Below are 46289 nucleotides of genomic sequence, written 5' to 3'. Positions count from 1 at the left end.
CCGTTGATGGACACAATGGCTAGGCCGCCATCAGGGGCGCTGTCGTTGGCCAGCAGGTTAATGCTGACGGAGCCATCTTCGTTGACGGTGTACTCGTCATTGACCGCGTCGACTGGGTCATTAACTGGCGTGACTTCAATGGTTAACGTCGCAGTCGAGCCAGTGTTGGTGGTGTAGGTGATGACTGGTACTTGGCCATTCCAGTTTGCATTCGGCGTGAAGGTGTAAGAACCATCGGCATTGATGACTAAGCTGCCGCCTTCTAAGGCGACCGTGGTGCCTGCGGTAACGGTATCGCCATTCACAGTGAAGCTGATAACGGACAAGGTGCTGTCGATATCGGAATCATTATCAAGCACATTGCCAGTTGCTACAGTGTCTTCTGCAACTGTGGCGCTGTCATTTGCAAGGATGGAAGGATCATCGACAGGGCTGATATTAATGGTTAGCGTTGCAGTTGAGCCCGTGTTGGTTGTGTAGGTAATGACAGGTACTTGGCCATTCCAGTTTTCATTCGGTGTGAAGGTGTAAGAGCCGTCGCTATTTAAAACTAAAACACCACCTTCGAGAGTCACTTCTGTGCCTGCTGCGTAGGTGGTACCGCTGATTTCGAAGCTCACAACACTTAGAGTAGAATCCACATCAGTGTCGTTATCGAGCACATTGCCAGTCGCTACAGTATCTTCATTGGAAGTGTTGCTGTCATTAGCAAGTGCTGAAGGTGAGTCTGCTGCAATGGTGAATTGTGGAATATTAACCGTCGTTCCAGTCAGTGCTTGGCCGCTTGTTGAGTAGCCTGAAGCTGCAATGGTTTCTGTGCCGCTACGGGCTAGAGTGACATAGCCCGAGTTACCATCACTGCCTGGTATGTTGCCTGCTGCGGTTTCTGGTAGGTTCTGAGTTGGGTCTTCACCGGATGCAATAAGATCTTGTAATGCTTGAATTTCATCTAGGGCTGCTTCGTTAGCCGTGCCAGAGGCTGCTGCAGTAGTTTCGCTGGACGCGACTTCATTTGATAGCTTAGTGCCATCATCGAAGGTAATTTCATAGGTTGCGTTTTCGCCAATATGGAGCACAGCACCTTTAGGGAGTTGTTCGCCATCCTTAGCGGGTTGATTTGAACCATCAACTTCGACATTGATTTGCCCTTTTACTAACTTAAGCAAACCTTTCTTTGATGTAATTACCGATCCCATAGTAAGCTCCCAACAGCCAAAGTGTGTTAATCCATAGACGCACAAGTCCAACAAATATGTCGCACTGTGATACAAGTGGTGGAATTTTAGCTAACGAAACGACTTAAGTCAATTTTTTGACGCGCTTGTGTCGCCTGTTCTTATGCGGTTTTACGGATCTTAATACGCAAAAGTGACAATTTTTAGACCTGTAACTAGATGTAGTAGCTATATCTATAAAAAGGGCCGTATTTAGTACTTTTTAACTTTAAGATTAAGCATCGTTATAAGAAATTAATCTGGATTGGGAGAGTGGTTTTTACGGAAAAGAAGCGACACGATCTAGTTTTTAACATTTTTGGCAAGTTAAGTGGGTTTTAATATGCCAGTATTGGCAAGTGCCGTGATCTTTCGTTACTCAAATCACGGCGACTAGGTTGCAGGCATTGTAGAACTACAGATTAACCGCCTGACGATAACTTTGATTTGCGTTACCTTGTTCACCTAACTGTTCTTGAATCCGCGCAAGCGCCAACCAAGAGGCTTTTGTGGGTTCGAGTCGGCAAACATTTTGCCAGCAGGTTCTGGCTTCTTTCATATCCCGTGTTTGCTGATAAAGTTTAGCTAAGCACATCTGGTAGTCGGCATTATTCTCATGGGTGATTTCATGCTTGAGTAACTGCTTACGGATTTCTGTATCTTGGGCTGTCGTTATTTCTGGAATGACTTCTAAAAGTGCAGATTCAGGAGCAGTACGTAATTTTTTCGAGAGTAGCTTCAGCGCTTGGTCTTTACGATGAAAGCGGCATAAACCCATGGCATAAATCGCCAGAAACTCAGACTGATTGCGTTCACTGCGGGATAACCACTGCCAGCATTGCTCTAAGGCTTCTTCACCTTTGATGGCTGCGGCTTTAAGTAACGCGCAGTTAGTGGCGATATTGAGCTCATTCAGCTGAGCATCATCGAGGATCTGACGCTTCTTCAAAATAGGTATTAATAGCTTGAGCGCATCCCAATCCTCTTGGGTTCGGTATAACTCAAGGGCGAGTTTGAGTACTGGGGCTTTACTCTTGCTCGTCGGTGCTAATTTATCCAGTTCGGCGCGGGCTAGGGCTAATTCCCCTTGCTTTAAAAGGTATCGAGTGCGAGTGGTTGCGACGGCATTCGCGGCAAGAGGTTGCGCTGCAGCGCGGTCAAGATATTGATCTCGCTCGGCTATTTTTTTTTGATACTGAGCGGCACGGGCCGCAGCAAGTAAATTAAGTGCAGGGAGCTCGCCGTTGTCAGCGCCCTTTATCATGGCGCGTTCCGCTGCTGGCCAATCTTCTTCAGCCAGAGCCAGTGCACCCATTAAGGTATGTTTTTTAGCCGAGCGACGGCGCCAGTGATGGGGAATAAAACGACTGCGCAGCATCAGATTGATGGCGCTAATCACTAGCCATTCGAGTACTTGGAATACGGCATAAAATACAATTAACGCAATGATCCCAAAGACTAAGCTGGTCTCAATCTGGTAGTCACCCGCAGCGATATAGACATAACCTGTATTACCAACCAACCAAGGGCTGATACAGAGCCCTATTAGCACAATTCCTAAGTAAATTAATACTTTGATCATAGTGGCGCATCCTCTGATGAGGTCAGCTCGCCATAGCTGGTTAGCTGTAATAACAGAGGTTTAGCAGCAAAGGATTTCAGGGTAATAGGATCAAGTTCTAAGGTTGCTAATCTATCGATTTCGGCGATGGCCTCAGCTGTCTTGTGATCTTGCGTATCAAAATAGGTTTGGAGCCATTTGCGCGCCATCATCAATGATTGGTGATAAGCCGCTCTGTCATAGCGATATAACGCAAGTTGCGATTGCAGCAGTTTATGGCGAATGTTCTCCACCAGATACCATTGCTGTTCCGGTGCGAGTAAAGCGGGCGCATCGGCGGTTTTGTGGCGTATGGTAATAAAGTCCTGGGTTAACGCTTTCCACGTTTTGCCCAGATTGCTCTGCCAATCATTCAAATCGCCAGTAATCGTTGTATCTTCTGGGGCATCGGTTTCTGCGTCGGCGCGATTGAGCGGCAGCTTATCGAGTTGTTCAATTAAGGCATCGAGCGCCAATACACTGCCATCAATATCTGTGGTTTTAATGCTGGCCGTGGCGGCGATGTCCTTTGCCAGCGCCTTACGAATCGGCAGTAACGCCGGATTATTCATCGCGGCGATGGTTTCATCCGCCGACTTTAATAGATCGGTGGCGGTGCGGGGATCTTTCTCTAACCAAAGTTTACGGCCTGCCATATTCACTAGATATTCGGCTTCAGAGGCCATCCAATGCGTTGGGCTGCGCTGGGCCAGTTTATTGACCCTGTCCTGCAGTTGATTTTGGTCTTCTGCCAATTTTGTTAATTCTTGGTAAGTCTTAGCATCATTCAGTTGTTGCTGTTCAAGCTGGCCAATACGTTGATTTGGCTGCAACAGCGCTTGCTGTAATTGGTCCTGCAGGGCGATATTTTTCGCATCCTGCGCCAGCAGTTGCTGCTGCATCTGTTGGTACAGCATAAAACCGCCGCCAAGGGTGCAAGCGGTTAAACCCAGCGCTAATAAAACCCCAAAGCGAATCGCCCACGAGCTTCTATTGGATGCTGGCGTTTGGCTCGGCGCGGTTGAAGGGGTGGCTTTGGCTGTTTGGGATTCGGTGGATGACGCTGATGTTGCGGGCGTATCATCGGTTGTTTCCGGTGACACAATAATAGCGGTAGCCTCTGATTCTGGGCTCTTTGCGTCGTGCTTGTTGTTATCCATTTAACAGTCCTTGAAAACATGCTACTGCCGAAATTCGAGTAAAATCGGGCTAAATAGCGCTTAGAGTTTAAGGGCGTTTAGCACGGCTTTGCTGTTGGCGGCATTGGCATTGGTGACTTGGGTTATACCAAAGGCGTGAGCTTGAGCTTCTACTCGGTTACTGGGGACTATGATATGACATGAGCGCAGCCATGCAAATAACTCTTTTGGCACTAAATTAATCAGGTTATCCAGTACTTCACCGCTGGTCACCACAATAGTGTCTATCCCAAAGGCTTGCCATTGTAGTGTTAACTGTCGTCCATCAAGTGGCGGGCAAGCTCGTTGATACACTTCCCAATAGCGTACTGTTGCGCCGCGCTCAGTCAATTGTTCGGCTAAGGCTTCGCGCCCACCGACACCACGTATAATAGTAATCTGCTTATGTTTAATCTCTTGCAGCTGCGCGAGCGTGAGTAGCCCTTCGGTTTGCTGGCAATCATCTGGGGCTTCGAGGGCCGAAATACCGAGCTGATCTAATGCTTCCCAAGTCGCATGTCCTACGGCGAAGTATTGAGCTGGAGGCCAAGCTTTGGTGTGTGGATCCGCAGTAGTTAAGGCGTTATCCGCAAAAGTCACAGCATTGGCGCTGATGCAGATAATCATATCGGCGTGTGCCAAAGGATGCGGGGTATTCGTTGCGATAGTGGGCGTTGCTTCGACACACAGCAGAGGTGTGACCCAGTGGGCAATACTTCGTTCATTCAAGGCATCGACCATGGACTGATTGCGCCCCTCGGGGCGCGTCAGTAAGACTTTCATTGACTTAGGCTTTAGCGTAAACGGCGTCGAGAATGCTTTTGGCACCTTTGCTGAGTAACTCTTCAGCAAGGGCAACCCCTAATTGCGTGGCTTCGGTTTTTGGACCTGTGATCACGCCTTCGATGATTTCACTGCCATCGGGGTTACCGACTAGGCCGCGTAGCGTCATCTCGTCACCATCGATTTCAGCAAATGCGCCAATCGGCACTTGGCATCCACCTTCAAGGCGAGTGTTCATCGCGCGCTCGGCCAGAACACGGTAGCGAGTTTCTAAATGCTCTAATGGCGCCAGTAATGCTTTAACACGTTCGTCGTTGGTGCGACATTCAATCCCCACAGCGCCTTGCCCGTTGGCGGGTAAGGATTCTTCGGCAGAAATAAAGCTGGCAATACGCTCAGACAATTTCAGACGGATTAAGCCAGCAGCGGCAAGAATAATGGCGTCGTATTCGCCGTTATCAAGCTTAGCTAAACGAGTTCCAACGTTACCGCGTAAATCTTTGATGATGAGGTCGGGACGTGATGCACGTATCTGACATTGACGACGTAGGCTCGAGGTGCCCACAGTTGCGCCTAATGGTAATTCGCTGATCGATTTATATAAATTCGATACAAAGGCATCGCGGGGATCTTCGCGCTCGCAAATGACTTCAAGGCCCAAGCCTTCAGGGAAGTCGACGGGCACGTCTTTCATTGAGTGCACTGCGATATCGGCAAGATCGTCTAACATAGCGACTTCAAGCTCTTTGACGAACAAACCTTTACCGCCCACTTTGGCTAGCGGCGTATCTAAGATAACGTCGCCTTTGGTACTCATTGGCAGCAATTCCACCACAATACCTGGGTGGATGCGTTCTAATTCGGCTTTAACAAATTCAGCTTGCCACATGGCCAGCGGACTCTTGCGGGTTGCGATACGTATGCGGTTCTCAGACATGCCTAGTTTCCATCAAAGATCTTAGTTGCGCCAATGCTAACATTGGCAAATCGTTTATGTAAGGAAGCCGTATCGATTCTTTGAAGTCAGCGATGTTCTAGATACCGTGAAAGTGTGACGGGCTTCACGTTTAGTTGCTCGAGTTTGTAAAAGTGTTAACATGAGCACATTTCCCATAAGTGCTTAAGTGTTGTGTTTTTGAATGGATCGGCAAATACAGTTTCCTGATATAGCTGAACGACTTAATAAGGTCCGCATTGCGCGCGCCTTGGCTTTGCTATCGCCGCTGCAAAAATACTTATTCCATTTGATCCCCTTTTTAATTCACCAGAACAGCGTTCAGTATCCTGGCTATCATGCCGCCAATACACCTTGTGGTATTAACGAGTATCAACAAGGTGAGATAGAGTCCCAAGCCTGTGATGTTTTCTCGCTGCCTTTTATTATCCAAGAAGCGGACATCAATGCCTTTGATGGCGTATATGCCATGGGCAGTACTGGCAGTTTTGGCCAAAATACCAAGAGTGATGTCGATGTTTGGTTAGTGCATAGAGCCGATTTAAGCCCTGAAGAGTTAGCGCTGATCAGGATTAAAACCGATAGATTGACGGCTTGGTTTGCCGAGTTTCAGTTTGAGGTGAACTTTTATTTAGTTCATCCGCAACAGTTTTGTGGTGATCAAACGCAGCGTGGTTGCCAGTCTGCCATGGCCCATGAGCACAGTGGTAGTACTCAGCACTGGTTATTACTGGAAGAATTTTATCGCAGTCAAATTCGTCTGGCGGGTAAAACGATTGCATGGTGGCCAGACGCTAAACTTAATCCCGCACTCTTGTTTTTAGGCGATGTACATGAATTACCTGCGAGTGAGTACTTTGGCGCTTCGCTATGGCAGCTCTATAAAGGCTTAGAAAAGCCCCATAAGGCGCTGATTAAAGTATTGCTGCTTGAGGCTTATGCCAGCGATTATCCACATTCAACTGTGCTTTGTGATCGCCTCTGGCAGAAAACTTTAGCTGGCGATTTTTCGACATCGAATGATGCTTATTACTCTATCTACGAGATTATCGAAACCTATTTGCTTAAGCAGAATGATACCCGTCGACTTGAGATTGCACGGCGCAGCTTTTATCTCAAATGTGGCGTGCACTTGAGCCGAACCCAAGAGGGCAAAGATTGGCGTTATCCTAAACTGCAAAAATTGGTGCAGGATTGGCAATGGCCCGATAGTTTGATCAGCACCCTAGACGATTGCGAACATTGGCACAGTGGTCAGCTCAATTGGTTTAACGAGCAGTTGAATGAGCTTTTGTTGGCGAGCTACCAAACTTTGCTGCGCTTTGCATCGACCCATGAACTTAATGAAGGCTTGCGGATTGAAGAGCTGGGCATGCTGACTCGTAAATTACACACTTATTTTAGCCAAGATGAAGACCAAATCGCTAAGCTGAATTTACTGTGGAGTGTCTCGGTCGCCGAGTCCGAAGTGACTATGGTATCAAGCTCTCGCGAGCGGAAATATTATCTTTATCGCCAAGGGCCGCAGCCACTAAATCTGTTGGGTGAGTCGGCGATATGTAAGGGTAAAACGCCATCCGCCTTAATGATCTGGGCATGTTTAAACGGAATTTCTACCCCTGATACGCAATGGCATGAATATGGTCAGAGTAAGGCAAAGTCGAAACGGCTTACCGAAGCTTCTAAGCGGTTACTGAATTTTATCGACCACGACTGGCGGGTATCTAAACGTGACTTATGCCAGCCATGGCATTTTCGTAAGCTGATTTTCGTGCTTAATCTGGATTGCGATCCCACGATTGAATGGCAAGGACAGGAAATGATGGTCGATGTGATGAATGCGAACGTGTTCTCACTCGGGCGTAAAAAAGCCAATATGCTTGGTGCGTTAGATGCGATTTGCTTGAATAGTTGGGGTGAATGGCAGTGTCATCGCTTCGAAGGCGATACCGCGGTATTGCAAGCCTTAGCTTTTGTGACGCCGGGACTCAGGCGGGCCAGCTTACCCGTGGACATGGATGTGATCAGCTGTTCACAGAAGTTACGCCCACAGCTTAAATTAGCAGTGAAAAATCTATTAAAACAAACCATGCGTTTGTGCCAAAAAGTGCAGCAATCCAGCACCTTAGTACAGCCGCTGCAGATAAGGCATACCCGCTATGGGATCTTTTTTAATCCCTTAGGCATGGCCTATCAGGATTTGAGTGATGCTAAGTCTTTTTATCAGCAGTTATCCCGCAGTCATCTTGTGTTGCTGCCACGGCCTGAATTGGGTGACGATCCCTTTTCGAGCATGCCTAAAGTGGTGCAGAACTATGCGGCGAAAGGGGCGATTCAATATTTCCTACGTCAACGAGTCGATAACTTGGATGTATTTATTCTCGATGAGGAAAATCAGCTGAGTCACTATGTACAGGCGGGGTCAAACATGGCCGAGTTAGTGAATAAAGTCAGTCATCACTATGTGTTCGATGAGCATTATGCTTCACGGGCGCGATTCAATATTCCGCAGTTTTTCCATCTAGTACGAGTGGCGGGGGAGTTAACTGTGGCGCCGTTCGGCATCGATATGAGTGACCAAGACACTGAGTTTTAAGCTGTTTTTTTAACATAAATAATGGGAGCTAAGGCTCCCATTATTGTTTTGCACTATTATGGCTTGCGCTACGACTGGCTTAGATTAAAAGCTAAGCTTAATTCCGCCTTGGCGCTCGATAGACTCTTGCACGAATGGCATAAACTCGCCGCCATTACGTCCGTCCATCCATTTACCTTCAACAAAACCAAAATGATATCCACCAAAACGTGTGGCTACCCAAATCTCATGCAAAGGTTCTTGCTTGTTGATCACTATCTTAGAGCCATCAACAAATTCTAATTGCAATACGTTGCCACTGGCATCGATATCAACATCGGCATCTTGCTCATCAATCGCAGTTTCAATCGCATTTTCTATGGCTTGGAACATGTCATCGGCGAGCTGGTGAAATTCTGTATCTGTAATGGCCATGTATTTCTGTCCTTTGCTTTCGTCAAGATGGGTGCGATTATAAGGCCATTAGTCACCAGATGCACAGATGTTGAGAAAAATGAGACTGTTTTTATTGTTATTGCTTGGTAGCCTATTCATTACGGCATGCGGCCAGAAGGGCCCCCTCTATCGATCGCCCGCCACAGAGGTGAATCAACCTAAAAAAGTTGATGAAGCTAAAACTGTGCCCGAAGTGGAAGAGATTAAAACCGAAATTAGAGCCATCGAAGCACAAAAAACACAACAATAACAATAGCTATAACTAAAACGACCATCACTATCGCAGCGATAAAGCGCAGTAAGGAATCAGACATTGGATCACTTTCTCTACCAACAAAATGCCCTGCACGCCGAAGGCTGCCAGGTTGCCGATTTAGCTCAAACCTATGGCACACCGCTGTATATCTATTCCCGCGCCACGCTAGAGCGCCATTGGCATGCCTTTAATAATGCCGTGGCAGCTCATCCACATTTGATTTGTTACGCGGTTAAAGCCAATGCGAACTTGGCTGTACTGAATGTGCTGGCACGTTTAGGCAGTGGTTTTGATATTGTGTCGGGCGGTGAGTTAGCAAGAGTGATGGAAGCGGGCGGCGATCCCGCCAAAGTGGTGTTCTCTGGCGTGGGTAAAACTGCGGCTGAAATGGAACAGGCACTTAATCTGGGCATTTATTGCTTTAACGTTGAATCGAGCGCTGAGCTTGAGCTGTTAAATCTGGTCGCAGGTCGTTTAGGTAAGGTCGCGCCTGTGTCCCTGCGGATTAATCCCGATGTTGATGCGGGAACCCATCCCTACATTTCGACTGGTCTTAAAGAAAACAAATTCGGTATTGCTATGGATGAGGCTGAAATTGTTTTCGCCCGTGCCCATGCGTTGCCACATTTAAAAGTGAAAGGTGTCGATTGCCATATCGGCTCACAACTGACTGAAATCAAACCATTCCTCGATGCGATGGATCGTATGCTCGCCTTGATCGACCGTTTGGCCGAGCTGGGTATCGTTATTGAGCATTTCGATGTGGGTGGTGGTTTAGGGGTGACCTATGATGCCGAAACGCCGCCACATCCTGATGTGTATGCCGCCGCCATATTGGCGCGTTTGGGCGACCGTCAACTGAAGCTGATCTTCGAGCCGGGCCGTGCGATTGCCGCCAATGCGGGGATTTTTGTCACTCAAGTGCTTTATCTTAAAGAAAACAGCGACAAGCGTTTTGCGATTGTCGATGGCGCGATGAATGACTTAATTCGACCAGCACTTTACAGCGCATGGCAAAATATTATCCCAGTCGTGCCAAGGGACTCAGAGGCCTATGAGTTTGATATTGTTGGCCCAGTGTGCGAAACCGGTGACTTTTTAGGTAAAAATCGCCAGCTCGCGTTAGCCGCGGGTGATTTACTGGCGGTGCGTTCGAGTGGTGCCTATGGTTTTGCTATGGCCTCTAACTACAACACGCGTCCTCGTGCGGCTGAAGTGATGGTGGATGGTGAGCAGGCTTTCTTAGTGCGTGAGCGAGAAAAGTTGTCTCAGCTCTGGCAAGGTGAGCAACTCCTGCCGTAAACTAGAAAAATTATATTGATTCAGGCGCTTGGTTTCATACTTTATGAGCGGCGCCTCGGCTTAAAGGATAAGTATCTTGATCCAATTCACTAAGATGCACGGACTGGGCAACGATTTTATGGTGGTCGATGGGGTCACGCAGAACGTGTTCTTTTCGCCTGAGCAAATCCGCCGTTTAGCCGACCGTAACTTTGGCATAGGTTTCGACCAACTACTCTTAGTTGAGCCGCCCTATGATCCCGATTTAGATTTTCATTATCGCATCTTCAATGCCGATGGCACTGAAGTCGAACAATGCGGCAATGGCGCCCGCTGTTTCGCCCGTTTTGTGCGTAATAAAGGCCTGACAAATAAGAGTAAAATCCGTGTCAGTACTTCGTCTGGCAAGATGACTTTGCGCTTAGAGCGAGACGGTACTGTTACCGTGAATATGGGCGTGCCTATTCTTGAACCAAGTCTGATCCCCTTCAAAGCCAAGAAAGCCGAAAAAACCTATCTACTGCAAACACCAATGCAAACCTTTTTGTGTGGCGCGGCTTCTATGGGTAATCCCCATTGCGTGCTCGACGTTGAAGATGTGGCGAGTGCTTCTGTTGCTGAAATTGGTGCCATGCTCACTAAGCATGAGCGTTTTCCGCGCGGTGTGAATGTGGGATTTATGCAGGTCGTAGACTCCGGCCACATTAAGCTGCGGGTGTATGAGCGCGGCGCGGCCGAAACCTTGGCCTGTGGTACCGGCGCATGTGCAGCTGTAGTTGTAGGCCAAGTGCAAGGGAAGCTCGGCCAGCAAGTGCGGGTGGATTTACCCGGCGGCACCTTAACCATCAACTGGGAAGGCGAGGGTAAGCCTTTGTGGATGACGGGCCCTGCGCAGCACGTTTACGATGGACAAATTCAGTTATGACAGAGCCCTTGATGCCGCAGACGGATGTGCCTTTCGATGAGTTGATTATTCGCGAATATCTGCTGGATAATCCCGACTTTTTTAATCGCTATCCTGAGCTGCTGCTGGCGATGCGCTTGCCTCACATGGAACGCGGCGCCATCTCTTTGGTGGAACGTCGCCAAGAAATGCTGCGCCAGCGAGTGAGCCAGTTGGAAGAAGAAATCACTAGCCTGTTAACCATGGCGGCGCGTAACGAGAAGATTTACCAATTCAATACTGAGTTATCCTTCCAGCTATTAAATTGTGCCGATTTAGTGTCACTTAAAGAAGTCTTGGCCGACAGTTTGAAATTACAGTTTAATTTCAGTCATGTGCGTTTGATCAGCGTGCTCGATACCGATATGAAGGCAATATGGGATCAAAGGCTGCATAAAGGTCACTATTTTGGCCGACTCACGCAGCAAGAGGCTAAACGCCTATTTGGTAGCGAAGTGGGGTCAGTAGCACTGACGAAATTGTCGGAAGACAACCCAGTCATTTTTGCTATTGCCAGCCAAGATGCCACCCATTTTCATCCTGATATGGATAACATGCTGCTGGAACAACTGCGGCGTTTGCTGGCGCACATGCTCGCTAAGCTGTAACGGCTGTTGAGCGATTGTGCTCACCTAAGGCTTGGCAAAACCATGAGGAAACCAATATGAGTACGCAAACAGCCGAAGTGTCGGCGCTTAATACTCAATGGTTACAAACCTTTGAACGCTATCTGAGTACCGAGCGGCAGTTGTCGGCCCATACAGTACGTAATTATCTTTACGAGCTTAATCGCGGTAGCGATCTCTTGCCTGACGGCGTGCATCTACTCAATGTAAGTCGCGAGCATTGGCAGCAAGTGTTAGCCAAATTGCACCGCAAAGGCTTAAGCCCGCGATCGCTTTCTCTGTGTTTATCGGCGGTAAAACAATGGGGTGAATTTTTGCTGCGCGAAGGTGTGATTGAGCTTAATCCTGCCAAAGGCTTAAGTGCTCCCAAACAAGCCAAACCGCTGCCGAAGAATATCGATGTCGATGCCATCAGTCACTTGCTGGACATTGAAGGTACAGATCCCCTAAGTCTGCGGGATAAGGCCATGATGGAGTTGTTTTATTCCAGTGGCTTACGTTTAGCTGAACTCGCTGCGCTCAATTTATCCAGTGTGCAATACGATTTGAAAGAAGTGCGAGTCTTAGGTAAAGGCAATAAGGAACGTATCGTCCCTGTCGGTCGTTTAGCGATTGCTGCTTTGCTGAATTGGCTCAATTGCCGAAAGCAGATCCCCTGTGAAGATAACGCCTTATTTGTAACCGAAAAGGGCAAGCGACTCTCCCATCGTAGTATTCAGGCGCGGATGGCGAAATGGGGGCAAGAGCAGGCATTATCGGTGCGCGTGCATCCACATAAACTACGCCATTCCTTTGCCACTCACATGTTAGAAGCGAGCGCCGATCTGCGGGCGGTGCAAGAATTATTGGGCCATGCGAACCTAGCGACTACGCAAATTTATACCAGTTTGGATTTCCAACACTTAGCTAAGGTGTACGATAACGCCCATCCTAGAGCGAAAAAAACACAGGATAAATAATGCGTTGCTATCTAAGACCTCAAAATATTCAAGCGATCAGTTTCGATCTCGACGATACCCTGTACGACAACCTACCGCATATTTTAAATGCCGAAGCTGAGCTGGCGACGTTTCTGTTGCAGACTTATCCATTGTCGCAGGCGTGGCAAACCCATGATTGGCGCAGGCTAAAGCTGCAACTGCTGCAGCAAAATCGCGAGCTCGCCCACGACACCAGCGCAGCCCGTTTGGCAACGCTTCGCCAAGGGCTAATACAGCTAGGGTATTCGGCCGTTGAAGCCGAACGCGGCGCCGAGCAAGGATTGGCGTGTTTTTATTTTCATCGCAGTCATTTTCAAGTATCTGACGAAGTGCTCTTGTTACTCAAACGCCTATCGCAGCATTTTAGATTAATTGGCATCACCAATGGCAATGTGGATGCCGAGCGAATTGGTTTAGGCGATGCCTTCGAGTTTGTGTTGCATCCAGGCAATGGCGTGCATATGAAACCCGCTAAAGACATGTTTGAATTGGCCTGCTCGCGACTAAATATTGCACCGCAACATTTACTGCATGTTGGCGATAGTATGAATGCCGATGTGCGCGGGGCGCGGTTGGCAGGATGCCAGTCTGTGTGGTTGAATCCGAGTTTTGGCCGAGTCGATTCCTTACCTATTGCGGCCTTGTTACCCCATTTAGAAATTAATACTCTCGATGCGTTAATCAAAGTGCTGGCTATCGACGCCAACGAATCCCGCGAGCATTGTTGAATCTGCATCTTTGCTAATCTAAGGGTGATTGAGATCAAGGTTTGCCTCCTAAATTTGCACTAGAGTTAAGCCTAATATTACTGAAGTCACTGACTAAGGCTGTGTTATGGCGCGTATCGGGTTGTTATTACTGCTCACTTTATGTTGGACAGCGCCGGTATGGGCCCATGAGATCCATTCGGGTGGCGGTTTCATGTCGGGTTTTAATCATCCGGTATTGGGCTTTGATCACTTGCTGGCTATGTTGAGTGTGGGTATGTTGAGCACCCAGCTCGGTGGCCGCGCGATTTGGACAGTGCCCCTCGCTTTTGTTGTCTTTATGTTGGTTGGCGGGATTTTAGGTTTATACGCCATTGCCGTTCCCTTCGTTGAAATCGGCATCGCCCTCTCGGTATTGTTACTCGGTCTTGCCATCGCTTTTGATCGTCAAATTCCACTGTTATTCGCCATGGCCTTTGTGGGCGTATTTGCGATTTTCCACGGGCATGCCCACGGCGCCGAAATGCCAGCATTGGCAAGCCCGGTTTTGTATGCCCTAGGATTTTTATTTGGCACTGCGGTCATCCATTTAGGCGGCGTAATGATAGGCCTTGGAATGCAGCGGATGACAGGACAACGTAACTTAATGCGTGTCACGGGCGCAGCGATTGCGGCCATGGGCGGTTATTTATTAGCAGGATTTTGACGTAATAGCATGCCGAATTAACGCGCCTTGAGTTGCTTCATGCAAAGATGGGCGCGGCGTAACAGTAGATTGACCTGCCGACGGCTCGCATGCATGTCGGCATCTCCCACCCTAAAATAACTCCCAGTGTAAGGATCGCCGCCGACATAAATAGGTTTGAGTTGCTCAGGCGCCAGCGGTACGCGGATACGAATCAGCTTTTTATTCATAATTTCAATAATCTGCACATCTGAAATCGCCAAAATATTATGGCTAGTACGGCTAGGATTATCGAGTATCTCCCAAAACTCTTGTAAAACAGGAAGCGGATTGGGAATGCCTTGAATGCTGAAATGGCCACGTTCTTCGCGCACCCCTAGGATGATCTCGCCGCCTAAAGTGTTGGCAAAGGAGCTATAAGTCGCCCAAATATCTTCGGGTAATTGACCTTGGCCGTCGCGGCCACCTGCGAGTTTAAACTCTACTTGGGCCGATTCGTGTAAATCGGCAATATCATCGAGTGCAAATGATTGAAATGTCATGGCAGCTTATCCGTCAGCGACACATGACTTGTTGTAGCACGTCAACAATTGAAAGGCCAGACTTAGGTCCGGCCTCAAGATTCTGCGGATGACCGTAATTCAGGGGCATCACAGCAGCAACATTTAATCGATTATTGAGCGAGACCTAATGCCTTAGGAAATAGAATATTGTTTTCTAAGTGAATATGCTGATGTAAGTCGGCCTCAAATTCCGCTAGCGTGGCATAACACACACGCCACGTAGTGCAAGCATGTTCCGGTGGCGTGAAGTCGTTCGTGAGCTCGCGTAATTTTTGCAAAATTAAACCGACTTCTTCGTGTTCGTGCTGCATCGCATTGATGGGATTGCCAATATGACCAAAGCAAGTCTCAACCTGCTCTGCTTGACTCAAGCCGCGGATCGCCGGAAACAGTATTTTCTCTTCCTTCATTAAGTGCGGCATCAAATCTTCAACTAAAGCACGTACCCAACCCGCAAAGGGAATAATTTCGGCATAGTGCTCACCGTGGGCGCGCACCATTTTCTCGGAATATTCGACTAATAATGGGGCTTTTTCGCGCACGTATTGATGGTGTGTCGACTCGATATAATCGACAAGTTGATCTAAGTGTAATTGATTCAACTCATCTTCTTTGCTGCCGGTCAGTGTTACGGCATTCAGCGCAGCAACCACTTTTGCGGGATCTATTTCTGCACGCTCGCAGGCGATCGACAGCGGTTTACCGCCGCCACAACAGAAATCGATACCAAATTGGCTGAACACATGGGCGCGGCGAAAATCTTCGGCAACTAACTCACCGACTTTTCGTGCTAGCCAGTGGCTATCTTGAGCGCTCTCACTGAGCTCTGAACCTTGACTAAGTTGTGCAGCATGGCGAGGTTGAGAACTCACTCCATGAACTGAGGCTTGTGCATCTTGCGTGATAGAAGTAGCAGACATGAATAGCTCCAAAGCAGCAATAAAATTACATTTATATTATTTGCAGCTTTAATTTGTAGCAACTAAACCCGACTAAAATACTCAGGATTTGCCGATGATGTCACAGTTAGTTGAGCGAAATATCTCTTAAGGAGTAGAAGGATATTGATTGGAAATGAGATTGGAGCTGTGAGTGATCAATATTCTATCGGAAGGTATGCAGTTGTGGTTTGCTGAGAGGCCCAGTTTGTTGTGATGAGCGATGCAGTTAAGTCAGAGAGAGGTGTGTTACACCTCTCTCTGCGGGTCTTACTAAGTCACTGTGAGTTATGATTACCCGAGTTGCCCTGCGATCATAAGTTCTTTAGTTTCAGGGACTTCATTGTAGGACAAAACATGCAGTCCACGGGCGAATGCTAATGCATAACGCGCGAGGAAAGGCCTGAGTTGCGGTGAAACAAGCAGGATAGGGTTATAGCCTTTCTCTTTTGTCTCCGCGAGCAATTGAGGCATTCTTTGTTGTAGCTGCGCCAGTAGGTTGGGTTCGATAGGGAAGCTATCCAACGCAACTCTGCCCTGTTGCTGCGATTGATTTAACGCTGTCATTAAAGTCTGTTCTAATTCTGCAGTCAGCGTGAGTACATTCAACTGCGGGCTGCTGCCTGCGATTTGATGCAAAATACTGTTGCGCAAAGCGCAGCGCACATCGGCGGCCAGTAGGACAGGATCTTTGGTTTGCTCGCTGCATTCCAGCAAGGTCGTTGCTATGGTGCGTATGTCTTTTAGTGGCACTTGCTCTTTGAGTAACAAGCGGAAAACCTTGAGTAACTGTATGGGGGTTAAACTGGTACTGAGTGATTCGGCAAGTTTGGGGGCTTGCTTACTTAGCCTGTCAGTTAATTGCATAATATCATCATGTTGCAATAATTCAGGTAGTGATTCGCGCAATAACTTACTGACATGAGTGGCAATGATTGTCGCATTATCGACGACCGAATAACCTAAGTTAAGTGCTTTGGCCTTTAACTCTGGTGCAATCCAAATTGCATCCATTTGGTAAGCGGGTTCCTTGGTTAAAATTCCATCAATTTTACCGTAAACAGGACCACTTTTTATTGCGAGCAGCAGGTCCGGTTCTAGTTCGGCAATGGCCACTTGTGTACCCATAAAGTTAATTTGGTATGCATGGGGTGCCAAGGCTAAATTGTCGCGCACTCTGACTTCCGATAGCAAAAATCCGATTTGTTCTGAAAGGGTGCGTCTGATCCCTGTAAGGCGCTTTTGCAATTCTGCGCCTTTGGTTTTTTCGACTAAATGAACCAATCTATAGCCTAATCGCACTTCAATAATGTCGGTAAAAGGCAGTGATTCCCAGCTTGGAGCAGAAGGCTCTGCCAGGCTGGTTTCTATGAGCTCTTCGGTTTTCTCTTCAGTAAAGGAAGCCTTATTCTGGTTTTGTTTCCATGCTGCGAAACCTAGCAGTATCGCAAAAGATAAAAACACCAGTGCGGGCATGCCTGGGGTAATACCGAGAATCGCCATCACAATGGCTGCAGTAGCTAAGGTTCTCGGGTTTGCCAGTAATTGCCGACTTAATTGGGTCGGCATTTCTTCTGCGTCTGAGACCCTAGTTACGATAATGGCAGCAGCTGTGGCTAACAGTAGTGAAGGAATTTGGGCGACTAGGCCATCACCAATGGTTAATAGTGCATAGGTTTTAAAGGCTTCTGCTGCACTCAGATCATGCATAAAGATACCTATGCTGATCCCGCCAATAATGTTAATGGCTAAGATCAAGAGTCCTGCGATGGCATCTCCTCTCACAAACTTTGAGGCACCGTCCATGGAACCATAAAAGTCTGCTTCTCTGGCGACATCTTGGCGACGTAGGCTGGCTTGTTCATGTGTGAGTGTGCCAGCATTAAGATCGGCATCGATCGCCATCTGTTTACCGGGTAGGGCATCCAATGTGAATCGCGCCGATACCTCAGAGATCCGCTCGCCACCCTTAGTGATTACAACAAAGTTAATAATCATTAGAATTAAGAAGATAACAGCACCGACGACATAGTTTCCGCCAATAACGACTTCACCGAAGGCTTGGATCACTTTACCCGCAGCATCGCCTCCTTCATGACCTTCAATAAGTACTACGCGCGTCGATGCAACGTTTAAGGTCAAGCGCATTAAGGTCGCAAGGAGCAATAAGGTTGGGAATACAGAAAACTCTAGCGGTCGTCTGATAGAAACACTCACCAATAGCACCATGACGGCAAGGACTATGTTAAATGTAAACAAAATGTCCAGTAGCCATGCAGGCAGCGGTAAAATCACCATCGCCAGAATAGCGAGCAGCATGACTGGAATGCCGATATAGCTGTAATTTCCTGAAAAGGTGCGAGAAAGCCAATTCATAGGTTAAGCAATCCTTTAATCGTGACGTAAATTAGGGGGAATAAAAAAATGGGGTAAAGGCTCAGGTTTCTGCTGTAAGCCCTTACGAGATGCTTTTATTTGCATGACATAACTTAATACGTGCGCTATAGCGATAAAAAGGGCACTGGGTATCTGTTGATCGACTTGCGTTGAATGGTAGATAGCCCGCGTGAGCGGTGGGATATCAATAATTTCAATATCATGTTTTTTAGCGAGTTCTCGCATATAGAGGGCGAGTTCTTCGGTGCCTTTAGTGATGACGTAAGGCGCATCTGCTAAGTCGGGATTGTATTTTAATGCCACGGCATAGTGAGTGGGATTAACCAAGAGAAAATCCGCTTTTGGAATGGTGGTATCTGCACGGGAGCGAGCCATTCTTTGCTGTATTTGGCGGATTTTAGCTTTGATCTCTGGTTTACCTTCTTGCTGGGTATGCTCGTCTTTTACCTCTTGACGTGACATGCGTAATTCTTTGCCGTGATGCCAATATTGGTAAGGCACATCAATAAAGGCGATCACGAGCAGTCCTGTACCGAGATAAAACATGCCTTGCGACAATAGATTGATGCCATCGCGAACCGCTTCATCAATAGGGCGTTGATTGTAGCTAAGTAGTTCTTGTAAGTGCCCATTTAAGAAAACCAACATAATTCCGATCAGTAACACAATCTTTAGGCATGACTTGAGTAACTCAACAAGCGATTGAGCGGAAAAAATTCTTCCGACACCGGCAAGAGGATCGATTCGACTGTACTTAAAATTAGCATTTCCAAAATTAAATATCGGCCCGCCAGGCAAGGCTCCTGCAACTGCGGCCAACAGAGCAACCATGATGAATAGTGGACCTAAGATACTTAGCATTTCAACTAAACTGGCGCCGAGATGGCGCATCATTATGTCGGGTTGATCTAAATCTGCCCGAGTCAGCAGCATATTGTATTTAGTTAAACTACTGACCCTAGTGGCAAACCAATCCGCATTAGTGGTCAGCATGGCAGAGCAACCCACGACCAGTGCTGCGGAGGCAAGATCTTTAGATCGCGGAACTTGGCCTTCTTCTCTCGCTTTACGCTTTTTCTGCGGTGTAGCTTCTTCAGTTTTATCTTGTTGGGGCGTTTTGCTCATGAGATCCCCCCGATAAATTGGTACATGGCAGTTAATGCGTCTAGGCACAGGTCACTGTAACGAGTTGGAATGCCGCTTAACGAAAGGAAGACGCAAATCAAGCCCATCAACAAGGTCATGGGAAACCCGAGCGAGAAGATATTTAATGACGGCGCGGCGCGGCTTAATACACCAAACGTTATGTTAACCATTAACATAGCGAGTACTGCGGGTATGGCGAGCATCAGCGATGCAGCAAACAGCCAGCCCATTCGACTAATCAACCCCATTAGTGGTAAGTCAAAAATCCCATTTCCAATTGGCCATAAACGAAAGCTATCCACAATGATGTTGAGCCCGACTAAATGACCGTCAAGAGCCAGAAAAATCAAGGTACCAAAGATTTGTAGCCATTCACTGAGAATGGGGTTGGTGTCGCCATTAGCGGGATCGTTCATCACCGCCATAGCTAGACCCATCTGCATCGACATAATAGTGCCAAGCATGGTCATCACATGGATTAAAATCGTTAAAAACAGTGCGAGCATGAATCCAATGAGTAGTTGCTCAACGGCTAAAAACAATGACCCAAGCGAGAGCGCATCAACAGGGGGAACAGGTGGGAGCATAGGTGCAATAAGCGCTGCAATACTTAAGGCAAGGAAAATTCTCACCGTCGCAGGCACATAAGAATTGCCCAGTAATGGCATTATCATAAATGCGCCCATGATCCGACAGAATGGCCACCAAAGGCTGCCAATTAACATGCTGAGTTCGGTTGAGGTGAGTGAAAGCATATCAACCGATAATATGAGGGATATTCATAAACAGCCTATCAAATAAATCGCTTAGCTGTTGTATGAGCCAATGGCCTGAAAACAGTACCATAAGTAAGGTAATGATAAGCCTTGGCAGAAAACTTAAGGTTTGTTCATTGACCTGTGTAGCAGCCTGAAATACGGCAACGATTAAGCCTAGAATGAGTCCTGGCGTCACCAGCACAGAGACCATAATGATGACGAGAAACATCGAGTCCGCAAACAGGGAGGTCAGTTCATTGATGTCCATCTAACTACCCAAAACTTGCGGTTAAGGTGCTTACTGTCATAGACCATCCATCGACTAATACAAAAACCATCAATTTAAATGGGAGGGAGATAATTAAAGGTGACAACATCATCATCCCCATAGACATAAGGACACTTGCGACAACCAAGTCGATAACTAAGAAAGGTAAGAAAAGTAAGAAGCCAATTTGGAAAGCTGTTTTGAGTTCACTCAGTACAAATGCGGGCATAAGGACAAAAAAGGGGACTTCCTCAGCCGTTTTCATGTGTGTGGGTTCGTTAGCTATTTTCAGCATTTGTTCAAGATCAGTTTCTCTTGTCTGCGCCAGCATAAATCGAGTTAGTGGGACTTTTGCAATAGAGACAGCTTCCATCAATTCGATCTTACCTTGGTCATAGGGCAAGTAAGCTTCTTTATAAATCTTGTCCCCTACTGGTCGCATAATAAAGATAGTGAGTATTAACGCTATCCCCACAAGTACGCGATTAGGAGGGCTTTGCTGTAGTCCAAGTGCTTGCCGAAGAATTGCTAACACAATGATAATGCGGGTAAAGCTTGTTAGCATCATCAGCATGATGGGCAGAAAACTAATAGCCGTCATGAGTGCTAAAATTTCGAGCTTAATGTTAACTGCTTGACTGTCTTGAGCACTATCTAGAGTGAATAAAGTGAGTCCTTCCGATGCGAGGGCTTGAGGAGCAAGTAATAAAATAGACAGTAGCAATACCCGAACTATCATTCGTTACTTGTCCCATCGAGACTAATGCTCTCTATTTCCAGCAAGCGTACGCCATATCTGCCCGCCACTTCTACAACTTCACCTCTTCCGAGTAAGGCTCCATTGACCCTAATATCCAGCGGCTCACCCACCATACGGTCGAGTGCAATAACATCACCTTCACCCATCCGATTTAACTCACCCAAAGACATCTCAGCGCTGGCGAGTTCAAGGGTGACCTGTACGGGAAGTTGTTGGAAAAAGTTATTATTTTTTTTCACCTTACGGTTATCTGGTTTTGAAAATGCGCTTTCAGAGAAAATATCGTCCTCTAATAGAAAATCATCATCCGATAAAATAGATTGTTCAGCCAATGTCCTGCTCCTCATTTTGATAAACATCTTGAGTCAATTTCGCTACCATTTGTCCTTCATGACTATGCACAGAGGCATGGAATAGAGTCGTGTTTCCGATTGATAACAACGTTTTTGGATATAAATTAATGGGTAAAATATCCCCGGTTTTTAGCTGACTGAGTGATTGGACTGGGATGCTATGTTGCCCTAATGTCAGTTGCATTTTTATGGGGAGACTTTTTAGCCAGACGGCTAGTTTTGCCGGCAAGTCCGCTGATATTTCTGACTTTTTAGGTTGCTCGGCTAGATGTCCCAGTAAATGTTCAGTCAAACAAAAGAGCATCGGGGGAGTGAGTGAGCCATTGGTAAAATTGAACGACCATACCGCTGATACTGTTAGCGGCATATGACCTTTTATCAGCTCAACTTCAAGAGTGTTGGTATCTATCGTGCTGTTGGGTAGTTCATCCACTACGGAAAGTAGTAACTTTTTGGCTAATCTAAATTCAGACTGGCTTGGATTTCTTAAAGGTGAACTTAATGGTGTCGAGGTGTTTCCGTAATAATTACTCGCTAATTGATCGAGTGTACAGCGATCAATTCTCCAATAACCTAAGGTATTTTGTTGATGTTTTAATACAAACCATGCATAGCAATGTTCTGGAACGACGGGTATTCTAGGTTCAGTTAGCGTTGAGCCAGAAACGGCAGGATGCCCCTGTCTTAATAGTGGAGATAAGATATTATTGATAGCATCAATAAGCGGACGATGTAGCTGTTCTAGTTGTTGTAATAATCGCGTTCTTGCTAGCTTTTCTTGAACTAGCATAATAGGTCTAATTATTTCATCAGAATTTGATTTTATAAGCCTAGCTTTCGCTGTCGTCTTCATTTTACTTCCTATTAAACGTATTTTTCCCGCTAGAATACTGCTTGGCGACCTCCGCGATTCAGTTGGTGCATAAAAAATATACACAAACAGAGAGCCTGATTTTTTTATTTCTTTATCGTTAAGGATTAATGAATTTCTTAAAACAGTTAAGCGTCCTATCACATAGGCATAAGGTTGAACTCTGTTTTAAACGACGAGGATGATAAGGTAATAAGGCTAAAGTATTCAATAATAATTATAAGAAAAGCTGAAATATATGTGAATAGAATTCTAGGCCAATAGGGTTTGTAAACAAAATGTTTATTTTGAGATTGTGTAAGAAGATATTAATGCTTTCTAGTCTTATATTTTAGCGTCAATAAATAGTCGATGCAGTATTATTTTGACGTTTGTCGATATTTTGGCGTGACTGTATTTATTCTAGTGCTCACATGTTTGTCATCAATGATTACTTTGTGTGCGCATTTACTCTTGCTTTTGATTTTTATTGTTTTTTTGTAAATTTATTTTGTGTTTTATTTGTTGTAAATACTTAACAGTTAAGTTTTTCATCACTATGGATCTTACCAGAGTTGTATTTTTATCATTATGATATGTTATTTTACAAATATATTTGGTATAAGTCAGTCCTAAGTAATATGTATCACTTTTTTGCAGGTAGTCTTTTATATTTCCAAGTGTTCCACTGTGATTTTTTAATTGATGAGAATTTGTTTGAATATGGCATCTTAAATTTGGGCGCCGGTCACATTTTTATCGATAATTGCGAAAGAACACATTTAAACCTGATTTAAGTTGACGGTATTGCCTTATGGATTACGAATGCTAATTTTCGAGTGATCAGTGTTTTTACATTTATTGCGGAAGCTCGGCTTCCGCTTTTTGACTTCCGTCTTTTCTTAATCTTTTTAGGAAGCATAGTAATGAGTCACTCAATCTATCGAGATAATAGCGTTATAAGCTGTAATAGCTTTTATATGCATTCAAGCACAGACACTTATCGGTCTAAATAAAGGTGTTATTAAATGTACTGTAAACGAGAGGGAGTTGGCGAGTGGGTGGCCTAAGTATACGGATTGAAGGATTAAACATATCTGCGGAACTTGCATGCACAATCGCACAGGGAGATTTTTATCTGTGGAATGATGCAATGGAGTCGCCTTGGCTCACGATCGTTAACTTATCAGATTGTCGTCCTTGTGATGTAAAATCTTATCTTGCCCGTTTTCCTTGCCGTAATATTGTCGCGTTATTAGCGCCAGAACAAGGTGAGTTGGCCGCGGCAGCAATGCGTGCTGGTGTACAAGATTATCTATTAATTCCCGTAGAAACCAAGCAACTGCTAGCCTCAATACAACGTTTACGCCGTTTAGAGTTACCTGATTCTAGTTTGGTTGTATCGGCTGCTGTTAGCCGGCAACTATTGATGTTGGCCCATAGGGCAGCAACCACTGAGGCCAGTGTTTTATTATTGGGTGAAAGTGGTACTGGCAAGGAGCCGCTTGCTCGTTATATTCATCGTCATTCTTCTCGTTCTCATAAGCCTTTCGTTGCGATTAACTGCGCCGCCATCCCTGAAAGTATTCTTGAATCTGTCTTATTTGGTCATGTTAAAGGCGCCTTTACTGGTGCTATTTGCGATAAAGCAGGCAAATTTGAGCAGGCAAATGGCGGCACTTTATTACTCGATGAAATTGGTGAAATGCCCTTGCCGTTGCAGGCAAAGTTACTTCGGGTGTTACAGGAGCGTGAAGTCGAAAGACTCGGCGGGCAGCATGTTATACCACTGGATATCAGAATCATTGCCTCCACCAATCGCGACTTAAGACAGGCCGTTGAGTTTGGGCATTTTAGGGAGGATCTGTTCTACCGTTTAGATGTTTTGCCTTTAAAAATCGCGCCTTTAAGAGAACGTAAGGCTGACATCCTCCCTTTAGCTGAGCATTTCTTAGGTTTATATGGTCAGTCCGATAACGCAAGTCGTTGCTATTTCAGTGAGCACGCAAGGCAAGTGCTTGTGACCTATGATTGGCCGGGAAATGTTAGAGAGCTAGAAAATTGTATTCAGCGGGCATTAGTGATGCGCAGAGGTCAGGCAATTCAAGTTGCTGAACTCGGATTAAACATTCAAGAAGAAACGCTCGAGTTAGAGCCTTTGGGCGCGACGGAAGGACTTAAAGCTTCAAAACAGCAGGCAGAATTTCAATATATTATTGATGTACTTAAACGTTTTAATGGACAACGCACTTTAAGTGCGCAGGCGCTAGGGATGACGACTAGAGCCTTAAGATATCGCCTCGTGCAAATGCGAGAAGCTGGGATTGATATTGAAACGTTATTAGATCAAGCAGCGTGAGCAATCAAAAAAAGTAATAGGAATGGAATATGTCTAATGGAGCGATTGGTAGCTCAAGTATGTTGATGGAAACCTTAAATATTCATCGTGAAGTGGCTAAAGGTGCGATCAACATCACTTCAAATCCAGCCGACAATGGTATGGCTTATGGTTCATTCACTGAGCTAATTAAGAGTAAAGTTTCTGCCGTTAACCAAGATCAGAATCAATCCTCTATGGCGATGGCTGCTGTCGATAGTGGTAAGAGTGATGACCTCGTCGGTGCCATGGTTGCTTCGCAAAAGGCCAGTTTGTCCTTTGCGACTATGCTCCAAATTCGTAATCGTCTTGTGCAAGCATTTGACGATGTAATGAAGATGCCTATTTAAGGAATTGTGTGAATGTCTACCACTTTTGTTCAATCAGGTCAGGATATTACTGGGACTGAATCTTCGTCAGGATTCATTGCTGGCATGACCCAAAAATGGCATCGTTTTAACCGTGGTGATCGGCAGGTCATCGCATTAGCTTTACTCGCTGTGGTTGTAGCTAGTGTCATAGTGCTGATGTTATGGACGGCAACGGCCGGTTACCGACCTTTATATGGTAGCCAAGAAAATGTTGATACTTCTCAGGTTTTAAATGTTTTAGATGCAGAAGGCATTGATTATCGCCTCGATGGGAATTCTGGTGCTGTACTCGTTGCAGAAGAGCAAGTGGGTAATGCTCGTATGATCTTGGCTGCCAAAGGCGTTAAAGCTAAGGTGCCTTCTGGCATGGAGGCTCTTGATAATACCGCCCTCGGTACGAGCCAATTTATGGAGCAAGCCAAATATCGCAATAGCTTAGAAGGTGAATTGGCTCGAACCATAATGTCGTTAAAGTTAGTTCGTGCTGCAAGAGTTCATTTGGCGATACCTAAACAAACTCTGTTTATCCGTCAGGAGCCTGAACTGCCTACCGCTTCTGTGATGCTGCAGTTAGATCCCAATACTCGACTCTCTGAGTCACAGGTTGAGGCGATTGTTAATTTAGTCGCAGGGAGTGTCACTGGACTCACGGCAAGTAATATCAAGGTTGTCGATCAAGATGGCCGATATTTAAGTGAGAACATTTCAGGTAATCAAGATCTTAGCCAGTCTAGGAATAAGCAATTACAGTACACGCGTGAACTTGAAAATAGCCTAGTGGCCAATGCCTCTTCTATGCTCGAGCCTGTGCTTGGGCAAGAAAACTTCCAAGTACGGGTAACGGCAAAAGTAAACTTTAACCAAGTTGAAGAAACCAAGGAGTCACTCGATCCGCAAAATGTCGTGACTCAAGAACGTACCAGTGTCGATGATTCAAGTAATAGTATTGCTGCGGGTATTCCAGGAGCACTAAGTAATAAGCCACCCCAGGCAGGCAAAGCAGCAACGGATGACAAAACCCGTAATTTGAAACAGGAAGAAAGTCGTCAATATGACGTGGGTCGCTCTGTACGTCATGTCCGTTATCAACAAATGCAGCTCGAAAATCTCTCTGTCTCAGTGCTTATTAATAGTGCGACAAGCCAAGGAGCATTCAATGATGAGGCTCAACTGGTTAAGTTTGGCAATATGGTCAAGGATGCTATCGGTTTCTCGGCGGCGAGAGGTGATAGTTTTACCATTAATGCCTTTGAGTTTACCCCAACTGTTACAGCGGAATTTACGCCGTCACCTTGGTGGCAATCAGAAAATTACCAAGCTTATTTACGCTACATCATTGGCGGCATTCTCGGTTTCGGACTGATTTTGTTTGTATTAAGACCGCTGGTTAAGCACTTGACTCGTACAGCGCAAATGACTGCTCCTAGGATTGAGCCCGTTGCATTAAGTGCAGCTCCTGTTGGCGCGTTAGATGGACCTGTTGCCGATGCTGCATCAAATCAGCCACATCAATTACCGAGTGCCGAGTGGCTAGGTAGTCAAGGTTTACCCGAACCTGGCTCACCTTTGACCGTTAAAATGGAGCATTTGGCCTTGCTCGCAAATAAAGAACCCGCGCGTGTTGCAGAAGTGATAGCTCATTGGATAGGCGATAAAGACGGTGAATAATTCAATCGAAATCAAGATGGACAATTATGCCCAAGCGGCCATGTTATTGCTGAGTATGGGAGAAGAAGGTGCTGCCATGGTGATGGCGCATTTGGATCGTAACGATGTGCAACACTTAAGCCATAAAATGGCGCGGTTATCCAGTATTACCCAGCAAGAAGCCGAAGCAGTATTAAGTCGATTCTTTCAACGTTACAAAGAACAGTCGGGTATCGCCAGAGCATCACGGTCCTACTTACAAAAGACTCTCGATATCGCGTTGGGAGACAGGGTCTCTAAAAGTCTCATCGATAGCATTTATGGCGATGAGATTAAAGTGCTCGTTAAGCGCCTCGAATGGGTTGACCCTCAATTACTTGCCCGTGAAATTACTCATGAGCATTGTCAGTTACAAGCGGTATTGTTGGGATTATTACCACCGGAAAGTGCCGCTAAAATTCTGAAAATGTTGCCCAGTGATAGCCAAGATGAGGTGCTCGTTCGTATCGCGCAACTTGGCGAATTAGACCGCAACGTTGTTGAAGAACTGCGGGAGCTGGTTGAGCGCTGCATGTTGATGGCAATGGAGAAAAGTCACACGCAAGTGGCGGGTGTCAAACAGGTGGCAGATATACTCAATCGCTTCGAAGGCGATAGAGAGCAGCTGATGGAAATGATTAAACTCCATGATAAGCAGATGGCGATTGATGTAACCGATAATATGTTTGATTTCATTATTCTTGGGCGACAAAAGCAAGAAACATTGCAGACCCTCTTAGGGCAAGTACCTTCCGAAACCTTGTCTTTAGCATTGAAAGGGATTGATTTTGAGCTAAAAGATTCCTTACTCAATGCGCTACCTAAACGTATGTCGTCGGCTATTGAAACGCAAATTGAAGCGTTAGGTGGTGTGCCTGTAAGCCGAGCCAGTGGTGCGCGTAAAGAAATCATGGAACTGGCAAAGCAATTAATGCAAGAAGGCGAAATTGAATTGCAGTTATTTGAAGAACAGGTTGTTGTCTAATGGAAAACAAGCATTCTCGTTGGCGTCTAAATACCAATCTCGCACGTCGTTATCGTTTTCCTGCGTTGCACGACGCGGTTGAATCGAACTCAGATGCGGGCGGTGATTTTCAAAGTTATCAACAAGCATTTGACGAGGGTTATGACGAAGGTGTCATCCAAGGTAAGAGTGCGGGTTATGAGGCTGGTCTTGAAGAGGGCCGTATTGCGGGGCATGCTGCTGGTTTTCATCAAGGCAAGTTAGACGGGCAATCTGCGGGCAGATCATCCATCGATGAGCAGCTCAACAGTTTACTTGTGCCACTTGGTGCCTTGAGAGAGTTACTGGAAGACGGCCATGCAAAGCAGGTCCGTGAGCAGCAGAATTTGATCTTGGATTTAGTGCGCCGAGTGTCACAACAAGTGATCCGCTGCGAATTAACACTGCAGCCGCAACAGATTCTCAAGCTTGTTGAAGAAACTTTGAGCGCGTTGCCCGATGATCAAGCGGATGTCAAAATTCATTTAGAACCAAGTGCGGTTGTGAAATTAAAAGAGCTCTCGGAAGATAAAATCCGTGGCTGGAACCTCATCGCAGATAGCAGTATTTCTGCGGGCAGTTGTCGTATTGTCAGTGATAAATCCGATGCAGATGCTTCAGTCGAAACACGACTCGATGCCTGCATGAAGCAGGTTGAAACCAAGTTGAATGAGGCTGAGATTGGAGTCTGAGGCATTTCATGACGATTGGCCTCAGGTTCCAGTTGCAAGGGTTTATGGACGTCTCATTCGAGTCAATGGTTTGTTGCTTGAGGCCGTTGGCTGTCAGCTTGGCATGGGTGACCGTTGTCAGATTGAAGGGCGAAATGGGCGTTTAATTGAGGCTGAAGTCGTTGGTTTTCACCGTGACGTATTATGCCTTATGCCGATTGAGCCAACACAGGGTTTGATGCCAGGCGCCAGAGTGCTACCTATTACGGATGAGCAAACGATTGCTATCGGTGATGGATTGCTTGGTAGGGTGCTTGACGGGCTTGGACAGCCACTAGACTCACTGGGCGACCTCACTGACATTTCACAAGTTCCACAATCCCATACGAGTTACAACCCTTTGCTGCGCCAGCCTATCCGTCAGCCGCTTGATGTGGGGATCCGTGCCATTAATAGTCTGTTGCCCATTGGCAGAGGTCAGCGACTTGGGCTCTTTGCGGGCTCGGGTGTGGGTAAGAGTGTGCTATTAGGCATGATGACTCGTTTTACTGAGGCCGATGTCGTGGTGGTTGGCCTGATTGGTGAGCGTGGCCGTGAAGTCAGAGAGTTTATTGAAGAAACACTCGGTGAAGAAGGGCGTAAACGGGCCGTGATTATCGCAGCTCCTGCGGATACCACACCGCTGATGCGATTACGTGCTATGCGGTTATCCCACTCCATTGCTTGTGCTTTTAGGGATCAGGGCAAGCAAGTGTTGCTATTAGTCGACTCATTGACTCGTTATGCTCAGGCACAGCGTGAAATCGCCCTGAGTCTAGGTGAGCCACCTGCAACCAAAGGCTATCCGCCATCGGCATTTGCACAGTTACCTAGACTGGTTGAAATGGCAGGTAATGGTGAGCACCCAACGGGAACGCTAACCGCGTTTTATACCGTATTGGCCGAGGGTGATGATCAGCAGGACCCAGTTGCTGACGCAGCTAGAGCCATTTTAGATGGCCATATAGTGTTAAGTCGTAAATTGGCCGAGCAAGGACATTTTCCAGCGATTGATATTAATGCCTCAGTGAGTCGCTTAGCCATGCACATAGCGACCTCTAGCAGCATTGAACAGAGTCAGATCTTTAGACATCTTTTGAGCCGTTACAATGAGGTCAGAGACTTATTACCATTAGGAGGTTACCAAGCTGGCCAAGATCCTGAAATGGATCTTGCCGTGCGAGTGTATCCGGAGATGGCGCGATTTTTACGCCAGACCACGCATAGTAAAGTCAATCTGGCTGAGAGCTTAGCGCAATTAGAACAGTTGATGGGAGTGATGGGATATGAGCCAGCGTCATCTCTCTAAGTTATGTATCCAAGCTGAAAAGAAATTAGCGCAACTGGGACAAAAGCGAGATGATTCCAGTCTAAAAGTTCAGTTAAATCAACAACAAAATCAAGCCTTAGCAAACATGATATTGACTTATCGTGGTGCGAAAGAGGGCTCGAATGTCCTGCTCTGGCAAAATTCGGCAAGTATGGCGCAAGTGTTAGAGCCTATGCGCGTGAAGTTAGCTCAAAAGGAAGTTTTTCTACAGCAGGAACAGCTTCGTATTGAGCGGCTATGGCGTAATCAGTTAGGGCGCCAGCAAGGTTTGAAGTGGCTTGAGAAACAAACAAATATACAAGAAAAAGCGCGAGTTGCGCGCAGTGAGCAGGCTATTGTTGATGATATGGCTGGTTTCTATTACAAGCATAAACGTTAATAAGCGCTGATCCTTAACTGCAGAGAGTCACCCTAGTAAATCATGCAGCGATCTACATATCACGCTGGCAACTCTCATCAATTCAGTTTACTTATCGATTGGCACCGTAATCAATTTCTTGGTGCTGGCCATCCTGATTTAGGATGCGGTTAATCGTTTCTTGCTGTATTACCAGCAATCTGCCATTGGTTTCATTCGCCGTTTGGCTATCTTTAACTAACAGCTGCAAGTTGTCCCATGACATTTTAATTTGCGGTCTTAGGTGATCGGGCAACGCCGTGATTAAGCGTCTCATGCCACTGTTGTCACTATTAAAACCCAGCGTTGCGAGATTTTCGCTGCGCTGCTTGGCTCTCAAGGCTAGCTTGTTACAAAGCGCGGTTTGTCGCTCGTTATGGGCTAGAAGCGCATCATTATCTCTGCGTTGCATTAATTCACGTTGGTGCTTAAGCATTGATTTTAATTGACTATATCCCTCAAGATCTTGACGAATATCGCGAATTAAACTTTGAACAAGTTCGCGCTTGTTTACTTGACTATTATCCATGTTGTATCAATATCTTATCTGCAATTTTATCTAAGCTCAGCTCAAAGCTTCCATTACTCAAAGCCTGGCGAATAGCGGCGACTTTATCCGTATCTACGTCAGAGATGGTATGTAACTCTTTCTGGGTTTGTTCTAATAATTGCCAGTCGTTACTAATATCTTGCCGTGTTGAAGCCGGAAGATTGTCAGCTCCAACCTGCTTTTTGGGCGCATGAGCGCTCTTACTTGTGCTGAACTCAGTGCTCAAAGCACTGCTAATTTTATTAATTTCCATAGATGTTCATCGTCATAAATGGCCTGATAATAGATATAGGCGACCTGAATGGTATTTTTCTAAAATGAAATTTCGATTTATCTTAATCAAGCCTAAATTTTAGAAGCGAGTTTCAACTCTGCCCTTTGCTATGGGGTAAGCAGTAATGATTCTTCCTGAACTACTATTGCGCACTCTGATGGCATCCCCTTGTTTACCTGCATCCATAGCAATGCCAGTCATATGCGCATAAAAGGTGCTGCTGGCGGCTTCGATAATCACTTCATCTCCTATGCTAACAAGTTCAGGGGCATTCAAGTTGCTTGCTCTTATTGGTTTGTTTTTTCTTATTTTTCTGGCAACTGCCTGACCTAAAATATGTTTGTCATCAGTAATAATATCTTGGTCTGATGCCGTTAAGGGCAGCATTTTCCATTGAAGATTTTCTGATGTAACAATTTCATCTCTTACAAGGGTTTTATTGGCCACAGGGATGTAAGCGCTGAGGGCAACCTTAGCCCGGACATACAGTGACCAGCCTTCAGAGATGCAGCTTATTTTTCGTTGGATCCGACCGAATGGGAGTCCTTTTGCGGCCTCAATTTGGAGCGCCGTACTGCAGGTTTTTAATTTCGCCGTGCTAGAGGGAATGTGCAGTGAGATTTTCTTGCTGATTTTTTTGATTTCTTGCGATTGTTGCCACTTAGCGATCTCAGCGGCCACAGAGTTTGTCATTTGCTGAGATATTTGCTCAGTCGCCGTGATCTTCCCCTTGGCGTGCACATTGAGCGGAAGTAACCCTAGGCTTAGTAAGATTGTGAGGGAAAAGAACTTTCCGTATATCAATAGTGATTTCATTTAACCAACTGTTTTATATTGGAAATTATATTGGCATGCTAATTGTAAGCTTCTCGGCCATCTATATTAATTAGGCATACAGTACTAGGAGTTGAGATGGCTATCAACCTTGATAAAGCATTAGGAATACATCCTCAAACACTCGATTTTAGAGTGGAGAGAAGCAAGGTATTAGCGAGCAATTTAATCAACGCCGAAACTCCAGGGTACAAAGCGAGAGACTTGGATTTCAAAGCTGCCATGAAGCAAGTTGAAGCGGGTATGCAGATGAATCAAGAGTACAGCCTCGCTTATCGCATGCCTTACCAAAACTCTGCCGATGATAATACCGTTGAACTCGGTAAGGAACAGGCGAGATATTCACAGAATGCGATGGATTATCAAACGAGTTTGACATTTTTAAACATGAAAATAGCAGGTTTAAAGTCTGCCATTGAAGGTCGTTAGGAGCCTATATGTCATTTGGTGATATTTATCAAATTGCTGGTGCTGGCATGAATGCCCAAACCATACGTTTGAATACGGTTGCGAGTAATCTTGCTAACGCAGGTACAGCCGCCGAAAACCCTGAGTCGGCCTATCGAGCCTTAAAGCCTGTATTTGCGACTATTTATGATTCAACTCAACAAGGCGCAATCGGTGCCTCGATTGAGGTGAGCGATATAGTGCAGGCGGATGCACCATTAGATATGCGCTATGAGCCTAATCATCCCTTTGCCAATGAACAAGGATATGTCGCCTACTCCAACGTGAACACGATTGAAGAAATGGCCGACATGATGGCGGCAAGTCGTTCATTTGAAACCAGTGTTGAAATCATGAATCGTGCGCGCTCTATGCAGCAAGGTTTATTGCAACTAGGGAATAAATAGCAATGGAATTGGCTCGCTCTGGTAACAACTCAGTTCAGAATCCTGCAGGTGCATTAGCGGCACCTGGGAATGATGCTGCATCATTAAAAAATGAATTCATGACCTTAATGATCGCGCAAATCAAGAACCAAGATCCCACCAAACCGCTTAACAGTGCTGAGTATATCTCTCAATTAGCGCAGTTTTCGCAGGTCGAAAGCTTAGAGGGTATGCGGAAGAATCAGTCAAACCAAATGGTCATGATGGAAAATTTGGGCATAGTGCAGTCGGCATCTTTAATTGGTAAGAATGCCATGGTGCCGGCGTCTGAGTTTCAACTCGATGGTGAAGCGGTTGAAGGCAAAGTGTATTTAGAAAATGCCGCTGAAGGCTTAGATCTTGAAATTATCGATGCACAAGGTCAGGTCGTTAGCACTATTCAACTCGGTGCTCAGGATGTTGGTGATGTTCGCTTCTCTATCGATCCTGCTGAGTTGGGATTATCTGCTGGCCAATATGAAATCAAAGCTAAGGCGACACTAGGTGAAAATAGTTTAGTCGCACCAACGTATATTAAGGCACCGATTGAGAGAGTTCATTTCTCTAGTGCATCCGGCATGATGATGGCTGAAATGGGCCATGGTGTCGGTGTCGTGTCTGTGCTCAATATTTCTGAAGTTTCGTAAATTATTTTTATAGGATATTAAGATGTCATTTAACATAGCTTTAAGTGGTTTACAGGCGACAACCCAAGACCTCAATACCATCAGTAACAATATTGCTAATGCCTCTACGAGTGGTTTTCGTGGTGGCCGTAGTGAATTCGCATCTATTTATAATGGTGGTCAGGCGGGTGGCGTTGGCGTGATGTCAACGAGCCAAAACTTCTCTAAAGGTGGCAGCTTAACTTATACCGGTCGCCAACTTGATATGGGGATCCAAGGCGAAGGCTTTTTTGTGCTCAAGGGAAACGATGGCGGTGCTATGTATGCCAGAGCCGGGATGTTCCATAAGGATAGTCAAGGGTTTATTACCGACCCTGTGGGGAGTCGTTTACAGGGGTATTCTGTCAATGCGACGGGAAGATTGCAAACCGGTAATGTAGGTGATTTACAGGTACAAACCGCATCTTTGGCGGCGAAAGCCACAACTGAAGTGCGTATGGTTTCAAATCTTGATGCACGAGTTGATGTTATTTCACCTACTTCAGTCGTGCCATTCGATCCTACAAATAATGATAGTTATCAAGCAATTGAAACCTCCACCGTTAACGATTCTTTGGGTAATGCGCATGTGGTGAATCAGTATTATGTAAAAACAGCGCAGAATGAAGTGACAGTTCATTACACTCTTGATGGGACTCTTCTGCCAGACCAAACAACATTAAAATTTGATTCAAATGGCGTTTTAGATCCGACGACGACAAAACAACCTTTTGATATTGTTATGACTAATGGTGCATCAAACCTCAAATTTGATATCAATTTTGATAAAAGCACTCATTATGCCGCTAAATACAACACTTTTAATCCTAAAAATATCGATAGCTATCACTCAATTGGAACCACTAGTGTTTACGATTCCCTAGGAACTGAGCATGTTGTTACGCAATATTATGTGAAAACAGCGCCGAATGAGTGGACGGTTAATTACACTCTGGATGGGACTTTGCTGCCAGACCAAACAACATTAAAATTTGATTCGAAAGGGATTTTAGATCCAACCACGACAAAAGATACCTTTGATCTTACATTGAGTAATGGAGCATCACCGCTCAAATTTGATATCAACTTCGATAAAAGTACTCAATATGCTGCCAAATACAACAACTCCAGCTTATCTCAAGACGGTTACACCTCGGGTGAATTAAAAGGTGTGCGTCTAGATGACAATGGCATGTTGTATGGCACTTATACCAACGGCCAAGATCAATTACAGGGGCAGGTCGTCCTCGCAAACTTCAGTAATCCTAACGGTTTGTCAGCCGTGAGTAACAATGCTTGGGTTGCTACAAATACCGCAGGGCAAGCAATTATTGGCTCACCCTCGACAGGCACCATGGGTACGGTAACGGGTGGGTATTTAGAAGGCTCGAATGTGGATACCACTGCTGAAATGGTTAACCTCATGTCGGCACAGCGTAACTATCAGTCCAACGCCAAAGTTCTCGATGTGAACTCGACTATGCAGCAAGCATTACTTAATGCCATTTAAGAAGAGGCACTGACATGGAGAAGATGCTTTATACCGCTGCCAGTGGTGCAGTTCGTATTCTTGAGGCGCAAAGTATTCGCGCGAATAACTTGGCTAATGCTGAAACCGCAGGGTTTAAAGCCGATCTTGAGCGCGTGAATGCCGTGCCTTTAGCTGCCCAAGGCAATAGTTTGAATACAAGAGTCATGGCACAGACTGAAAGCAGTGGTTTTAGTCAACAAAGTGGGGTGATCAATCCTACTGGCCGTTCATTGGATTTAGCGATCCGCGATCGTGGCTTGTTCAGTGTGGCTGTTGACGGTGCAGAAGCTTATACCCGTTCAGGTGCAATCGAGACCAATGCCGAGGGGCAACTGACTATTGATGGTCGGCCAGTATTAGGCATTGATGGCCCAATAGCGTTACCTGAGTATAAAGATGTGTTTGTGGGCGAAGACGGTACAGTCAGTGTCTTACCTGCAGAAGGCGGGATCATTGAGGAAGTGGGTCGATTAAAGCTAGTGAATCCAGACTTTGCCTTAATGCAAAAAGGACAAGATGGATTGCTCTATCGTCGTGATGGCCAAGCAGTGCCACAAGATGAAGGCGTATTAGTCGATAGTGGCTTCCTTGAGTCGAGTAACGTGCAGGCCGTGTCAGAGCTGATTGCATCTATGGATTTGAGTCGTCAATTTGAGATTCAAGTTAAGTTAATGAAAAGTGCAGAAAAGCTGGCCGAGGCTGGTAATCGTCTGCTGGGCAATGTTTAAGGATTAGTGGTATGCAATCAGCGTTATGGGTAAGTAAAACCGGCCTAACAGCACAAGATACGAAAATGACCGCAATTGCCAACAACTTGGCAAACGTGAATACCACAGGTTTTAAGCGCGACCGTGTCGCGTTTAATGATCTGTTCTATCAGGTCCAACGTCAGCCAGGCGGTCAGGTTGATGCACTCAATAATTTGCCATCGGGCTTACAGTTAGGTGCAGGTACAAGAGTTGTTGGTACTCAAAAAATATTCACTACTGGGGATATGCAAAATACCAGTCAGCAATTGGATTTAGCGATTGAAGGTCATGGTTTTTTTCAAGTAGAAGAGCCAAATGGCGATCTTGCGTATACCCGTGACGGTCAGTTTTATCGCAGTAGCGAAGGCATGATGGTCACTTCGCAAGGTTTACCTTTAGTGCCAAACATAGTGATCCCCGAAGACGCACTAACCGTTACTATTGCCAACGACGGTGTAGTTACAGCACAAATGGCGGGTGAAGCCGAACCTCAAGATTTAGGTCAAATCACGCTCGTTAACTTTACTAATCCAGCAGGGTTAGAAGCTCGTGGTGACAACCTTTACCGTGAAACGGCTGCATCGGGAGTGGCGGTTGAAGGTGTGGCGGGCGATCAAGCTTTAGGTGCTTTAAGACAGGGTGCGCTAGAGGGCGCAAACGTCAACGTGGTGGAAGAAATGGTCGAAATGATTTCCACGCAGAGAGCATATGAGATGAATGCCAAGGTTGTGTCAGCTTCTGACGATATGCTCAAGTTCCTCAATCAATCGGTTTAGAGAGGCAGTCATGCGTTGGTTATGGTTTTTATGTTTTGCACTGCTATCGGGTTGTATGTCGCATATTCCAGATAAGGAAACGAAACCTGGAACTAAAGAATGGGCACCGCCTGAGATTGACTACAGCCTGCCGGATGCAAAGGATGGCAGTCTTTATCGTCCCGGTTTCATGTTGACTCTTTTTAAGGATAAACGTGCTTTCCGTGAGGGCGATATTTTAACCGTCGCATTAGATGAAAAAACCTATTCGAGCAAGAAAGCGGATACCAAGACCAACAAAGAACAAGATATGGGCATGGGGCTGACGGGGAATATCGGTTCCCAAAGTGCCAATGCTGACGGTAAAACCTCTTTTTCGAGAGGGTTTAATGGTGCAGGGTCGAGTACGCAGCAAAACCAGCTATCAGGTTCAATCACTGTAACCGTCTCTAAGGTTTTACCTAATGGAACCTTGTTGATCCGCGGTGAAAAATGGCTGCGCTTGAATCAGGGCGATGAGTATTTGCGCTTACTTGGCATCATACGTACAGACGATATAGGTAATAACAATACGATATCGTCGCAACGTATTGCCGACGCCAGAATTATTTATGGTGGTCAAGGTGCCATTGCCGACAGTAATGCTATGGGATGGGCTTCTCGCTATTTCAATAGCCCATGGTTCCCGCTTTAGCCAAGGATGTTTTGATGCTACGTTGTTTATTATTGCTACTTTTGACTACTGGTACGCTGCAAGCAGAAGAGCAAAGCCGCTACTTGATGGATGTTGTTGATGTACAAGGTCTACGTGATAACCAACTCGTGGGTTATGGTTTAGTCGTCGGCTTAAATGGGACGGGCGATCGCTCTCAAGTCAAATTTACCAGCCAGTCCGTCGTCAACATGCTCAAACAGTTTGGCGTGCAAATTGATGATAAAACCGATCCCAAATTAAAGAACGTCGCCGCCGTTGCTGTGCATGCGACGATTACGTCCTTAGCCAGCCCAGGCCAATCTTTAGATGTAACGGTTTCGTCCCTCGGTGATGCAAAGAGTCTGCAGGGCGGCACTTTGTTAATGACACCGCTTAGAGCTGTCGATGGTGAAGTTTACGCGGTTGCACAGGGTAACTTGGTTGTTGGTGGGATTTCTGCTGCGGGTCGAAATGGCTCCTCGGTGACAGTCAATGTACCTACCGTTGGCACCATTCCCAATGGCGCCTTACTTGAGGCATCCATCAAAAGTAACTTTAGTGATAATGAAGACATCATTTTAAATCTTAAGGATCCCAACTTTAAAACTGCCCGCAATATTGAACGGGCTGTTAATGAACTATTTGGCCCCGATATTGCGCGTGCGCAGGATCATGCCAAGGTCTTGGTACATGCGCCTAAATCGAATCGAGAGCGTGTGACTTTCATGTCAATGCTTGAAGAACTTAAGATTGACCAAGGCCGACGTTCACCTCGAATTGTGTTCAATAGCCGAACTGGCACTGTGGTATTAGGGGGCGATGTTGTTGTCCGTAAGGCTGCGGTGAGTCATGGCAATCTGACCGTCACTATTGTTGAACGTGAAAACGTGAGTCAACCCAATGGGGCTTATCTTGGTAATGCCGCTGGCGAAACCGTGGTGACAAATGATAGTCAGGTATTGGTTGAGCAAGGTAACAAACGTATGTTCGTTTGGCCAGAGGGAACATCAATAGAAGAAATCGTCCGTGCGGTTAATAGTTTAGGTGCGACCCCAATGGACTTGATGGCAATTCTTGAAGCCTTGTCAGAAGCCGGTTCCTTAGAAGCTGATTTGGTGGTGATCTAATGAAAGTTGAAAATACGGGCGGTTATTTAAATAAGCTCAATGCCGATGATTTGATCAAGGCGAATGGCGAGCAAGGTGCACTGAAATTAGTCAGCCAGCAGTTTGAGGCGCAGTTCCTGCAAACGGTACTTAAACAAATGCGCTCAGCTACTGACGCTATGGCCGATGAAGACAATCCTTTAACCACTAAAAGTAATAATGGTATTTATCAAGATTTACATGATGCGGAATTGGCGAGTCGTTTAAGCCAAGTTAATGGTATGGGTTTAGCTGAAGTGATGACTAAGCAGCTATCACGTTCATTTCAGTCCGAGAAAGATCCGGTCGCCTTTGATCCTCAACAGATGACAACAACAGCGATGCAGCCTGCACTTATTATGCGGCCCGTTGTGAAGGATTTTAAATGAGCAAGTTGAACATTGGTAAGTCTGGCTTATTGGCAAGCATGGCGGCATTGAATGCAACTTCAAATAACGTTGCTAATGCTATGGTTGCAGGCTATTCACGTCAGCAGGTGATGTTAAGTTCGGTTGGCGGCGGTGCTTATGGCTCCGGCGCAGGCGTTTTTGTGGATGGTGTAAGGCGGATCTCTGATCAGTACGAAGTCGCGCAGTTATGGCAAACCACGAGTGCAGTTGGCTTTTCTAAAGTACAAAGCAGCTATTTGCGTCAGGCTGAACAAGTATTTGGTGCCGAAGGGAACAATGTCTCCAAAGGCCTAGATCAATTATTTGCCGCCCTAAATTCATCAATGGAACAGCCTAATCTCATCGCCTACCGACAAGGTGTACTTAATGAGGCTAAGGCCGTTGCCCAAAGAGTGAATGCAATCAACGACAATATTGATTCGCAACGTAATCAGATCAATGGGCAGCTTGGTTCATCCGTTAAAGAGATCAACTCACAACTTAATATTATCGCCAGTTTTAACCGTGACATTCAGGCGGCGAGTGTGACAGGAACGATTCCGCCTGCACTGCAAGATAGTCGAGATGCTGCGATTGATGACTTAGCGGCGATTTTAGATATTCGGGTGGTTGAAGATAGCCAAGGCATGGTCAATATCTCGCTGGCCCGAGGTGAGCCATTATTGACTGGAAATACGGCGGCTAAATTAGCGAGCGCTCCCGATCCTGCCAATCCTAAAAATGATCTGGTGACTATCCAGTTTGGTTCCAGCCAGTTTAATGTTGATGAAACCGCTGGTGGCAGTTTAGGTGCCTTGCTTACTTACCGTGATGTTCAGCTCGCGGACTCGCAAGAGTACATAGATGAATTAGCGGTAATGTTAGCGACCGAGTTTAATTCTATTCTTGCTTCGGGCACTGACTTAAATGGTGTGACACCTTCACAGGATTTATTTACTTATCAAGCCAATAACCCAGGGGGAAGCTTATCTCTAACGGCTGGCTTTACGCCTGATAAACTTGCCTTTGGTAAAGATGGTACCCAAGGCGATAACACAAATTTAAAAGCCTTAGTGCAGCTAGCGAATAAAGAGCTGAGTTTTACTAGTCTTGGCAGTAATACAAGCTTAGCGGAATCCTTCTCTAGCAAGGTCGGCCAGTTAGGTTCAGCTTCTCGCCAAGCGATTTCATTTGCTAAAACCAGTGTTGATTTACAGAAAGATGCGCAGTCACAATGGGCGAGTACCAGTGGTGTGAATCCCGACGAAGAAGGGATCAATTTGATCATCTATCAGCAGTCATATATGGCAAATGCGAAGGTGATTTCCACCGCAGATCAACTGTTTCAAACCATGCTCAGTAGCTTTTAAGGACTTTATTCATGCGTGTAACAATGCAAAATTTATACACTAATAATTTAAACAGTTTGCAGAACACGACGTATGATGTGGCACGTTTGAATCAAATGCTCTCTAAAGGTGTTTCAATACTATCGCCTTCAGATGATCCAATTGGTGTCGTTCGCGTGATGGATAATCAGCGCGATCTCGCGTTAGTGCAGCAATACGTTAAAAATATTGATTCCTTAAGTACCAGCATGAGCCGCGCTGAAACCTATTTATCTAGCATGGTTGAGACGCAGCAGCGGATGAAGGAAATCAGTATCGCCACTAATAGCTCGAATCTCTCGAAAGAGGATAGAGCATCCTATGCTTCTGAAATGGAAGAACTCTTAAAGGGATTAGTGGATAATATTAACGCCACCGATGAGTCGGGTAATTACCTGTTTTCGGGTAACGCGATTGAGAAAGCTGCGGTAGTTAAGGATACTGCTGGGCGATACGTCTACCAAGGTGATGCTAGCGAAAGAACGGTGCAAACCTCTAACTCGTCATGGACTACGGCTAATGTCACCGCCGAAAAGGTTTTATTCTCCAATGCTGGCCAAGATATTTTAAATCAAGCAATGGACTATATTAACGTATTAAAGGACCCAAGCTTATCACCAAGCGATGCCGCTTTCAGTGCGGCTGCTAGCGGAATACAAACAGCGTTAAACGAAACCTTAGATAGCATAGGTGCGGCGATTACCGATTTTGGTGGCAAGCAAAATAATCTCGCGTTAGTCAAAAGCTCCCATGAAGAGATGGTGTTGTTTAGTAAGCAAGTGATAGGTGAAACGCAAGAGCTCGATTATGCCGCTGCCACTGCCGAGTTCAATGTTAAATTAACCGCATTAAAAATTACCCAGCAAACTTTTGTACAGATAAGCCAACTGTCCCTTTTCAATCATATGTAGGTAATGAGTTAAATGATCAAAGGGATAGGTGAGTCACTTAGTCAGTTACGTCAAAGTCAGACGGTAACTTCCCATTATGTTGCTCCGATATCAGGTGCACCCCGCAGTGCACCGAAAGCGAGGCCCATACCTAAGCATAGATTGGAAGCTTATGGACGTTGGGCCAAGGTGACTCAAGAGCAACATAATATTAGTGCATCGCAAGTGGTGTTACAGAGCTTGAGCTCAGCTAAAAGTATTCTGGGTCAATTAAACAAACAGTTGCAAACGTGCTTGTTCAGTAAAAGTTCGGTTGTTGAAGACGCATTACATAAAGCAGAAGAATGTCGTAGGCAATTAATCGAGATTAAGCCTCATTACCAAGGTAAACGCTTACTCGATCATCATTTGAATTTGATTTCAGCATCCCAGCCTGCGGCATTACATTTTTTTAAGTTCCGACGAGTTGATCTCACCTCACCTAAGAACCGCGATGAGCGGATTACGCTTTTTACTGAAAAGCAAACATTGCATTTGTTCTTGCCGGCGAATAAAAATCGCTTAGAGCTACAGGATATCATAGAGCCTGTTTTAGCTTCGATTGGGATGAGTATTGACCGCTTATCGAACAATGACACTGTGTTTACAGCACCGCATGAGACTTGGATGAGGCTCAGTGGTGGGATTTTAATGGTTGGCGAAGGGCAGAGATTGCCTGCGGGAGAGCCGAGAAATATACAACTAGAAGAGAAGTTTAGTTGGCAGGATCCCCGTGAATGGAATTTTTCCGAAGTTGAAAAGCTGAAAATGACGTTAGCAAAAGTGATAAAAGTTGAAAAAAAAGTCACAGTGCAAATTGATGACATCAAAGCATCACACCGCTTACTGCTCGTGAAGGCTAAGCAATTAACTGCCTCGAGTCAGCCTAAAATTGAATTACAGCATTTGCATAAATTTATGCAACCTCATCCTTTTGCCTATCAAGTGACTTCATTGATGGCGCAGGGAAATACTAACCGTGAGCAGGTTAGTGCACTGTTAATCTAGTTTTTGAACCTCACCTAATTTAGATCATAAAAATAACCGATAGCGTTTTAGTGATGCGTTATTTATGTCGCTTTAATGAGTTATGCCTGGATTCAGGCCTAACCAAAAAAATCGTTATTTTCTGGAGAACTACTATGTTAGGTGTTCATACTAATTACGCTTCAATCGTTGCGCAGGGTGCTGTAAATAAAAGTAATAATCTATTAACTAATGCCATGGAGCGTTTGTCGACGGGTTTACGTATCAACAGCGCATCTGATGATGCTGCGGGTCTGCAAATTGCTAACCGCATGAGCGCTAACGTAAAAGGTATGGAAACAGCTTCACGCAATATTTCTGATGCGACCTCTATGCTGCAAACTGCTGACGGTGCATTAGAAGAATTAACTATTATTGCCAACCGTCAGAAAGAATTGGCGACCCAAGCGGCGAACGGTGTGAACTCTGATGCTGATAGGTTAGCACTTGATGCTGAATTCCAAGAGTTGATTAAAGAGTCGGCTCGTATCATGACCAATACAACTTATGCAGGTAATGATTTATTTACTAAGTTGGAGGGGGGAGTCCAGTTTCAAATTGGTGCAGGCACTACAGAAACGTTAACTGTAACCAGTGCTAAGCCTACTGCAGTTGCTGGCGATTTAAAAGATACGGCTAAATCAACTCAAGCAATAACCGATGTTGATGCGTATATTAAGGCAGTAGGTACTGCCCGTTCTACCTTAGGTGCTAACATTAACCGTCTTGGTCATACCTCAGCTAACTTAGCTAGCGTGACTGAAAATACTAAAGCCGCTGCTGGCCGTATTATGGATGCCGATTTTGCGGTTGAATCTGCCAATATGACGCGCAACCAATTATTAGTTCAAGCGGGTACAACGGTTCTGTCTTCTGCTAACCAAAATACGGGTTTAGTCATGGGGTTACTGCGCTAATTCTAGTTAAGCCAGTTAGTTTTCTTTTCAATGCCAGTGAGCTTAGCTTGCTGGCATTTTTTATGGTGTTTGGCGCATGCCATTTAAGTCTGATTTTTACAGTACCAATGCGCTCTATTTTTAAATATCGATTTTAGTTGTGTGCTGTTGCTGTCGCCTTAGTTAGTTATCCCTGAGTTCAGGTCTACCCCAAATGCTCGTTATTTTCTGGAGAACTACATATGTTAGGTGTTCATACTAATTACGCTTCAATTGTTGCACAAGGTGCTGTTAACAAAAGTAATAACCTATTGACTAATGCTATGGAGCGTTTGTCTACTGGTTTACGTATCAATAGCGCATCTGATGATGCAGCGGGTCTGCAAATTGCTAACCGCATGAGCGCTAACGTGAAAGGTATGGAAACAGCTTCACGTAATATTTCTGATGCGACCTCTATGCTACAAACTGCTGATGGCGCGTTAGAAGAGTTGACGACTATTGCCAACCGCCAGAAAGAATTGGCAACCCAAGCCGCCAACGGTGTGAACTCGACAGCTGATTTGAAAGCATTGGATGATGAGTTTCAAGCGTTGATTAAAGAGTCAACTCGTATCATGGGCAAGACTACCTATGCGGGTAATGATTTATTCGCCACATTAAGTACTGGAACTGGTGTTAAATTCCAAATTGGTGCTGGTACTACTGAAACCTTAGATGTTTTAATTGCAAAACCTACGGATGTTGGTGGTGATTTAACTTCAGGGGCGAATGCGACAACGGCAATAACAGCCGTTGATACTTATATTAAAGAAGTGGGCACGGCCCGCTCTACCTTAGGTGCCAACATTAATCGTCTTGGCCATACTGCGGCTAACCTCGCCAGTGTGACTGAAAACACTAAAGCCGCAGCAGGTCGTATTATGGATGCCGATTTTGCGGTTGAATCTGCCAATATGACGCGCAACCAATTATTAGTTCAAGCGGGTACAACGGTTCTGTCTTCAGCTAACCAAAATACGGGTTTAGTGATGGGTCTACTGCGCTAATTACAATTAATTAGTCCGCTAGTCAGTGTTAGTTTTAATGCCAGCTTGCTGGCATTTTTAATGGTGTTTGGTGTATTTCATCTAATCCTGATTTTTATTGTAAATGCAGGTGTTTTTGAACATAGGTTTTAGTTATTTGTTTTTACTGTCGCCTTAGTTAGTTATCCCTGAGTTCAGGTCTACCCCAAATGCTCGTTATTTTCTGGAGAACTACATATGTTAGGTGTTCATACTAATTACGCTTCAATTGTTGCACAAGGTGCTGTTAACAAAAGCAATAACCTACTAACTAACGCCATGGAGCGTTTATCGACGGGTTTACGTATCAATAGCGCATCTGATGATGCTGCGGGTTTGCAAATTGCTAACCGCATGAGTGCTAACGTAAAAGGCATGGAAACGGCTTCACGCAATATTTCTGATGCAACCTCTATGCTGCAAACCGCAGATGGTGCGTTAGAAGAATTAACGACCATTGCTAATCGCCAGAAAGAATTGGCTACTCAAGCATCTAACGGTGTTAACTCAACTGATGATTTGAAAGCATTGAATGATGAGTTTAAAGAGTTGAACTCAGAAATCACCCGTATTATTGACAATACAACGTATGCGGGTAATAAACTATTTGAAGCTACAGATGGTGTGCTAGTAAAGGGTACTGGAGTTAAATTTCAAATTGGTGCTGGGACATCAGAAACAATGGATGTTAAATTAGCCGCGATTGATAAAACTGTTACCGGTGACTTAACTACTGCAGCAAATACCGCTATTGGTGCTGTAGATACTTTCTTATCTAAAGTTGGTACTGCCCGTTCAACCTTAGGTGCCAACATTAACCGTCTTGGCCATACTGCGGCTAACCTTGCCAGCGTAACTGAAAATACCAAAGCCGCTGCCGGCCGTATTATGGATGCCGATTTCGCGGTTGAATCAGCTAATATGACGCGCAACCAATTATTAGTTCAGGCGGGTACAACGGTACTGTCTTCAGCTAACCAAAATACAGGCTTAGTCATGGGTCTACTGCGCTAATTACAGTTAAGCCAGTCAGTTTAGTTTTAATGCCAGTGAGCTTAGCTTACTGGCATTTTTTATGGTGTTTGGTGCATGCCATTTCAGTCTGATTTTTACAGTGCTAATGCACTCATTTTAAAATCGATTTTAGTTGTGTGCTGTTGCTGTCGCCTTAGTTAGTTATGGAGCGATGCTGAGATTCAGGCATCGCCAAGATAACCGTTATTTTTCAGGAGAACTGATATGTTAGGTGTTCACACTAATTACGCTTCAATCGTTGCACAAGGTGCTGTTAACAAAAGCAATAACTTACTAACTAACGCCATGGAGCGTTTGTCGACGGGTTTACGTATCAATAGCGCATCTGATGATGCTGCGGGTTTGCAAATTGCTAACCGCATGAGTGCTAACGTAAAAGGCATGGAAACGGCTTCACGCAATATTTCTGATGCAACCTCTATGCTGCAAACCGCCGATGGTGCATTAGAAGAATTAACGACCATTGCTAACCGCCAAAAAGAATTGGCCACTCAAGCGGCGAACGGTGTGAATTCTGCTGATGATTTAACTGCGCTGAATGATGAATTTGTACAGTTAAACGATGAAATTACACGCATTGTTGAAAACACAACCTATGCGGGTAATAACCTGTTTAAAGATGCGACTGATGGCGTACTTATTAAAGGTGTTGACTTCCAGATTGGTGCTGGAATAGCAGAAACACTGAATGTGAAGTTAGGCGCTATTTCAACAACTGTAACAGGTGACTTAACCACTGGTGCTACTGCTGCAATTACCGCTGTTGATACTTTCTTAGCCAAAGTGGGTACAGAACGTTCTACACTAGGCGCCAACATTAACCGTCTTGGCCATACTGCGGCTAACCTTGCCAGCGTAACTGAAAATACCAAAGCCGCTGCAGGCCGTATTATGGATGCCGATTTCGCGGTTGAATCTGCCAATATGACCCGTAACCAATTATTAGTTCAAGCGGGTACAACAGTACTGTCTTCAGCTAACCAAAATACAGGTTTAGTCATGGGGTTACTGCGCTAATTTTATTAAATTAGTCAGTGTTAGTTTTAATGCCAGTGAGCTTAGCTTGCTGGCATTTTTTATGGCGTTTTGAGCATGCCATTTCAGTCTGTTTTTATAGAGGTGATCCCATCTATTTTTAAATAAGTTTTAGTTGTGTGCTGTTGCTGTCGCCTTAATTAGTTATGGATCGATGCTGAGATTCAGGCATCGCCAAGATAACCGTTATTTTTCAGGAGAACTGATATGTTAGGTGTTCATACTAATTACGCTTCAATTGTTGCTCAAGGTGCTGTTAACAAAAGCAATAACTTATTGACTAATGCTATGGAGCGTTTGTCTACGGGT

Annotated in this window: 50 protein-coding genes (1 of these 50 only partly in view); 32 read left to right on the top strand and 18 right to left on the bottom strand. The window is 45.4% G+C overall.

Translation table 11 applies throughout. The annotated features are described in order from the left end of the window. From NE536_RS12215 to hemC, 5 genes are all read right to left on the bottom strand, one after another. Positions 1-1196 (bottom strand): retention module-containing protein (locus NE536_RS12215; protein ID WP_261272844.1); only part of this gene is annotated, 1196 nt, incomplete at its 3' end. A 433-nt stretch (positions 1197-1629) separates the two neighbouring features. Further along, complete coding sequence (locus tag NE536_RS12210) at positions 1630-2796, bottom strand: heme biosynthesis HemY N-terminal domain-containing protein (RefSeq protein ID WP_261272843.1); 1167 nt, start codon at positions 2794-2796, stop codon at positions 1630-1632. Beyond that, a complete protein-coding gene (locus tag NE536_RS12205; RefSeq protein WP_261272842.1) occupies positions 2793-3974 on the bottom strand; it encodes a uroporphyrinogen-III C-methyltransferase in 1182 nt (393 codons plus the stop codon). The genes NE536_RS12210 and NE536_RS12205 overlap by 4 nt, the downstream gene beginning before the upstream one ends. A 60-nt stretch (positions 3975-4034) precedes the next feature. After that, complete coding sequence (locus tag NE536_RS12200) at positions 4035-4775, bottom strand: uroporphyrinogen-III synthase (RefSeq protein WP_261272841.1); 741 nt, start codon at positions 4773-4775, stop codon at positions 4035-4037. A gap of 4 nt (positions 4776-4779) precedes the next feature. Next, on the bottom strand, positions 4780-5712 hold the full coding sequence (hemC, locus tag NE536_RS12195; RefSeq protein WP_261272840.1) for a hydroxymethylbilane synthase: 933 nt from the start codon (positions 5710-5712) through the stop codon (positions 4780-4782). Between the two features lie 202 nt (positions 5713-5914). Here hemC and NE536_RS12190 point away from each other — a divergent pair, with 202 nt between their 5' ends. Further along, entirely contained in the window at positions 5915-8326 is a 2412-nt protein-coding gene (locus tag NE536_RS12190) for a class I adenylate cyclase (protein ID WP_261272839.1), read from the top strand. A gap of 84 nt (positions 8327-8410) precedes the next feature. Here the strand turns inward: NE536_RS12190 and cyaY are convergent, their stop codons facing one another. Continuing rightward, positions 8411-8740, bottom strand: a complete 330-nt coding sequence (gene cyaY / locus NE536_RS12185) for an iron donor protein CyaY (RefSeq protein WP_006083426.1) — start codon at positions 8738-8740, stop codon at positions 8411-8413. 79 nt (positions 8741-8819) lie between these two features. Between cyaY and lptM the strand changes: the two genes are divergently transcribed. The 7 genes from lptM to NE536_RS12150 all read left to right on the top strand — a co-directional run bounded on the left by lptM (position 8820) and on the right by NE536_RS12150 (position 14260). After that, positions 8820-9011, top strand: coding sequence for an LPS translocon maturation chaperone LptM (gene lptM, locus NE536_RS12180; RefSeq protein WP_006083425.1), 192 nt, complete (start codon positions 8820-8822; stop codon positions 9009-9011). Between the two features lie 63 nt (positions 9012-9074). After that, complete coding sequence (gene lysA / locus NE536_RS12175) at positions 9075-10319, top strand: diaminopimelate decarboxylase (RefSeq protein ID WP_261272838.1); 1245 nt, start codon at positions 9075-9077, stop codon at positions 10317-10319. A 76-nt stretch (positions 10320-10395) separates the two neighbouring features. Beyond that, positions 10396-11223, top strand: coding sequence for a diaminopimelate epimerase (gene dapF, locus NE536_RS12170; RefSeq protein WP_261272837.1), 828 nt, complete (start codon positions 10396-10398; stop codon positions 11221-11223). Further along, the gene (locus NE536_RS12165; protein ID WP_011848049.1) at positions 11220-11849 is read left to right on the top strand and encodes a DUF484 family protein; all 630 of its coding nucleotides are present in this window, start codon (positions 11220-11222) and stop codon (positions 11847-11849) included. The genes dapF and NE536_RS12165 overlap by 4 nt, the downstream gene beginning before the upstream one ends. 56 nt (positions 11850-11905) lie before the next feature. Then, positions 11906-12826, top strand: coding sequence for a tyrosine recombinase XerC (xerC, locus tag NE536_RS12160; protein WP_126492959.1), 921 nt, complete (start codon positions 11906-11908; stop codon positions 12824-12826). Beyond that, entirely contained in the window at positions 12826-13575 is a 750-nt protein-coding gene (locus NE536_RS12155; protein ID WP_261272836.1) for an HAD-IA family hydrolase, read from the top strand. The genes xerC and NE536_RS12155 overlap by 1 nt, the downstream gene beginning before the upstream one ends. 106 nt (positions 13576-13681) lie before the next feature. Then, a complete protein-coding gene (locus NE536_RS12150; protein ID WP_261272835.1) occupies positions 13682-14260 on the top strand; it encodes a HupE/UreJ family protein in 579 nt (192 codons plus the stop codon). A gap of 17 nt (positions 14261-14277) precedes the next feature. Here NE536_RS12150 and NE536_RS12145 read toward each other — a convergent pair whose 3' ends face one another. The 9 genes from NE536_RS12145 to NE536_RS12105 form a co-directional block, all read right to left on the bottom strand. Continuing rightward, complete coding sequence (locus NE536_RS12145) at positions 14278-14781, bottom strand: AlbA family DNA-binding domain-containing protein (RefSeq protein WP_006083417.1); 504 nt, start codon at positions 14779-14781, stop codon at positions 14278-14280. A 131-nt stretch (positions 14782-14912) separates the two neighbouring features. Continuing rightward, positions 14913-15722 carry an iron-sulfur cluster repair di-iron protein gene (ric, locus tag NE536_RS12140; protein ID WP_261272834.1) on the bottom strand — a complete coding sequence of 270 codons (810 nt, stop codon included), beginning with the start codon at positions 15720-15722 and terminating at the stop codon, positions 14913-14915. A gap of 312 nt (positions 15723-16034) precedes the next feature. Beyond that, positions 16035-18116 carry a flagellar biosynthesis protein FlhA gene (flhA, locus tag NE536_RS12135; protein ID WP_259545128.1) on the bottom strand — a complete coding sequence of 694 codons (2082 nt, stop codon included), beginning with the start codon at positions 18114-18116 and terminating at the stop codon, positions 16035-16037. 15 nt (positions 18117-18131) lie between these two features. Beyond that, positions 18132-19262, bottom strand: coding sequence for a flagellar biosynthesis protein FlhB (gene flhB, locus NE536_RS12130; RefSeq protein ID WP_261272833.1), 1131 nt, complete (start codon positions 19260-19262; stop codon positions 18132-18134). Next, positions 19259-20038: a flagellar biosynthetic protein FliR gene (gene fliR / locus NE536_RS12125; RefSeq protein WP_011848043.1), complete on the bottom strand. Its 780-nt coding sequence runs from the start codon at positions 20036-20038 to the stop codon at positions 19259-19261. The genes flhB and fliR overlap by 4 nt, the downstream gene beginning before the upstream one ends. A gap of 1 nt (position 20039) precedes the next feature. Beyond that, positions 20040-20309, bottom strand: a complete 270-nt coding sequence (locus NE536_RS12120) for a flagellar biosynthetic protein FliQ (RefSeq protein ID WP_006083412.1) — start codon at positions 20307-20309, stop codon at positions 20040-20042. Positions 20310-20313: 4 nt separating this feature from the next. Further along, complete coding sequence (fliP, locus tag NE536_RS12115) at positions 20314-21048, bottom strand: flagellar type III secretion system pore protein FliP (protein WP_261272832.1); 735 nt, start codon at positions 21046-21048, stop codon at positions 20314-20316. After that, positions 21045-21401 (bottom strand): FliM/FliN family flagellar motor switch protein, encoded by a 357-nt coding sequence (locus NE536_RS12110; protein WP_006083410.1) that lies wholly within the window; start codon positions 21399-21401, stop codon positions 21045-21047. The genes fliP and NE536_RS12110 overlap by 4 nt, the downstream gene beginning before the upstream one ends. Beyond that, positions 21394-22275: a FliM/FliN family flagellar motor C-terminal domain-containing protein gene (locus NE536_RS12105; protein WP_261272831.1), complete on the bottom strand. Its 882-nt coding sequence runs from the start codon at positions 22273-22275 to the stop codon at positions 21394-21396. Before NE536_RS12105 ends, NE536_RS12110 begins: the two co-directional genes overlap by 8 nt. 1054 nt (positions 22276-23329) lie before the next feature. Between NE536_RS12105 and NE536_RS12100 the strand changes: the two genes are divergently transcribed. Genes NE536_RS12100 through NE536_RS12070 form a run of 7 tightly spaced genes read left to right on the top strand, consistent with a single transcriptional unit; the run spans position 23330 to position 30128 of the window. Further along, a complete protein-coding gene (locus NE536_RS12100; RefSeq protein ID WP_261272830.1) occupies positions 23330-24631 on the top strand; it encodes a sigma-54 interaction domain-containing protein in 1302 nt (433 codons plus the stop codon). Positions 24632-24660: 29 nt separating this feature from the next. Then, positions 24661-24999 (top strand): flagellar hook-basal body complex protein FliE, encoded by a 339-nt coding sequence (gene fliE / locus NE536_RS12095; RefSeq protein WP_261272829.1) that lies wholly within the window; start codon positions 24661-24663, stop codon positions 24997-24999. 12 nt (positions 25000-25011) lie between these two features. After that, positions 25012-26688, top strand: coding sequence for a flagellar basal-body MS-ring/collar protein FliF (fliF, locus tag NE536_RS12090; RefSeq protein WP_261272828.1), 1677 nt, complete (start codon positions 25012-25014; stop codon positions 26686-26688). A 16-nt stretch (positions 26689-26704) separates the two neighbouring features. Then, entirely contained in the window at positions 26705-27691 is a 987-nt protein-coding gene (locus NE536_RS12085; protein WP_011848037.1) for a flagellar motor switch protein FliG, read from the top strand. After that, positions 27691-28401: a flagellar assembly protein FliH gene (gene fliH / locus NE536_RS12080; protein WP_259507212.1), complete on the top strand. Its 711-nt coding sequence runs from the start codon at positions 27691-27693 to the stop codon at positions 28399-28401. Before NE536_RS12085 ends, fliH begins: the two co-directional genes overlap by 1 nt. Next, positions 28379-29728 carry a FliI/YscN family ATPase gene (locus NE536_RS12075; RefSeq protein WP_261272827.1) on the top strand — a complete coding sequence of 450 codons (1350 nt, stop codon included), beginning with the start codon at positions 28379-28381 and terminating at the stop codon, positions 29726-29728. The genes fliH and NE536_RS12075 overlap by 23 nt, the downstream gene beginning before the upstream one ends. Continuing rightward, positions 29706-30128, top strand: a complete 423-nt coding sequence (locus NE536_RS12070; protein WP_259507209.1) for a hypothetical protein — start codon at positions 29706-29708, stop codon at positions 30126-30128. The genes NE536_RS12075 and NE536_RS12070 overlap by 23 nt, the downstream gene beginning before the upstream one ends. A gap of 91 nt (positions 30129-30219) precedes the next feature. On the opposite strand, the gene NE536_RS12065 is transcribed toward NE536_RS12070, so the two are convergent. The 3 genes from NE536_RS12065 to flgA form a co-directional block, all read right to left on the bottom strand. Further along, positions 30220-30675 carry a flagellar protein FlgN gene (locus NE536_RS12065; RefSeq protein ID WP_006083401.1) on the bottom strand — a complete coding sequence of 152 codons (456 nt, stop codon included), beginning with the start codon at positions 30673-30675 and terminating at the stop codon, positions 30220-30222. Further along, the gene (gene flgM / locus NE536_RS12060) at positions 30668-30949 is read right to left on the bottom strand and encodes a flagellar biosynthesis anti-sigma factor FlgM (protein ID WP_006083400.1); all 282 of its coding nucleotides are present in this window, start codon (positions 30947-30949) and stop codon (positions 30668-30670) included. Before flgM ends, NE536_RS12065 begins: the two co-directional genes overlap by 8 nt. Positions 30950-31048: 99 nt before the next feature. Then, positions 31049-31786 carry a flagellar basal body P-ring formation chaperone FlgA gene (gene flgA / locus NE536_RS12055; RefSeq protein ID WP_006083399.1) on the bottom strand — a complete coding sequence of 246 codons (738 nt, stop codon included), beginning with the start codon at positions 31784-31786 and terminating at the stop codon, positions 31049-31051. Between the two features lie 96 nt (positions 31787-31882). Between flgA and flgB the strand changes: the two genes are divergently transcribed. The 17 genes from flgB to NE536_RS11970 all read left to right on the top strand — a co-directional run. Then, positions 31883-32233 (top strand): flagellar basal body rod protein FlgB, encoded by a 351-nt coding sequence (gene flgB / locus NE536_RS12050; protein ID WP_113940826.1) that lies wholly within the window; start codon positions 31883-31885, stop codon positions 32231-32233. Between the two features lie 8 nt (positions 32234-32241). After that, the gene (gene flgC, locus NE536_RS12045) at positions 32242-32658 is read left to right on the top strand and encodes a flagellar basal body rod protein FlgC (RefSeq protein WP_006083397.1); all 417 of its coding nucleotides are present in this window, start codon (positions 32242-32244) and stop codon (positions 32656-32658) included. Between the two features lie 2 nt (positions 32659-32660). Continuing rightward, entirely contained in the window at positions 32661-33323 is a 663-nt protein-coding gene (locus NE536_RS12040; protein WP_011848030.1) for a flagellar hook assembly protein FlgD, read from the top strand. Positions 33324-33345: 22 nt separating this feature from the next. Beyond that, positions 33346-34851 (top strand): flagellar hook-basal body complex protein, encoded by a 1506-nt coding sequence (locus tag NE536_RS12035; protein WP_259507201.1) that lies wholly within the window; start codon positions 33346-33348, stop codon positions 34849-34851. 14 nt (positions 34852-34865) lie between these two features. After that, a complete protein-coding gene (locus NE536_RS12030; protein ID WP_226058354.1) occupies positions 34866-35600 on the top strand; it encodes a flagellar basal body rod protein FlgF in 735 nt (244 codons plus the stop codon). An 11-nt stretch (positions 35601-35611) separates the two neighbouring features. After that, positions 35612-36397, top strand: coding sequence for a flagellar basal-body rod protein FlgG (flgG, locus tag NE536_RS12025; RefSeq protein ID WP_259565447.1), 786 nt, complete (start codon positions 35612-35614; stop codon positions 36395-36397). A 10-nt stretch (positions 36398-36407) separates the two neighbouring features. After that, positions 36408-37070, top strand: coding sequence for a flagellar basal body L-ring protein FlgH (gene flgH / locus NE536_RS12020; protein ID WP_006083392.1), 663 nt, complete (start codon positions 36408-36410; stop codon positions 37068-37070). 14 nt (positions 37071-37084) lie between these two features. Beyond that, on the top strand, positions 37085-38197 hold the full coding sequence (locus tag NE536_RS12015; RefSeq protein WP_261272826.1) for a flagellar basal body P-ring protein FlgI: 1113 nt from the start codon (positions 37085-37087) through the stop codon (positions 38195-38197). After that, positions 38197-38604: a rod-binding protein gene (locus tag NE536_RS12010; RefSeq protein ID WP_011848028.1), complete on the top strand. Its 408-nt coding sequence runs from the start codon at positions 38197-38199 to the stop codon at positions 38602-38604. The genes NE536_RS12015 and NE536_RS12010 overlap by 1 nt, the downstream gene beginning before the upstream one ends. Beyond that, positions 38601-39974 (top strand): flagellar hook-associated protein FlgK, encoded by a 1374-nt coding sequence (flgK, locus tag NE536_RS12005; protein WP_261272825.1) that lies wholly within the window; start codon positions 38601-38603, stop codon positions 39972-39974. The genes NE536_RS12010 and flgK overlap by 4 nt, the downstream gene beginning before the upstream one ends. Before the next feature lie 11 nt (positions 39975-39985). Beyond that, on the top strand, positions 39986-40903 hold the full coding sequence (flgL, locus tag NE536_RS12000) for a flagellar hook-associated protein FlgL (RefSeq protein WP_259515931.1): 918 nt from the start codon (positions 39986-39988) through the stop codon (positions 40901-40903). 12 nt (positions 40904-40915) lie between these two features. Continuing rightward, positions 40916-41929 carry a hypothetical protein gene (locus NE536_RS11995; RefSeq protein WP_261272824.1) on the top strand — a complete coding sequence of 338 codons (1014 nt, stop codon included), beginning with the start codon at positions 40916-40918 and terminating at the stop codon, positions 41927-41929. A gap of 134 nt (positions 41930-42063) precedes the next feature. Further along, positions 42064-42864 carry a flagellin N-terminal helical domain-containing protein gene (locus NE536_RS11990; protein ID WP_248068746.1) on the top strand — a complete coding sequence of 267 codons (801 nt, stop codon included), beginning with the start codon at positions 42064-42066 and terminating at the stop codon, positions 42862-42864. Between the two features lie 221 nt (positions 42865-43085). Then, entirely contained in the window at positions 43086-43892 is an 807-nt protein-coding gene (locus NE536_RS11985) for a flagellin N-terminal helical domain-containing protein (RefSeq protein WP_261272823.1), read from the top strand. A gap of 216 nt (positions 43893-44108) precedes the next feature. Beyond that, on the top strand, positions 44109-44924 hold the full coding sequence (locus NE536_RS11980) for a flagellin N-terminal helical domain-containing protein (protein ID WP_261272822.1): 816 nt from the start codon (positions 44109-44111) through the stop codon (positions 44922-44924). 225 nt (positions 44925-45149) lie between these two features. Then, on the top strand, positions 45150-45962 hold the full coding sequence (locus tag NE536_RS11975; protein ID WP_261272821.1) for a flagellin N-terminal helical domain-containing protein: 813 nt from the start codon (positions 45150-45152) through the stop codon (positions 45960-45962). 225 nt (positions 45963-46187) lie between these two features. Next, positions 46188-46289 carry the start of a flagellin N-terminal helical domain-containing protein gene (locus NE536_RS11970; RefSeq protein ID WP_261272820.1) on the top strand. Its footprint extends 705 nt past the window's final position, so only the first 102 of its 807 coding nucleotides appear in the window; it begins with the start codon at positions 46188-46190; its stop codon lies off the right edge, out of view.

The organism is Shewanella septentrionalis, assembly GCF_025370265.1.
GTDB classification, from domain to species: Bacteria; Pseudomonadota; Gammaproteobacteria; order Enterobacterales; family Shewanellaceae; genus Shewanella; species Shewanella hafniensis.
The sequence above is the reverse complement of the archived record's forward strand: the minus strand, read 5'-3'. Positions and strand labels throughout refer to the sequence as shown.

Coding starts and splice junctions, on each gene's coding strand:
- NE536_RS12210 (WP_261272843.1), bottom strand. CDS start 2,796: ATGATCAAAGTATTAATTTACTTAGGAATTGTGCTAATAGGGCTCTGT.
- NE536_RS12205 (WP_261272842.1), bottom strand. CDS start 3,974: ATGGATAACAACAAGCACGACGCAAAGAGCCCAGAATCAGAGGCTACC.
- NE536_RS12200 (WP_261272841.1), bottom strand. CDS start 4,775: ATGAAAGTCTTACTGACGCGCCCCGAGGGGCGCAATCAGTCCATGGTC.
- hemC (WP_261272840.1), bottom strand. CDS start 5,712: ATGTCTGAGAACCGCATACGTATCGCAACCCGCAAGAGTCCGCTGGCC.
- NE536_RS12190 (WP_261272839.1), top strand. CDS start 5,915: ATGGATCGGCAAATACAGTTTCCTGATATAGCTGAACGACTTAATAAG.
- cyaY (WP_006083426.1), bottom strand. CDS start 8,740: ATGGCCATTACAGATACAGAATTTCACCAGCTCGCCGATGACATGTTC.
- lptM (WP_006083425.1), top strand. CDS start 8,820: ATGAGACTGTTTTTATTGTTATTGCTTGGTAGCCTATTCATTACGGCA.
- NE536_RS12165 (WP_011848049.1), top strand. CDS start 11,220: ATGACAGAGCCCTTGATGCCGCAGACGGATGTGCCTTTCGATGAGTTG.
- xerC (WP_126492959.1), top strand. CDS start 11,906: ATGAGTACGCAAACAGCCGAAGTGTCGGCGCTTAATACTCAATGGTTA.
- NE536_RS12155 (WP_261272836.1), top strand. CDS start 12,826: ATGCGTTGCTATCTAAGACCTCAAAATATTCAAGCGATCAGTTTCGAT.
- NE536_RS12150 (WP_261272835.1), top strand. CDS start 13,682: ATGGCGCGTATCGGGTTGTTATTACTGCTCACTTTATGTTGGACAGCG.
- NE536_RS12145 (WP_006083417.1), bottom strand. CDS start 14,781: ATGACATTTCAATCATTTGCACTCGATGATATTGCCGATTTACACGAA.
- ric (WP_261272834.1), bottom strand. CDS start 15,722: ATGTCTGCTACTTCTATCACGCAAGATGCACAAGCCTCAGTTCATGGA.
- flhA (WP_259545128.1), bottom strand. CDS start 18,116: ATGAATTGGCTTTCTCGCACCTTTTCAGGAAATTACAGCTATATCGGC.
- flhB (WP_261272833.1), bottom strand. CDS start 19,262: ATGAGCAAAACGCCCCAACAAGATAAAACTGAAGAAGCTACACCGCAG.
- fliR (WP_011848043.1), bottom strand. CDS start 20,038: ATGCTTTCACTCACCTCAACCGAACTCAGCATGTTAATTGGCAGCCTT.
- NE536_RS12120 (WP_006083412.1), bottom strand. CDS start 20,309: ATGGACATCAATGAACTGACCTCCCTGTTTGCGGACTCGATGTTTCTC.
- fliP (WP_261272832.1), bottom strand. CDS start 21,048: ATGATAGTTCGGGTATTGCTACTGTCTATTTTATTACTTGCTCCTCAA.
- NE536_RS12105 (WP_261272831.1), bottom strand. CDS start 22,275: ATGAAGACGACAGCGAAAGCTAGGCTTATAAAATCAAATTCTGATGAA.
- fliE (WP_261272829.1), top strand. CDS start 24,661: ATGTCTAATGGAGCGATTGGTAGCTCAAGTATGTTGATGGAAACCTTA.
- fliF (WP_261272828.1), top strand. CDS start 25,012: ATGTCTACCACTTTTGTTCAATCAGGTCAGGATATTACTGGGACTGAA.
- NE536_RS12085 (WP_011848037.1), top strand. CDS start 26,705: ATGGACAATTATGCCCAAGCGGCCATGTTATTGCTGAGTATGGGAGAA.
- fliH (WP_259507212.1), top strand. CDS start 27,691: ATGGAAAACAAGCATTCTCGTTGGCGTCTAAATACCAATCTCGCACGT.
- NE536_RS12075 (WP_261272827.1), top strand. CDS start 28,379: ATGAGGCTGAGATTGGAGTCTGAGGCATTTCATGACGATTGGCCTCAG.
- NE536_RS12070 (WP_259507209.1), top strand. CDS start 29,706: ATGAGCCAGCGTCATCTCTCTAAGTTATGTATCCAAGCTGAAAAGAAA.
- NE536_RS12065 (WP_006083401.1), bottom strand. CDS start 30,675: ATGGATAATAGTCAAGTAAACAAGCGCGAACTTGTTCAAAGTTTAATT.
- flgM (WP_006083400.1), bottom strand. CDS start 30,949: ATGGAAATTAATAAAATTAGCAGTGCTTTGAGCACTGAGTTCAGCACA.
- flgA (WP_006083399.1), bottom strand. CDS start 31,786: ATGAAATCACTATTGATATACGGAAAGTTCTTTTCCCTCACAATCTTA.
- flgB (WP_113940826.1), top strand. CDS start 31,883: ATGGCTATCAACCTTGATAAAGCATTAGGAATACATCCTCAAACACTC.
- flgC (WP_006083397.1), top strand. CDS start 32,242: ATGTCATTTGGTGATATTTATCAAATTGCTGGTGCTGGCATGAATGCC.
- NE536_RS12040 (WP_011848030.1), top strand. CDS start 32,661: ATGGAATTGGCTCGCTCTGGTAACAACTCAGTTCAGAATCCTGCAGGT.
- NE536_RS12035 (WP_259507201.1), top strand. CDS start 33,346: ATGTCATTTAACATAGCTTTAAGTGGTTTACAGGCGACAACCCAAGAC.
- NE536_RS12030 (WP_226058354.1), top strand. CDS start 34,866: ATGGAGAAGATGCTTTATACCGCTGCCAGTGGTGCAGTTCGTATTCTT.
- flgG (WP_259565447.1), top strand. CDS start 35,612: ATGCAATCAGCGTTATGGGTAAGTAAAACCGGCCTAACAGCACAAGAT.
- flgH (WP_006083392.1), top strand. CDS start 36,408: ATGCGTTGGTTATGGTTTTTATGTTTTGCACTGCTATCGGGTTGTATG.
- NE536_RS12015 (WP_261272826.1), top strand. CDS start 37,085: ATGCTACGTTGTTTATTATTGCTACTTTTGACTACTGGTACGCTGCAA.
- NE536_RS12010 (WP_011848028.1), top strand. CDS start 38,197: ATGAAAGTTGAAAATACGGGCGGTTATTTAAATAAGCTCAATGCCGAT.
- flgK (WP_261272825.1), top strand. CDS start 38,601: ATGAGCAAGTTGAACATTGGTAAGTCTGGCTTATTGGCAAGCATGGCG.
- flgL (WP_259515931.1), top strand. CDS start 39,986: ATGCGTGTAACAATGCAAAATTTATACACTAATAATTTAAACAGTTTG.
- NE536_RS11995 (WP_261272824.1), top strand. CDS start 40,916: ATGATCAAAGGGATAGGTGAGTCACTTAGTCAGTTACGTCAAAGTCAG.
- NE536_RS11990 (WP_248068746.1), top strand. CDS start 42,064: ATGTTAGGTGTTCATACTAATTACGCTTCAATCGTTGCGCAGGGTGCT.
- NE536_RS11985 (WP_261272823.1), top strand. CDS start 43,086: ATGTTAGGTGTTCATACTAATTACGCTTCAATTGTTGCACAAGGTGCT.
- NE536_RS11980 (WP_261272822.1), top strand. CDS start 44,109: ATGTTAGGTGTTCATACTAATTACGCTTCAATTGTTGCACAAGGTGCT.
- NE536_RS11975 (WP_261272821.1), top strand. CDS start 45,150: ATGTTAGGTGTTCACACTAATTACGCTTCAATCGTTGCACAAGGTGCT.